This is a genomic window from Paramixta manurensis (genome assembly GCF_013285385.1).
Taxonomy (GTDB): domain Bacteria; phylum Pseudomonadota; class Gammaproteobacteria; order Enterobacterales; family Enterobacteriaceae; genus Paramixta; species Paramixta manurensis.
The window spans coordinates 3097135-3154805 of the sequence record NZ_CP054212.1; the positions used below are offsets into that span (position 1 = coordinate 3097135).

At 54.1% G+C, this 57671-nt stretch carries 36 protein-coding genes (2 of these 36 only partly in view); 11 read left to right on the forward strand and 25 right to left on the reverse strand.

Translation table 11 applies throughout. The features are described 5' to 3' along the window. A protein-coding gene (locus PMPD1_RS14960; protein WP_173634798.1) for a TetR/AcrR family transcriptional regulator crosses the window boundary here: on the forward strand, positions 1-288 show its 3' portion. Its footprint begins 297 nt before the window's first position; only the last 288 of its 585 coding nucleotides appear in the window; its start codon lies beyond the left edge, outside the window; its stop codon occupies positions 286-288. Between the two features lie 28 nt (positions 289-316). Here PMPD1_RS14960 and ompC read toward each other — a convergent pair whose 3' ends face one another. The 5 genes from ompC to PMPD1_RS14985 all read right to left on the reverse strand — a co-directional run bounded on the left by ompC (position 317) and on the right by PMPD1_RS14985 (position 17445). After that, the gene (gene ompC / locus PMPD1_RS14965; RefSeq protein WP_173634799.1) at positions 317-1459 is read right to left on the reverse strand and encodes a porin OmpC; all 1143 of its coding nucleotides are present in this window, start codon (positions 1457-1459) and stop codon (positions 317-319) included. Between the two features lie 595 nt (positions 1460-2054). Beyond that, on the reverse strand, positions 2055-3224 hold the full coding sequence (locus PMPD1_RS14970) for a beta-barrel domain-containing protein (protein ID WP_173634800.1): 1170 nt from the start codon (positions 3222-3224) through the stop codon (positions 2055-2057). Further along, positions 3221-5383 carry a type I secretion system permease/ATPase gene (locus PMPD1_RS14975; RefSeq protein ID WP_173634801.1) on the reverse strand — a complete coding sequence of 721 codons (2163 nt, stop codon included), beginning with the start codon at positions 5381-5383 and terminating at the stop codon, positions 3221-3223. The genes PMPD1_RS14970 and PMPD1_RS14975 overlap by 4 nt, the downstream gene beginning before the upstream one ends. Positions 5384-5419: 36 nt before the next feature. Beyond that, on the reverse strand, positions 5420-6775 hold the full coding sequence (locus tag PMPD1_RS14980; protein WP_173634802.1) for a TolC family outer membrane protein: 1356 nt from the start codon (positions 6773-6775) through the stop codon (positions 5420-5422). Between the two features lie 134 nt (positions 6776-6909). Further along, positions 6910-17445 carry an Ig-like domain-containing protein gene (locus PMPD1_RS14985; RefSeq protein WP_173634803.1) on the reverse strand — a complete coding sequence of 3512 codons (10536 nt, stop codon included), beginning with the start codon at positions 17443-17445 and terminating at the stop codon, positions 6910-6912. 799 nt (positions 17446-18244) lie between these two features. On the opposite strand from PMPD1_RS14985, the gene PMPD1_RS14990 reads away from it, so the two are divergent. Genes PMPD1_RS14990 through rcsB form a run of 3 tightly spaced genes read left to right on the forward strand, consistent with a single transcriptional unit; the run spans position 18245 to position 22732 of the window. Next, the gene (locus PMPD1_RS14990; RefSeq protein ID WP_173634804.1) at positions 18245-19399 is read left to right on the forward strand and encodes an MFS transporter; all 1155 of its coding nucleotides are present in this window, start codon (positions 18245-18247) and stop codon (positions 19397-19399) included. A gap of 23 nt (positions 19400-19422) precedes the next feature. Further along, on the forward strand, positions 19423-22089 hold the full coding sequence (gene rcsD / locus PMPD1_RS14995) for a phosphotransferase RcsD (protein ID WP_173636241.1): 2667 nt from the start codon (positions 19423-19425) through the stop codon (positions 22087-22089). Further along, complete coding sequence (gene rcsB, locus PMPD1_RS15000; protein WP_173634805.1) at positions 22082-22732, forward strand: response regulator transcription factor RcsB; 651 nt, start codon at positions 22082-22084, stop codon at positions 22730-22732. Before rcsD ends, rcsB begins: the two co-directional genes overlap by 8 nt. A gap of 59 nt (positions 22733-22791) precedes the next feature. On the opposite strand, the gene rcsC is transcribed toward rcsB, so the two are convergent. Beyond that, a complete protein-coding gene (gene rcsC, locus PMPD1_RS15005) occupies positions 22792-25638 on the reverse strand; it encodes a two-component system sensor histidine kinase RcsC (RefSeq protein WP_173634806.1) in 2847 nt (948 codons plus the stop codon). Between the two features lie 567 nt (positions 25639-26205). Next, positions 26206-28842, reverse strand: a complete 2637-nt coding sequence (gene gyrA / locus PMPD1_RS15010) for a DNA topoisomerase (ATP-hydrolyzing) subunit A (protein WP_173634807.1) — start codon at positions 28840-28842, stop codon at positions 26206-26208. A gap of 175 nt (positions 28843-29017) precedes the next feature. Here gyrA and ubiG point away from each other — a divergent pair, with 175 nt between their 5' ends. Continuing rightward, entirely contained in the window at positions 29018-29746 is a 729-nt protein-coding gene (gene ubiG / locus PMPD1_RS15015) for a bifunctional 2-polyprenyl-6-hydroxyphenol methylase/3-demethylubiquinol 3-O-methyltransferase UbiG (protein ID WP_173634808.1), read from the forward strand. Positions 29747-29794: 48 nt separating this feature from the next. Here ubiG and lsrG read toward each other — a convergent pair whose 3' ends face one another. Next, positions 29795-30085 carry a (4S)-4-hydroxy-5-phosphonooxypentane-2,3-dione isomerase gene (gene lsrG, locus PMPD1_RS15020; protein WP_173634809.1) on the reverse strand — a complete coding sequence of 97 codons (291 nt, stop codon included), beginning with the start codon at positions 30083-30085 and terminating at the stop codon, positions 29795-29797. A gap of 160 nt (positions 30086-30245) precedes the next feature. On the opposite strand from lsrG, the gene lsrK reads away from it, so the two are divergent. The 4 genes from lsrK to yfaE all read left to right on the forward strand — a co-directional run bounded on the left by lsrK (position 30246) and on the right by yfaE (position 36070). Then, a complete protein-coding gene (gene lsrK, locus PMPD1_RS15025) occupies positions 30246-31832 on the forward strand; it encodes an autoinducer-2 kinase (RefSeq protein ID WP_173634810.1) in 1587 nt (528 codons plus the stop codon). Positions 31833-32305: 473 nt separating this feature from the next. After that, a complete protein-coding gene (nrdA, locus tag PMPD1_RS15030) occupies positions 32306-34591 on the forward strand; it encodes a class 1a ribonucleoside-diphosphate reductase subunit alpha (RefSeq protein ID WP_173634811.1) in 2286 nt (761 codons plus the stop codon). 81 nt (positions 34592-34672) lie between these two features. After that, entirely contained in the window at positions 34673-35803 is a 1131-nt protein-coding gene (gene nrdB / locus PMPD1_RS15035; protein WP_173634812.1) for a class Ia ribonucleoside-diphosphate reductase subunit beta, read from the forward strand. A 6-nt stretch (positions 35804-35809) separates the two neighbouring features. After that, the gene (gene yfaE, locus PMPD1_RS15040) at positions 35810-36070 is read left to right on the forward strand and encodes a class I ribonucleotide reductase maintenance protein YfaE (RefSeq protein ID WP_173636242.1); all 261 of its coding nucleotides are present in this window, start codon (positions 35810-35812) and stop codon (positions 36068-36070) included. Between the two features lie 27 nt (positions 36071-36097). Here yfaE and PMPD1_RS15045 read toward each other — a convergent pair whose 3' ends face one another. Beyond that, complete coding sequence (locus tag PMPD1_RS15045) at positions 36098-37294, reverse strand: nicotinamide mononucleotide deamidase-related protein YfaY (RefSeq protein WP_173634813.1); 1197 nt, start codon at positions 37292-37294, stop codon at positions 36098-36100. 223 nt (positions 37295-37517) lie between these two features. Between PMPD1_RS15045 and PMPD1_RS15050 the strand changes: the two genes are divergently transcribed. Next, entirely contained in the window at positions 37518-38954 is a 1437-nt protein-coding gene (locus tag PMPD1_RS15050; RefSeq protein WP_173634814.1) for a catalase, read from the forward strand. 24 nt (positions 38955-38978) lie between these two features. Here PMPD1_RS15050 and menE read toward each other — a convergent pair whose 3' ends face one another. From menE to elaB, 7 genes are all read right to left on the reverse strand, one after another. Beyond that, complete coding sequence (menE, locus tag PMPD1_RS15055) at positions 38979-40352, reverse strand: o-succinylbenzoate--CoA ligase (RefSeq protein ID WP_173636243.1); 1374 nt, start codon at positions 40350-40352, stop codon at positions 38979-38981. Continuing rightward, complete coding sequence (gene menC / locus PMPD1_RS15060) at positions 40340-41308, reverse strand: o-succinylbenzoate synthase (protein WP_173634815.1); 969 nt, start codon at positions 41306-41308, stop codon at positions 40340-40342. The genes menE and menC overlap by 13 nt, the downstream gene beginning before the upstream one ends. Further along, the gene (menB, locus tag PMPD1_RS15065; RefSeq protein ID WP_173634816.1) at positions 41308-42165 is read right to left on the reverse strand and encodes a 1,4-dihydroxy-2-naphthoyl-CoA synthase; all 858 of its coding nucleotides are present in this window, start codon (positions 42163-42165) and stop codon (positions 41308-41310) included. Before menB ends, menC begins: the two co-directional genes overlap by 1 nt. A gap of 24 nt (positions 42166-42189) precedes the next feature. Then, the gene (gene menH / locus PMPD1_RS15070; protein ID WP_173634817.1) at positions 42190-42960 is read right to left on the reverse strand and encodes a 2-succinyl-6-hydroxy-2,4-cyclohexadiene-1-carboxylate synthase; all 771 of its coding nucleotides are present in this window, start codon (positions 42958-42960) and stop codon (positions 42190-42192) included. Next, positions 42957-44624 (reverse strand): 2-succinyl-5-enolpyruvyl-6-hydroxy-3-cyclohexene-1-carboxylic-acid synthase, encoded by a 1668-nt coding sequence (gene menD / locus PMPD1_RS15075; protein WP_173634818.1) that lies wholly within the window; start codon positions 44622-44624, stop codon positions 42957-42959. Before menD ends, menH begins: the two co-directional genes overlap by 4 nt. A gap of 72 nt (positions 44625-44696) precedes the next feature. Then, the gene (menF, locus tag PMPD1_RS15080) at positions 44697-45986 is read right to left on the reverse strand and encodes an isochorismate synthase MenF (RefSeq protein WP_173634819.1); all 1290 of its coding nucleotides are present in this window, start codon (positions 45984-45986) and stop codon (positions 44697-44699) included. Between the two features lie 158 nt (positions 45987-46144). Beyond that, positions 46145-46456, reverse strand: coding sequence for a stress response protein ElaB (gene elaB / locus PMPD1_RS15085; protein ID WP_173634820.1), 312 nt, complete (start codon positions 46454-46456; stop codon positions 46145-46147). 321 nt (positions 46457-46777) lie between these two features. On the opposite strand from elaB, the gene PMPD1_RS15090 reads away from it, so the two are divergent. Beyond that, positions 46778-48436: a glucan biosynthesis protein D gene (locus PMPD1_RS15090; protein WP_173634821.1), complete on the forward strand. Its 1659-nt coding sequence runs from the start codon at positions 46778-46780 to the stop codon at positions 48434-48436. A 240-nt stretch (positions 48437-48676) separates the two neighbouring features. On the opposite strand, the gene PMPD1_RS15095 is transcribed toward PMPD1_RS15090, so the two are convergent. The 9 genes from PMPD1_RS15095 to nuoG form a co-directional block, all read right to left on the reverse strand. Beyond that, positions 48677-49129 (reverse strand): GNAT family N-acetyltransferase, encoded by a 453-nt coding sequence (locus tag PMPD1_RS15095; protein ID WP_173634822.1) that lies wholly within the window; start codon positions 49127-49129, stop codon positions 48677-48679. 178 nt (positions 49130-49307) lie between these two features. Beyond that, positions 49308-50765: an NADH-quinone oxidoreductase subunit NuoN gene (nuoN, locus tag PMPD1_RS15100; protein ID WP_173634823.1), complete on the reverse strand. Its 1458-nt coding sequence runs from the start codon at positions 50763-50765 to the stop codon at positions 49308-49310. A 6-nt stretch (positions 50766-50771) separates the two neighbouring features. After that, positions 50772-52292 carry an NADH-quinone oxidoreductase subunit M gene (gene nuoM, locus PMPD1_RS15105; RefSeq protein WP_173634824.1) on the reverse strand — a complete coding sequence of 507 codons (1521 nt, stop codon included), beginning with the start codon at positions 52290-52292 and terminating at the stop codon, positions 50772-50774. 107 nt (positions 52293-52399) lie between these two features. Beyond that, positions 52400-54238, reverse strand: a complete 1839-nt coding sequence (gene nuoL / locus PMPD1_RS15110; RefSeq protein ID WP_173634825.1) for an NADH-quinone oxidoreductase subunit L — start codon at positions 54236-54238, stop codon at positions 52400-52402. After that, positions 54235-54537, reverse strand: coding sequence for an NADH-quinone oxidoreductase subunit NuoK (gene nuoK / locus PMPD1_RS15115; RefSeq protein WP_130830854.1), 303 nt, complete (start codon positions 54535-54537; stop codon positions 54235-54237). Before nuoK ends, nuoL begins: the two co-directional genes overlap by 4 nt. Continuing rightward, positions 54534-55088 (reverse strand): NADH-quinone oxidoreductase subunit J, encoded by a 555-nt coding sequence (gene nuoJ, locus PMPD1_RS15120; RefSeq protein WP_173634826.1) that lies wholly within the window; start codon positions 55086-55088, stop codon positions 54534-54536. The genes nuoK and nuoJ overlap by 4 nt, the downstream gene beginning before the upstream one ends. Before the next feature lie 10 nt (positions 55089-55098). Next, positions 55099-55641, reverse strand: a complete 543-nt coding sequence (gene nuoI / locus PMPD1_RS15125) for an NADH-quinone oxidoreductase subunit NuoI (protein WP_173634827.1) — start codon at positions 55639-55641, stop codon at positions 55099-55101. A 14-nt stretch (positions 55642-55655) separates the two neighbouring features. Beyond that, positions 55656-56633, reverse strand: coding sequence for an NADH-quinone oxidoreductase subunit NuoH (gene nuoH, locus PMPD1_RS15130; RefSeq protein ID WP_173634828.1), 978 nt, complete (start codon positions 56631-56633; stop codon positions 55656-55658). Further along, on the reverse strand, positions 56630-57671 hold the 3' end of the coding sequence (gene nuoG / locus PMPD1_RS15135; protein WP_173634829.1) for an NADH-quinone oxidoreductase subunit NuoG. 1682 nt of this gene lie beyond the right edge of the window; only the last 1042 of its 2724 coding nucleotides appear in the window; its start codon lies off the right edge, out of view; it ends in the stop codon at positions 56630-56632. The genes nuoH and nuoG overlap by 4 nt, the downstream gene beginning before the upstream one ends.

Genomic DNA, 57671 nt, shown 5'->3' on the forward strand with positions numbered 1-57671 from the left:
TTCAGCCAGCCGGACTTTCGCGGCTGTGCGTTTATCAATGCCGCCACTGAACTGGCAGATACACAGCCAGAAGCGTTGTCGCTGGTGGTAGAGCACAAATGCGCGATGCGCGATGAGATTGCACGGCATCTTCCGCCCCACGCAGGCAATCGGGCGGATGTCATCGCCATGCTGGTCGATGGTGCAATTGTTCAGGTGCAGATGGGCAAAAGTGTCGAACAGACGGTGAGGCAGTTGCGGGATGGGCTGGCGGCGCTGCTGGCGCCGGAAACAAACAGGGCGACATAATGCCGCCCTGTGGGATACGCGTAAAGACTTAGAACTGGTAAACCAGGCCCAGCGCGACCACGTCATCGGTGCTGATGTCAGCGGCGCGGGTAAAGTCGCTACTGTCGATCAGGTTGATTTTGTAGTCAACATAGGTGGACATGTTTTTGTTGAAGTAGTAGGTGGCACCTACGTCAACGAATTTAACCAGATCCTGGCTGCCAAAGGTTTGGCCGCTTGCGGAGGTACCGAGATCTTTCGCACGGGTTTGGTTATAGCCCACGAACGGACGCAGACCGAAGTCAAACTGGTAAGCCGCATAGGCTTCGAACAGTTGAGACTTGTTAGCATAACCGAAGGCATTATCGCCAGCGTCATTCAGGGTGCCGCTACCGAAGCGAGAAGCGTTATACGCCTGGGTAAACATTGCAGACAGGTAGATGTTGTTCGCATCATATTTCAGGCCGCCTGAGTAGGCTTCCGCACGGTCACCGCTACCCATAATACCTGCGCCTTTACCTGCGCCGTTTTGCGCATTGGTACGGTCAGAACTGGAGAACGCACCGGCCAGGCTCACGCCGCCGCCGATATCGTAGTTCACAGACATACCGTAGCCGTCACCGTTCTGGGTCAGCACGCCACGGCTACCGTCTTCGCCGCCGCCATCATTTTTACCCTGATACTGCAGGGCAAAGTTCAGGCCATCAACCAGGCCGAAGAAGTTGGTATTACGGTAGGTCGCCACGCCATTAGCACGTGAGAACAGGAACTGGTCCGCGCCATAGGTGGAACCATCAAACTCGGGCTGCATGTCAGTATAAGCGGCAACATCATAAATCACGCCAGTGTTACGACCGTAGTCGAATGAACCAGCATCGCCAAATTTCAAACCAGCGAAACCATAACGGGTAAAGGCATTATCACCGTCGCTTTCCGGGGTGTTAACGTTTACCTGATATTCCCACTGGCCGTAACCGGTCAGTTGGTCGTTGATTTGGGTTTCGCCTTTAAAACCAAGACGGATATAGCTTTGGTCACCATTAACAGAATGGTCGTCAGAGAAATAGTGCAGGCCATCAACCAAACCGTACAGATCCAGTTTGTTGCCGTCTTTGTTGTAGACTTCTGCTGCGCCCGCGGAGCCAGCGATCAGCATTGCGGGTACCATCAGGGAAAGAACTCGAAGTTTCATTTTATTACCCTCTATTATGTGCCTTTATTTGCCACTGCGTGCTGAATGTTTAAAATTCAGCCGGCAACCCATTGTCAATTCGAGGGCGGTAATAATCTATAAAGAAAATGCTACTAAATTTCCGAAACTGTTTCATTCCTTTTCATATATATTTCTAAATGTGTTATTCGCGGAACTTTTATACAGCACGATAAGATAAAAAATATAGCACTAATAATCAAAAATTATATAAATCTTTAAAAAACAAAAAGATAGCAAAAGTGTGATTTGAGCACTGAATGATAAAACAAAACCAAAGTCGGCATATAGAATAGATACCGCTATCATCATTTTATTTTATTATTACCTTCATTCACCCCGAATGAGATGTTTTACCCTTATTTTTATTCCCGCCGGACCTTGTGTCCGGCTTTTTTTTAAGTTTTTTTCAGGAAACGTCATTGACGGTAAACTTCCTAATTACGCTGAAAATAAGCGTAAAAACCCTCCGCTGAGATGCATTCATTTCCGCATTTTTTGCACAAAAATCATCAAATATATCTTAGCTTAATTAATTTTTGAAATTAACAAATCACCTCATTAACGCGCTGAAACATTACCGCTCGCGTAACGATTCCTTGATTTTATTCAACGGCTTAATTAAATAATCCATTACCGATTTTTGCCCGGTTTTAATCTCGACGCTGGCAACCATGCCAGGAACAATAGGAAATTTTCGACCAGCGCGATTAGTTAATTCCGCTTTTTGGGTACGGACATACACGCGATAGTAATATTGGTCGCGTTTTACTTCATCTTGCAGCGTATCCGGTGAGACCGTTTCGACTTCGCCTGGCAGTGAGCCATAAATAGAGGAGTCGTAAGCGGTGATTTTTACTTCAGCGGCCAGGCCGGGGCGGATCCAGGCGATATCGCGTGGGTTAATCCGGGTTTCAATCAGTAACTGATCCTCAAGCGGAACGATCTCCATAAGTTTGCCGCCCGGCTGTAATACGCCGCCTACCGTTGTTACCTGAATATCCTTAACAATACCGCGCACTGGCGAGTAGAGTGTCGCGCGGGTTAACTGGTCTTCTTTACCGGCCAACACCTGCAATTGCGCATCCAGATCGGCGTTATTTTTTACCTGCTCTTCACGGGCGCGTACCGCATAGTCGTTTTTGGCTTCGTCAATTTTTCCGCGTAGGTCGCTAACCTGACGGCGCAAGCGAATCACTTCGACCTGCCCCGCCGCGCCTTTAGCCACCAGAGGTTCAGTCATGCGTAGCTCATCCTGAACCAACTTCATTGATTGTTCGAGGTTACTGACGGTTTCCGTTAAATTGCGGCGGCGGGATTGATACAACTGCATTTCCCGCGCCACCAGCTCCGGTTCCTGCCGGGTAGCGGCGCTAAATTGCAACGGCGCGCCGGTCAGTTCGGCACGCAACCGCTCCGCTGAGGCGCGTAAGGTACGTGCTTTTGCCTGCGCTTCGCCAAAGTTAGACTGGAAACGCGTGGGGTCGAGCCGGGCTAAAATCTCTCCCTTTTCAACAATATCCCCTTCATGCACATTAAGCTGATTAACAATGCCGCCATCCAGGCTCTCGATCACCTGGGCACGACTGGAGGGCGTCACTTTGCCGGTTCCCACCGTGACCTCATCCAGAATGGCGAAGTGCGCCCACACCAAAAATAACACCAGCGTCGCGCTACATAGCCAAATAATCGTCGATGTGCGTCGCTCATTACGACTGAGATCTTTTTCCACCGTGACCAGACTCATGCGGCATCTCCTTGCGGCGTTTGCGCGGCTGAAGCCTTGGCGTTGGCGGCGGAAGCGCTACGCAAAATCTCGTCGCGCGGGCCGTCGGCAATAATTCTGCCGTTATCCATGACGATAATGCGCTCAACCAGTTTTAACAGCGCCGGGCGATGGGTTACCAGGATTAAGGTTCGCCCGTTAAGCCAGCCATGCATTTGACGGATAACATGATCTTCCAGTTGCTCATCCATTGAGGCGGTAGGTTCATCCAGCAACACCACCTGCGGTTGACGCAAGATCATGCGGCTTAGCATCACCATTTGCCGTTGACCGCCGGAAAGCCCGCGCCCACCCTCGTTAATGATGCGATCAAGGCTGGCGGCATCCTGCTGTACCAGACTCAGCGCGCCACTCACCCGTAACGCCTGTAACATCTCCTGCTCGCTGGCATGCGGATTACCCAACATCAAATTTTGACGCAAGGTGCCGAAAAAAAGTCGGGAATCCTGCGATAACCAGCCCAACTGACGGCGTAAATCAACCGGATCGATCCGGTTAATATCCACGCCATCAACGATCACTTTGCCTTGCGAGGCTTTCGCCTGTCCGGCTAATAATTTAAGTAGCGTCGACTTACCGGCCCCCACCTTTCCTAAAATAGCGATACGCTCACCCGGCTTAATACGTAATGCCGCCACATTGAGTATGTTTTTAACATTCTCCTCATCGTAGCTGTAATGCACATTATGGAGCTCATAATGTCCGCTCAGAATCGGGCAGTGCGCAACCTCCCCCTCCGGTGGTTTATCGAGCGGTTTTTTCAATAACTCGTCCAGCCCGGTCATGGCGCTTTTGGCATGCTGCCAGCGGGAAAACACCATGGTTAATTGCATCAAGGGCGCAATCGTGCGTGACGAGAGCATACTGCTGGCAACCAATGTACCGGTGGTAATATCACCCGCTAACACCAGATAAGTACCGAATACCAACATGCCGCCATAGGTAAGTTGTTGCACGGTAGAGGCCCAACCGCCAAGCCTGGCGCCCCATAGCCGCTGCTTCATCCCGATTGCCGCGCTCACGTCGTGCGTCTGCTCCCATTGACGCTGGAAGTACGGCTCCGCCTGTAGCGCCTTCACGTCCTCAATGCCTTCAATGGTCTCAACCAGTATCGCATTACGTAACGCGCCCTCACGCAGCCCCTCTTTTGCCAACTTCGCCATCGGAATTTGAATCAACAGACCGGGGATGACGATCAACGGAATCGCCAGTAACGGAATGATCACTAACGAGCCGCCAATGAACGCCATAATAAACAGGAATAAAATCACGAAGGGCATATCCGCCGCCGCGCCGACGGTGGTTGATGTCAGCAGTTCGCGGACCTGATCAATTTCACGCAGTTGTGAAATGAACGAGCCGGTCGATTTGGGGCGCGACTCATTGCGGATATTCATCGCCCGGGCGAATAACATTGAGGAGATATTGAGGTCGATACGCTTTCCCATCAGATCGGAAACCTGAGTACGCATCAGGCGAATCAGGTACTCCATAGCGGCGGCGATCACCACCCCGACAAACAGTACCCATAGCGTGGGTTCCGACTGCGCCGGTATCACCCGATCGTAGACCTGCATTGAAAACAGAATGCCGGCCAACGCCAGTACATTCCCCACCACCGAAGCCAGCGATATTTCGGCGATGCGCCGCCCCATACCGCGAAAGTTTTTCCAGAACCAGTGTGCTTGCCAGGGTTGGATAAATTCATCAATACGCGCATCGCGACCGCGTGCCGCCACGCCGACCATTGCCACCAGTTGCTGGCTTTGCGCCAACAATAGCGCCAGTTCGGTTTCACGAATGACATCGCCGCCCTCGCTCAGCCAGTAGCGGGCTGTGCCGTTCGCATCAATCTCCTCAATAACCGCCACACTGCCTGGTTCGAGTAATAACATCACCGGCATGATTTCCTGACGCCAATGCACGCTTTCGCGCGGCACCATGGCAAGGTGCAACCCAACCAGATTCGCCAGACGTTCCAGTTGCTGCCCGGCGGGGAGATGTTCAAACCAGCGCATATTTTGACGCAGCGTTGTCGCCTCCGCCGGTTTACCGAAGCGCGCCGCAACCCGAAGCATGGCGGCGATCCAGGTCTCTGTTAATGCGGTTTGTCGTGTCATAGTCACCCCTTTTTATCGTGGTACATCGCTACCGGATTACTGCAGGGTCGGCAGTGTCTGCCCACTGCTTTTTTCGCGGTCTATCCCCATGATATCGAGCAAATTATCGACGGCGGCAGCGTAACGCACCGTCGCGTCCCAGCCGTCGTATAACGCCATAATCCGCATGCTATCCGCCTGAAATACGTCCTGCTCAACGCTTAACAAATCATTCAGACTACGTTTACTGAGTTTGTATTCATCGGCGTAGACCGCGCGGGTATGGTCGGCGCTGAGCAGTTGCTGCTCGCCTGCTTGCTGGCGCTCATGCGCGCCAATCATGTCGGCATAAGCCGTAGAAGCATGTTGATTAATATCGAGTTTCGCCTGTTGAATCGCCGCCTGAGCCGCCTCTCGCTCGCCCTCGGCGGAGCGCGTTTTCGCATTCACCAGCCCGCCCTGATAAATCGGCGCCTCCACCTGGAGTTGCAACTCATCGTCCCAATACGATCGGCTATCGTTTTCATAACGGGTACGCCCAGCTTCAACCTTGATGGTGGGCCAGTGGTTCGACGCCGCCTGCCGCACACGCTGGTTGGCGGCCTGCTGCTTGGCCTGCGCACTGCGCACTGCCGCGCTGTTTTCATAGGCGATTCGGTCGAGGGTGACCTGCTGTTGCAACAGCGTTTCGGGGAGTTCGGGCAGATTATCGGACACCACGCCGGTTAGTACCGTTAGCTGCGCCTGCGCCGAGCGTTGCTGGGCGCGATATTGCTCTAGCGTGGCACGCATCCCGGCCAATCGCGTACCGGCTTGTAACACATCGGATTGCGAACTGAGCCCGGCATTGGCACGCAGAGTCGCGATCTCTTTTACCCGATCCAGTGAGGCGATATTGTCGCGCGCGGCCACCACCAGCGCCTGGTAGCGTTTCACTTCAAGATAAGCACGTAGCGTATCCTGCGCGACGGAGGTCATGGTGTCATACAGTGAATAACGGTAAGCATCCGCCAGCGCATGTTGTTCATCAATCGCGCCACCGGTGCGGCCAAAGTCATACAGTAACTGGCTGAGGGTCAGCCCGCCGGAGGCGTTATTATTCAAACTACCGGACGAGTCAGTTTGATGAGATCGCCCTCCTGAGGCTTGCAGAGAAATCTGTGGATACCAGGCGCTTTTCGCCGCATCCAGATCGGCTTCGCCAATGTGAATTTGCGCCGCCGCCTGAGAAATTTTGGGGTTACGGAGAAAGGCGCGCAAAATCGCTTCGCGTAGCGTTAACGTGGCAATACGCTCCTCGCTCGGTGCGGCTTGCCAGTTGAATTCAGCCGGCGGTTCTTCTACCGCCAGCGCCTGATGCACGAACGCTCCACAAAACGCGCCCAGCCACAAAGAAACAAGCGTCTTGTTCATTATTTACACCAACGTATTGCTGATTATTGTTGTTAAAACGTTCTTGCTGCCGCTTTCCGGGCAGAACATCAAAGCAGCGCTCAACGGCGCTAAAAAAAATGGGCGGCCAGGATTTTCCACTGACCGCCCGCTGCTTACACCACGTGCACCTGTAAATTATGCTGAATCAACACATCGCCTAAGGTGTTGTCCGCAGTAAGTGCCGAGTTGTGGTACACGTCATAGGTGTGCCCCTCAACGGTACGCTGGCCGGTACTGCTCCATACGCCGCCCTCGGTATTCGCTAGCGTCACCTCGCCGCCATCGGCCCCCTTAATCAACAGATCGTCTTGCGGCGTATCGGTCAGGGTCAGTGCGTCATGCAGATCGAGCTTAATGCCGTTAGTACCAGACTTACCGAGGTCGAGCACCTCAACATTCTCGATTTTTAGCCCCAGCGAGGTGAGATCCAACGTCATATGCTCGCCATTTAACACCAGCGTATCGACGCCGCTACCGCCATCAATATGACCAAAGTTCAACGTATTAAGCGTCACGGTATCCTCACCCTGGCTCCCGGTGATAAAAGCACCCTCTTGCATTGAACCGTCAGCCAGTACGATGGTGACGCCGCCGATGGAGTAAGCCTCATCCGCCGTGCTCTCAGTTGGCGATGCGCCATGCGCCACCGGCGCGTTGAGCGCGTGCGTATCACTTACCGACAGTGCGGCGCTATCTGTCTCGGTAACCAGCGTCGACGCAACCGGAACCGCCTCGGTATGCGCGCTCTCTGCCGTCGATTTTTGCTCACTTGCCGTCGGCGCGGCCACGCTGTGACTTTGATCGCCAGCCGAGGCGGTTCCGCTATCATCAACAGCGACCAGCGCAGCGCTGTGTACCTCTGCGCTGGCGGCAACCGGTAATAATGATCCCAGCAACAGTGTGGTGCTGGTGGCTGCCGGGTTACCCGCAGCATCCACCGCCGTTACCGTTACAATCGAGCTGAGGCTGAGCGCGGTCAGTAATCCCCCGGCGAATTTAATGCTGTAACGCCCGAGGGCATCAGTGGTGGTTTGCTGAGTGTGTCCATTCAGCGTCACGTTAAGCATGGTGCCCTGCTTCAGGTTCAACGTCCCGCCCGAGATGGTTAAACCGGTCAACAATACGCTGACCAGGCTTAATACCGGATCGACACCGATAATCGGCAGGTTATGCGTTACCGCGTTAAAACTACTGTTCGCGGTTGAGATATTGCCAACCGCATCGGTCAGCGTGACCGAGAGCGAATGGCTGCCGTCGGAGAGAGCTTGCAAGGTTTCGGCCGGAATAGTGATGCTCCAGCTACCCTCCGCGCCCACCGTGGTGGTGAAGGTGGTTCCGGCGATGGTCACCGCTACGCTACTGCCTTGCGCATTGGTTGCGTTGCCGCTAATCGTTTCGCCGTTGGCGGCTTCCGCCAGATTGAGGAAGCCATCACCGCCAAACAAGGTTCCCAGCGTCACCGAAGGCAGCGTATGGGTACCCACCAACAGGTTACCGGCATCGCTACCGGTTCCACCGGCAAGATTGGTGACGCTGGCGGTCACGGTTTGCGTGCCATCGGCAATCGTCGCCAGGCTGGCGGCCGGTACCGATACGCTCCACGATCCATCGGCCCCAACCGTCCCGGTAAACGTCTGGCCGCCAATCGCCACCTGGATGGTTGAGCCTTCCGCATTGGTCGACGTACCGACAATAGTTTGCGCGCTCAACACATCGGTCGCATTGAGCTGCCCGTCGCCAAAAATCGTGGCAATCGTTACGGTCGGCGGCGTATGTGCAATAACATTCAGCGCGCCGCTGCCGGTTGCCTCGTTGCCAAAGGCATCGGTAGCGCGCACCTCGACCGCTAACGTACCATCGCTTAACAGCGCCAAATCGGCTTTCGGTACACTCAGCGTCCAGTTCCCGTTGCTGCCAACCTGAGCGGTATAGGTTTTTCCGCCCAGCGTTACCGTCACCAGCGTGCCATTACTTAAATGGCTGCTGCTGCCGCTGATGGTTTGCGCGCTGTTCAGATCAACCGCGCTTAATACGCCGTCGCCAAACAGGGTATTCACGGTTAAGGTTGGCGGCGTATTGATGCCAATCTGTACCCCGGCGCTGACGCTGGCGGTGTTCCCTACCGCATCCGTCACCGAGACACCCACGGTGAGGTTGCCATTCAGCAGCGTACCGAGAATGTCCGGCGAGACCTGTGCGCTGAAGTGACCGGTGTCATCTACCGCTGCGGTGACAGTTGAATTACCGATATTGACGGTGACCACTGAACCGGCCGCCGCATTGGCGACCTGACCAGTGATAGTTTGTGTCGCTATCGATTCCAGCAGGTTCAGCACACCGTCGCCGAACAGCGGATCAAGGGTAATAACCGGCAAGTTGTGGATACCGACCTTAACGCCTGCGCTGGTTTCGGCGCTATTGCCCGCACTGTCAGTGACTTTAATGCCAACCGTCAGGTTACCGTCCAACAGCCCCTGCAGAATGGCGGGCGAGAGCGCTACGCTAAAGTCACCATTGGCGTTCGCGGTGGTAATCAGGTGTTGTCCGGCGAGCGTCACCTCGACCTTCGAGCCTGGCGTAGCATTGGTAATGTGCCCGCTAATCACCTGCGTCAGTAACGCATCCGCCGCGTTTAATAAGCCGTCGCCAAAGATCGGGTTCAGTTCGATACCGGGGATGGTGACATTCACCACCAAACCGGCACTGGTCGAGGTGGTATTGCCGGCAGCATCAGTCACGCTGACGCCGACCGTCAGGTTACCGTTCAGCAAGGTGCCCAAAATATCCGGACTCACGGTCGCGCTGAACGCGCCGTTTTGGCCGACCACCGCCGTTACGGTGCTGTTGCCAATGCTGATGGTCACCTGAGCGCCCGCCGCAACATGATTCACCACGCCGCTAATGGTTTGACCTGTCACCAGATCCAGTGCGTTAAGAATACCGTCGCCGAAGATCGGGCTCAGTGAGATCGAAGGCGCGGTGCCGAAAATACCCACATCCACCGCTGACGAGGCGACGTTGCCCGCCGGGTCAATCACTTTCACGCCCAGCGATAAGGTCCCATCCAGCAAATGTCCTAAATCCAGCGCCGGAATGGTTAATCCCCACTGACCACCGGCGGTCACCTGTGTTTGGTACGATTTGCTTCCTAACGTCACAATCACCGTCGAGCCGGTCGCCGCATTTAACAGGCCGCCAATCGTTTGGTTCTGGGCAAGGTCGCCAATATTGAGCAAGTTGTCCACACCGAACAGGTGCGATAGGTCGCCAATCACCGGCAAGTTATGGATGATTGCCGTCACGGTTTCACCCACGGTACGCGTGTTACCGGCGGCATCGGACAGGGTTAAGTTGAGGTTAATATCTCCGTCTGCCAGTAGGCCGAGGATGTTTGGCGGCACGATAATCGCCCATTTGCCATCCTGCCCCACTTTCGCCGATAGGGTGGTGTCGCCAATATCCAGCGTGACCGTGGCACCAATCCCCGCCAGTTTGGCGACCCCGGAGATAGTTTGCGCCACCGTACTATCCAGCGCGCTCAGCGTACCGTCGCCGAAGACAGAATCTACAATCAGCGTTAGCCCCTGATTGATGATTTTATTGACCGTCAGCGTGGCGTCAGTTTGGTTGCCAGCGGCATCGCTCACCCGCACGCCAAACACCAGCGCTCCCTCGGTCAGGCTATCTAACACCTCCGGCGTTAGTTGCAACGCAAAGGTACCGTCCGCATTCACCACCGCCGTAGCGATTGGATTGGCATCGCCAAGATACAGCCCAATGGTTTGCCCTTCCGCGCCGGAGGCAGTGCCGGTTAGGGTTTGGGTGAGGAGAATATCCGCCGCGTTGAGAACGTTATTGCCCAGCAGCGCATCAACCTGTAGCAGCGGCGCCCCGGTATCCACGGTGAAGTTATGATCCACCTCGCTGAGATTACCGGCGCGATCGCTTAAGCTGGCATGAAGGGTTTGCGGGCCATCTTGCAACGCCTGTAAATCCGCCGCCGCGATGTTGGTGCTCCAGTTCCCATTCGCCTGCACAACCGCCGTATAGGTTTTGCCGTTCAACGTCAGCGTTACGGTACGACCGGCTTCGCTGATCGAGGCGGTGCCGCTGAGCGTTTGGGTTACGCCGCTTTCACTCTCATTCAGCACATTATCGGCGGTAAAGGCGTTAATCGTCAGCTCTGGCGCGGTGCGATCCACCACTACCGTTGCGCCGGTAGAAACCGTATCCAGCCCAACTACCGCGCTGGCGGAGACCGTGTAGTTACCGTCGCTGCCAAATATCGCAGCAGGAAGGTTAACGCTCCAGTTCCCTTCACTACCGACCACTACATCGGTCCCCACCAGCACCCCATTCACCGTGATGTTTACCGTGCTACCGACAAGGAAGTGACTAAACGACCCGGTTACAGTGACTGAGCCGGTCTCCGACGCATTAAGAATGTTGTCACCGCCGATGGGATCCAACGTCAGTAACGGATCGTCCGGCGGTGTAAGATCAACGGTTAGCGTGGTGCTGGCACTGTTACTGTTACCCGCCGGATCGGTAATCGTTACAGTGATGGTGTCGCTACCATTCGCCAGTTGCGCCATCACGCCAGGCATCACGGCAACTTGCCAGTTCCCCTCGTCATCAACAATGCCGGTCAATGTTGATGCGCCAAGCGTCACTGTTACCGTGGAACCGGCATTTTCAACCCCGGCGCTACCGCTGAGGGTTTGCGCCAGAATACTTTCCGCATAGGTGAGGCTGTTGTCGCCGGTGAACGGATCGATATTGACCGTGGGCGCGACGGTATCGACGGTGAAATTGCCGCCAATCGTCGTTGCATTGCCGTTACTATCAACCACCCGCACCGACAAGGTATTGTCGCCTTGATCCAGTAAGTTAAGTTGTTCAGAAGACAGGGCCAGTGACCAACTGCCATCACCGTTGAGGGTAGCGGTATAGTCTGTGCCGCCCACGTTGACCGTTACACTCTGTGCATCGCCGGTGGTGCCGGTGGTTCCGGTTAAGGTGGCGCCGTCTTCCACATCCTGCAGATTGATTAGGCTATCGCCAAACGGCACATTCAGCGTCGGCGTTGGCGCGGTCAGGGCGGCAGTAAATACCAGCGAGTCATTGGTTACGTTACCGGCCGCATCGACTATCGTCAGGTCAATGGTATGCGTGCCGTTGTTCAGGTTACCTAGCGCCCCGGCCGGTATCCCAACCGACCAGTTACCTTCCGCATCCACCGTACCGGTATAGGTGATCCCGCCCAAGTCGATGGTGATTTGCACGCCTTGGTTCTCGCCGCTCAGCCCAGTAGTGCCGGTTAAGATTACCGCACCCGCCGCTTCGTCAATGTTAAGAATGCCATCGCCAAACGGTGGGTTAATGACCGGATCGGCTGGCGTCAGCGCCGCAATCACCTCCAACGATTGAGTCGCACTGTTACCCGCCGCATCCGTGGCGGTAACCTCAATGGTGTGCGTACCATCGCTTAACGACGCTAACTGTTGCGGCGACAGGTTCAGCGACCAGTTGCCGTTAGCGTCTACACTGGCCTCAAATGGGTCGCCATTATTCAGCCCGGAGATGACCACACTCACCGTTTGACCGGCGCTGGTAATACCGGTGCGCCCGGTAATCTGTTGATCGAGGGTCGCTTCAATAATATTTAGCGAGCCGTCGCCAAACGGCAGATTAATGGTGACAACCGGCAATGTATGGATAGCGACCTGTAATGCCCCATCAATCGTCGCGCTGTTGCCGACGCTGTCAGTGACGGAGACTTCAATCGGCCAGTTACCATCCGGCAGCGTTTGCAACTCGCTGGCCGGTAAATCAAGCGACCACTGCCCGGTTTCCTCATCAACCGTGGCCTCAAAACCTGTGCCATTCACCGTGACAATCACGGTCTGTTCGCCGGTAATACCGGTCACGCCACTCAGTGCGCCACCGGCCTGCGCCTCGGTCAGGTTGAGAATGCCATCGGTAAAGGGCGTGTTCAGCGTTGGGTCGGGTAAGCCGTTAATAATTGAGTTGAAGTCAAGCGAGGCGCTATCACTGTTTCCCGCCCGATCGGTCACCGTAGCCGTAATGGTATGGCTACCGTTTGCCAGATCCGCCAGTTGCGACGGTGACAGATTCAACGACCAATGGCCGCCGGCATCAACGGTAGCGGTTAAGGGTTGGTCATTATTCAGCCCGGTAATCACCACGCTAACCTGCTGCCCTTCGCCGCTAATCCCGGTGGTGCCGCGAATAACCTGATCGCTATCCGCTTCTGCGGCATTCAGCGCGCCATCAACAAACGGAACCTGTATTGCCGCCTCCGGTAACGTCGACAATACAATCTCAACGTTACCGGCAATGCCAGCCGGGTTGCCTGCCGCATCGACCGCACTGACCTCAACCTGTACATTGCCATCCGGTAAGGCGCTCAGTGCCCCGGCCGGGATTGACACCTCCCATCTGCCACCCGTAGCAACCGTACCGCTAAAGGTCAGATTGCCAATCGTGACAGTAACTTCAGTGCCCGGCTCTAAATGGGTTGCCGTACCGGTGAGGGTTAGGGCGCCGTCGGCTTCCGCCACGTTGAGTAAGCCATCGCCAAATAATGGCGTGTCGAGGGTCAGGGCCGGTAGAGTATTTATCGCGACATTGAGGTCCACCAATTGAGAGGCGGTGTTGCCGCTGGCGTCGGTCACCGAAAGCCCCACCTGCGCCGTTCCGTCGGCGAGCGCCAACAAATCCCCGCTGGATAGCGCAACGCTCCAATGACCTTGCGTATCGGCGGTGGCGGTATAGGTTTTATCATTTAACGTCAGCGTGACAGTGAGTCCTGCATCCGTGGTGCCGCCGATGGTGATCCCGGCGACCGCTTCCGCCAGATTCAGTATGCCATCGCTCCCAACGCCCAAATCAATGTCCAGCAACGCTGGCGGCTGGGTATCTACGCTGAAATCGTGGCTGTCATCCGCCGGGTTACCGGCAATATCGGTCGCCGTCGCAGTAACGTGATTATCACCTTGAGTGAGTGCCTGTACATCCTGCGCTGGTACGGTGGCGCTCCAGTTTCCTTCCGCATCCACCGTTGCCGAATAGGTTTTACCATTCAGACTGACAGTGATAGACGCGCCGTCGTCGAGATGTTGGCTGGTCCCGCTAATGACCAGTGGCTGCTGCGCTTCCTGGGCATTAACCACATCATCGCCCGCCACTGTATTGATCTCAATGACCGGCTGGCTGGCTGCCCCGGCGACTACCGTAACGTCATGCGTGGCGCTCGCCGGATTACCCGCCACATCGCTGGCGGTAACGGTAATGGTTTGCCTACCATCGCTCAGTTGCCCCAAGGCCTGCGCCGGAACATCAACGCGCCAGTCGCCCTGTGCAGTGACCGTGGTGGTGTAATTTTGACCGTTGAGCGTAACCGTGACCGTTTGGCCGGTCTCCAGCCCGGTAGCAGAGCCGCTGATGCTAATGCCCTGCGCCGCCTCAGATCGGTTGATATAATCATCGCCGGTTACCGCATCAATACTGAGTGTCGGCTGGCTGGCGGGGCTGGCGGCCAGCGTGAGGAGATGATCAATGCTGGCAGGGTTACCCGCCGCATCGGTTAAGGTTACGCCGAGATGATATTCGCCATCCGCCAGCCCTTGTAACGCACTGGCTGGCAATGTGACGCTCCAGCTACCATCGTTTTGCACCACTGCCTGCAGAGTTTCGCCATTGAACGTAATCTGTACGGTTTGTCCGGCATCTGCTGGCGATGCCGTGCCGCTGATGGTTTGGGCTTGTAAGGCTTCCGCCCGATTAATAATATTGTCGCCGGCTACATTACCGACATTCAAGGTTGGGGCGCTGTAGTCAACGCTGACGGTACTGTTGACGCTGCCCATATTACCGGCGGCGTCGGTCACGGTAACCGTTATTGGTAAAGCGCCATCCTGGTAACCTTGCAATGTCTCTGCGTCTAACGCGACTGACCAGTTACCTTGCGCATCGACGACCGCCGGATACTCGGTTCCGCCTACATTAACGGTGACGGTCTGCCCCTCGCTGGTTGAACCGGTGGAACCCGATAGCGTTTGTCCGTCTTGTGCTTCGCGAATATTGAGGTAACCATCGCCAAATGGCGTATCGATGGTGGGCGCTAGCGAGGCGGTCGCCACCTGAATATCGCTGGTGGTACTGATTGGATTACCGGCTGCATCGCTGACGGTGACAGTCAGTGGATAGCTACCCGGTTCAGCGTCTAGCAACGTGCCCGCGGGTAATTCCACCGACCAATGACCTTGCGCATCGACCTCGGTGGTATACGTCTCTCCATTCAGCGTTACAGTAACAGTTTGCCCTTGCGGTGCGTCACTGCTGCCGCCGATGGTGATGGGTTGCGCGGCTTCGACTGCGTTGACAATCCCATCGCCAGCGACCGGATCGACCGCAAGCGTCGGCGCGGTACGATCAATCACCACTGGCGCGGTGGTACTGCTCTGATTGCCCGCCGCATCGCTGACGGTGACCACGATACTGGTACCCCCTTCCGCCAACGCCTGCAATGCATCAGCAGGCAGCGTGACCGACCAGTGTCCATCACCATCAACGCTACCGGTCCAGTTAGAACCACCCAAGCTAACCGTCACGCTTTGACCATCGCCGCTAACCCCGGTCTCTCCTTGTAACGTCTGTTCGGTCGCCGACTCCGCCGCGTTCAACGCGCCATCGCCAAACGGCGTTTGTAACGTCACTTCCGGTAAGGTATGAACGATAACGTTCAGCGTCGCACTGGTATCCACCGGATTACCGCCCGTGTCGATAGCGGTAACCGTCAGCGGAGCGGCGCCATCCGGTAACCCGGCTAAATCCGCCGCCGGGATGGTTATGCTCCAGTTGCCGTTGTCAGCCACTTCAGCGGTATAGGTCTGGCCATTGAAGGTTACCGTCACCTCATTACCAACGGGAATATTGGATGAGGTACCGCTCACTACCAGGTTTTCATTCGCTTCGCTGGCATTGAGGTAACCATCATCGCTTAAGGGGTTGACCGATAAACCGGAGGCAGCATTGTTAACGGTGAACTCAAGGGCGTTATCCGCGCTATTTCCGGCAATATCATTCACGACTACATGGATAGTCGCGGTGCCATTTTCTAATGCCAGCAGCGCCGAAGACGGAATCTGTACGCTCCAGTCTCCGCTGGGTTGCACCACCGCCGTGTAGTTTTGCCCATCCAGCGTCACGGTAACCGTTTGTCCAGCCTCAACATGTTGTGTGGTACCAGAGAGCGTTTGCGTGGTGTGTTGTTCGGCGCCGTCCAAAATATTGTTTCCGGCAAAAGTGTTCACCGTGATCGAGGGTAGGTTCGCTTCATCGGCTTTAACGGTTAACGGTGCGGTTTGATTGGTGCTATTACCGGCAGCATCGCTGATTGAAACAGCAACCGGATGTGAGCCATCGCTAAGTTCGGCTAAATCAGTAGCCGGCACAGCGACTGACCACTGCCCATTGTCGCCTACCGTGGTGGTGTAAGTATGACCATTTAGCGTAACGGTGACCGTGTCATTCGCTTCGCCGCTTCCGCTAATCTCCAGCGGTTGGCTCTGCTCTTGCGCATTCAGCATTCCGTCTGCGGCAATCGGGTTAACCGTCAAAGTTGGCGCGATAGTGTCGACCACTATCGGCGTGGTGGAGGTACTGCTATTACCGGCAGGGTCGGTGACCACCACCACAATTTGATTATTGCCTTGTGGTAGATCCTGTAAGTCGCCTGATGGCAACGTTATCGTCCAGCTACCGTCGTTCGCCGGGGTGCCGGTATATTGGTGATCGCCAAGGGTGACCGTTACCGTTTGGTTTGGCCCGCTAACACCGGTATTACCGCTTAACGTTTGATCGCTGCCTGCCTCACCGCTATTTAGCGTGCCATCGCCAAATGGCAGATTTAGTGTGGGGGTACCGTTGGCGCCATTGCCCTCGTTGCCATTGCCGCCCTCTCCATCCCCTCCATTACCATTCCCGCCATTGCCGTTATTACCATTCCCGCCATTGCCGTTATTACCATTCCCGCCGTTGCCGTTATTACCATTCCCGCCGTTGCCGTTATTACCATCCCCGCCGTTACCGTTATTGCCATTACCACCGTTATTATTGTTGTCGTTATTGTGGTGATGACCGCCGCCACCGCCGGACGCTGCAATACCAATCCCCGCCAGGCCAAGCACGCCTAACCCTGCCGCAGTTATGACGCCAGTATTGCTGTCATTATCGGCCAGCAGTAACGGGTCGATAGAATTAAGCGATTCATAGGTTGGCGTCACCGCCACCAACGCAGTCGCATCCGCCGCGCCATCAGCAGCCGGGAATAACGCATGTACCGGTAGATGGGTACCATCATCAAATACCAGTTCGCTATGCAATCCATCGGTATCATTGAAGAAAAAACGCTGGTAGCGAACCACGCTGCCATCACGCATATGCAGGATCAGATCATTTCCCTGGCGCTCATAGGTGGTTACCAGCGACTGAGTGCCATTAATACGCACCACGCTGGCTTCGTTTAAGGCCACGGTATGGGAAAAACCACCGTTAGTTTGAGAAATAAACGTGCCGTTTTCGCGCGAAATAATATCCACGCGACCTTGGTTGAGCTGTGCCATCTAACACCCCTTAGCTGCCAGTTGAGGTAAAGTGTCGCGCGCAAAAACCAACAGAAAATCTGCACAGTCAAACGCTCGACAAAAAATGTTTTTCCACAGACGTGGAGATGTACTAACCCGGTAGGAAAAGTGACGAAGAAGGCAACATGGCGGCTTTATTCCGCCTAATAACGCAAATGGACTGATTTTTATATTTTGCTTGTTTCAGATATAATGAAAAAAAGCATGGCTAGGATTGAAATTAATTTATCTTTCCGATTAAAAAAATTTAAATAAAGTTAAATTTAACTAATGTAAATCTGGTTTTAGATACGCGGCAACAGCCTAACTCCTCGCTAACAGATTGATTTTACTGACTTACATCAATTTACAATCTGCACCAACAGATCACTTTTAGTTACAAAAGTTACGTATTGAAAGGGCCAAATTTAACCAGAGAATTTGATACGCGGCTCACAGTGAGACCGTTATTTACCTGCAGGCATTATTACCGGTTTGATATTTGCACGGTGGTTTATTCACTTCACGTAACTTACTTAAAGAAAAAGGAATTATCAGGAAATTGAAAATTTAACTTAAGTCAAAATATATCACTACTGCGCCAGGATATATCCTGAAATTGGGCCTGGAACGCTATAATGACTTAACATCCGCGTTTTTATCGGTTATTACCCTCAGCCAGCGCCATTTATCAGATATAGCTCCGCCAACTCAAAGCGAGTAACAGGGGTTATTGGTGCTAAAACGACCCAATTTATGGTAAAAAGAGGGGATAAATTGTCAGGAAACAAGCGATAACATGACGACAGTGGATATGGAACAAGTCGATAAATCAGCCGTAGCGACACAAGTGGTTACCCGCGTAGTGTTTTTTATTGCCGGCTTAGGGATGTCTGCCTGGGCACCATTAGTGCCCTATGCCAAAGCGCGCATTCAACTTAGCGACGCCTCGCTCGGTGGGTTATTGCTTTTCCTTGGCGCCGGGTCACTATTAGCAATGCCGCTGACCGGCTTATTGGTTGGCAAGCAGGGCTGTAAACGCGTTATCCTCGCCTCTGGCCTCGTCTTCGTCCTGATGTTACCGTTACTCGCGACCCTCTCAACGCCGCTTTCGCTGGCGCTGGCATTGATGTTGTTTGGCGCGGCAATTGGAACCTTTGATGTCGCGATGAATATTCAGGCTGTCGAAGTCGAAAAAGCGGCACAAAAAACCATGATGTCTGGGTTTCACGGTTTTTTCAGTATCGGCGGCATTGCCGGAGCCGGGCTGGTCAGCCTGCTGTTATGGCTCGGCTGTTCTCCTCTACAAGCAGTGTTAGCGCTGTTGGTGCTAATTGTGGCGCTGTTTATCGCCAGCCACCGCCATCTGCTGACTGAACGTCTACATCAGGCCGATACGCCGTTATTTGTTTTGCCGCACGGCAAAGTTCTGTTTTTAGGGTTGCTCTGTTTTATTCTGTTTCTTACCGAAGGCGCGGTTTTAGACTGGAGCGCGCTGTTTTTGACGCAAGTCCGTCATTTTCCTGCTGCGCAGGCCGGTTTGGCGTATGCGGTATTTTCAGTCGCCATGAGCATTGGTCGGCTGACTGGCGATCGGGTAGTAAACCGTTTCAGCCGTCGTCTGGTGATGGCTGGCGGTTGTATTTGCGCAGCGTCAGGGCTGCTGATTGCGGTAACCGTTAATCTGCCGTGGCTGTCGCTGCTGGCATTTCTGTTAGTTGGGTTTGGCGCGGCAAATACTGTCCCGATCTTATTCAGCGCCACCGGTCAGCAGAGTACCATGCCGGTTAATCTGGCGATTTCCGCCATGACAACCATTGGTTATGCAGGTATTCTGGCAGGTCCGGCTCTGATTGGTTTTGTTTCCCATTGGTCCAGCCTGGCAGCGGCATTTACGGCGATAGCCTTGCTGCTGCTGGCGGTTGCTGCCAGCGCTCGGCTGGTTATACGATAAGGTTGGGTGTCCTGTTACGTATGGTGCCATATAAGTTTCCCCTTACTTCAGGCAATGTCACACGTTTTTTCGTGATATTCATTCTGGTGCTGTTAGTCGCGCAGGGCGTCATGATCCATAACGCAGTAAACGCCTGGCTGACGGAAAAACGCTACGCGATGGAAGACGTTACTTATGCGATGCAAAAACGTATCGATGCTTATCGTTTCGCCACCTGGCAAATTTATGAAAACCTGGCCGCCAGCGCCGCCGGTACGCCGCCCAATAGCCTGCAAGAGACGCGTTTGCGGCCTGATGTTTACTACCTGGAAAAAAACCGCCGTAAAACCGAGGCGCTGATTTTCGGTTCCCACGACAGCAGTACGCTGGATATGACGCTACGGATGTCGCGTTATCTTGACACCCTGTGGGGCGCGGAAAATAACACCTGGTCGATGTATTTTCTGAATGGTCAGGACAACAGCCTGATCTTAATCTCCACCCTGCCGTTGAAAGATATGGCGACACGTTACAAAGAGAATGCCATCAGCAATATCGTTGACGCACGGCGCGCCGAAATGCTGCAACAGGCCAACGCCTTAGATGAGCGCGAGAGTTTTTCTCCATTGCGGCGTTTTAGTTGGCAAAACGATCACTACTTTACTGTTCGTACCACCTTTAATCAGCCGGGCCACCTGGCGACGGTGGTAGCATTTGATCTGCCGGTGAATGATCTTATTCCGCGCAATATGCCGCTGGAAAACTTCCAGTTGCGGCAAGATGCGACCGTGAGTAACGAAGGGAAAAATAGCGACGAAGAGGCGCAAGCGACCCATATCAACTTCAGTACGCGCGAGGCGGAAATTGTCTCCGCCCTACCTGGCGCGCCACTGCAATTGGCTTACCGCATCCCTCTTACTAGTCTGGCTCTCGATACGCTGCGTAATTTACTCTGGCCGATGCTGGCAGATTTCGCCCTACTGCTGATGTCGCTAGCCGGTCTGTTCCTGTTACGACAGCAATCGCTGCGTCCGAGTGAAAACCAGAGCGCCGAACTGGATTCACTACGCGTGCTGAATGAAGAGATCGTCGCCAGTTTACCCGTCGGTCTCCTGGTGTATGACTTCGCCAGTAACCGCACCATTATCAGTAATAAAATCGCAGAACATTTGTTGCCGCACCTGAATTTGCAAAAAATCATCAATATGTCCGATCAACATCAGGGTGTATTGCAGGCGACGGTCAATAACGAGGTTTACGAAATACGCCACGCGCGCAGCGTTTATTCTCCGCACACCCAGTTGTTTATGATGCGCGATCAGGATCGTGAACTCTTGGTGAATAAAAAGCTGCAAAAAGCTCAGCAAGTACTCGACAGAAATCATCAAATGCGCCAGCAATTGCTGCAAAATCTCGGCCATGCGCTGAACCAACCGCTAAATCAGGTGGTGACGCAATTGCGTGCGCTCAGCGAGGAAAGTGAGGATGAGCAACTGCTGAACGTGTTACAGGATAGCCAGTCGCTCTCACGTTTACTGGACGATATTGTCTTGTTAAACCGCCTGGAAACACACGATTGGCTACCGGATGCCGCGTCATTCAATCTCCAGGCTTTGTTGGATGAGTTAACGCTGGAACTGCTGCCGCAGGCACGCCGCAAAGGGTTAAAACTACTGGTACGCAACCATCTGAATAGTGATGAAATACGTTTTGGCGACTCGCGGGCCATCCGTAAAGTGCTCACCACCTTGTTGCACTATTCGCTGACCACCACCCAATGGGGTAAGGTTTCGCTGGAGGTTGACTCTCCGGCCGACCAGCCTAATCGTCTGCGGTTACAAATCGTTGATACCGGTGCCGGGCTCACGCGTGATGAATTGGGTAATACTGACTTTCCTTATCTGGGCGAAACCTCGCAAGACCGTTTCGGGCAGGCTTCCGGGCTGGCATTCTTCCTCTGTAAACAGTTGTGTAAACAGCTTGGCGGGCATTTAGAGATTCTGGCAAAACCGGATATTGGCACCCGTTACAGTATTTGGCTCAACGTGCCGCTGGAAACCCAACAGCCGCAAGAAGAGAAGTTACTGGAAGGCGTCACCGCGCTGATTGAGATCGACGTTGATGATGTGCGCAATATCGTTTGTCATCAATTGGAAAACTGGGGCGCGCGCTGTATTACGCCGGATGAGCGCTTCTCTGGTCAACAACATGATATTTTGGTCACCGATGATCCGGCGCGCATGACACCGTGGGCGCTGTTGCTCACCGATGATGAGTCTGGTTTCCGCGCGCTGAATGAAAATCAGTACCGGGTAAATTTCAATATCAGTAGCGCCTTGCAAGATGCACTGCTACAACTGATTGAAAAGCAGCTTTCCGAGGAACTTTCCCTTGGTGAAGAGAGCGAAGAAGAGGACGTTGTACCGCTGCTCAGCGGCGGTTACTACCAGTTGTTTGTCGAGACAGTACCGGATGATGTGAAGAGATTGTATACTGAGGCAGCAGACAACGATTACCGTTCGCTTGCTCAGACAGCGCACCGCCTAAAAGGCGTGTTTGCCATGCTCAATCTGGTACCTGGCAAGCAGCTTTGTGAAACGTTAGAACAGCACATTAAAGAGTGTGACGATTCAAACATTAAAAATACCACCAGTGAAATTGACGCCTACGTCAACGAACTGCTGCAGCAAGGTAACCAAAAAGATGAATAACTTGAATGTAATTATTGCCGATGACCATCCCATTGTGTTGTTTGGTATTCGGAAGTCGCTTGAACAAATTGAATGGGTAAATGTAGTCGGTGAGTTTGAAGACTCTACCGCGTTGATTAATAGCCTCTCAAAACTTGATGCTAATGTGCTGATTACCGATCTCTCAATGCCAGGTGAGAAATACGGCGATGGTATTACACTGATTAAATACATCAAACGCCACTACCCCGATCTGTCAATTATTGTTCTTACTATGAACAATAATCCGGCGATTCTGAGCGCGGTGCTGGATTTGGACATTGAAGGTATTGTACTGAAGCAAGGTGCGCCGACCGATTTACCAAAAGCGTTAGCGGCCCTGCAGAAAGGGAAAAAGTACACGCCGGATAGCGTGGCGAAATTGCTGGAAAAAATTAGCGCCGGCGGCTATGGCGATAAGCGCCTTTCGCCGAAAGAGAGCGAAGTGTTGCGTCTGTTTGCCGAAGGTTTTTTAGTGACCGAAATTGCCAAGAAACTTAATCGCAGTATTAAAACCATTAGTAGCCAGAAGAAATCAGCCATGATGAAACTCGGTGTAGATAACGATATTGCGCTGCTGAATTATCTCTCTTCCGTCAGCATGACACCGGTTGATAAAGAGTAATTAACCTGCATAAAAAACGACGCCGCGGCGTCGTTTTTTATGGGTTCATCAACCCGCGATTAACTTTTGCGTCCCTTCCTCACCCGGTCGGCATAAAAGGCCAACGTCTCGCGCAGCGTCTCCAGCGTGACCGGCTTCGACAGACAATTATCCATTCCGGCTTCCATACAGCGCTGTTTCTCTTCAGCCAGCGCATTGGCCGTTACGCCAATAACCGGAAAAGTTTGCCCCAATTGACGCAAGCGTTGCGTTAAACGATAGCCATCCATATTCGGCATATTCACATCGGTCAGCACAATATCAATTTCGGTGCGGCTCAGGACATTCAGCGCATCCACGCCATCCTGCGCGGTTTTGGTATGGAAACCAAGCGAACCGAGCTGGTCAGAAAGCAACATGCGGTTAATTGGATGGTCATCCACCACCAGAATCAAAATGTCATCGTTATTGACGCTCTCCTCAACCGACTCGACCACCGGCGGCAAACCGTCCGGGACATCCACCGCTACCCGGTAAATCCGCCCCAGCAAGGCGGGAAGCTCATGCGGCGTCGCCGTACTATAAATCCAACGCCCGCTGCTGACCTCCTGCGGCATATCAATGTGCTTACCATCAAACTCAATCACCGCCCTCACCTGTTGCGCTGGCTGGAAATCGTAATCGGTAATGATCACATCATCGCTGCCATAGCGTTGCTCCTCCAGGCGGGTAATTTGAATGCCGTGCCCCTGCAACAGCGTTTCAAGGAAACAGGCCAGATAATCATTGCGCAACGCCAGCCAGACCTGCTTGTCTTGCAACCCGTCGTGTAGCACTGGCGTCATGATTTGGCTGTTATAGAGCGGAATACGAATAATAAACTGGCTGCCCATGCCCGGCTCGGAGTCCACCTCAATGTCGCCGTCCATCATGTTAATCAGCTTTTCACAGATCGCCAGGCCTAAACCGGTCCCCTGGAAATTACGCTGCACGCCGCTACCGACCTGGAAGAAAGGATCAAACAGGCGGGTGATCTCTTTGGCCGGAATCCCAACGCCGGTATCGCGTACCCGGAACGCCAAGTATCCCTCCTTCACGTAGGCATGCAGAATAATGCAGCCGCTGTGGGTAAACTTAATCGCGTTGTTAAGCAGATTGGAGATCACCTGCTGGAGACGCAGCGGGTCGCCATTCAGTGAAAGCGGTACATCATTATCAATAAAGCAGTAAAGCGTCAGCCGCTTTTTCACTACCAGCGACAAGTAGTTGGATGCAATATGCGTGATCACCTCGCGTGGAGAAAACAGGCGCGGCTCAATTTTTAGCTGCTCCGACTCGATTTTAGAAAAGTCGAGAATGTCGCTAATGATCTTGAGTAACAAGCTGGATGAGTTATTCATTGCGGTAACCAGCGAGTCGACGCCTTTTGGCAACTGGCGCGTTTGCAACAGATCAAGGTTCCCGATAATGCCATACAACGGCGTGCGCAGTTCGTGGCTGACGGTGGCCAAAAACATAGATTTTGATTGACTGGCCTGTTCCGCCGCCTGCGCCATTTCCTGCAACGACTCTTCCATTTTGACGCGGGCGCTCACATCTACCAGTACGCAGATCGCGACGTTTTCATTGCGATAACGCGAATGAACAAAGCTGATTTGCAGGTTGGTGTTACTGCCGGTTAGCACATCAACAAAGTTAACCTGCTGCCCACAGATAATTTCGGTGAGGCGCTGACGGTCTTCTTGCGTCAACAACGTCAGGTAATTATGCGCCAATTCATTACTGAGGATATTGGTACCGTCGCTGGTGCGTAAGATACAGATACCGACCGGTGCGGAAGCCACGATTTTACGGTTGAATTGCTCATGCTCTTCCAGCCGGTGAGCGTTCTCCTCCGCCGGTAAAAACATGCGCCGTTCGAATAGCCACGCCAGCGAAAACAGCACGATGCCGCTCAGAATATTCAGCAATAGCGCATTGATCATCATGATTTTTAGCTGTTCGATCAGCACCCGAGTCGGCACCGAATACACCACGCTTAGCGTGGAAGGCTGCAACTCTTTTTTCATGATCAGTTGCTTGTAGCCATCAACATAGCCAAACCAATCTTTATCGTCCGGGATGCTATCCAATGCAAACCCCAACCCGCCCCGAGCGGTGCTCAGTAACGGACGCGAGTCTTGATCCATCAGGGTTGCCTGGATTGGCATAGCGCCTGGCGAAATAAAATCCGCCAACCGAATATTTTGTTCAATCCCTAATAATGCTTCGAGTTTATTGGCGATGTATACCGGCGTAATCATATAGAAATAGCCTATGCCGGGCTGGGGCGTAGAGGTGATCCAATAGAGGCTATTTTTGCGGTCCTCATCATTGCCGTGGCGATAACGTTGAATATGTTCATTCATCGATTTCAGCGTGCGTTCGCGATCAACCGAGGCATTTCCCGCGCCGAAATCCGCCATACATAACGTATCATCACCGATAAAAAAGACCCGGTTAATCTCATCGGCCGATGCGAAGCTGCTTTTCCAGTAATGAAGGAAATAGTTGAGTGAATCGAGCGAGTTACTCCAGGTATTACTCAGTGATGAGCAGTCTGAGTCTGCCGCCAGTGGATAAAACTGTGGTAATGGGGCGCTGTTCTCATCGTTTATCGCCCCGGCGGCGCCCTTCGGCACGCGGTCCCGGTTTTCAGCAATAAACTTTAATTCGCGGGTAATATCGCTGGAATGGCGGATATACCACTGGGCTTGCTCATAGTTTTGACTAAACTCCTGCCGGACTTGCGCTTCTTTTTCATGCAATACGCTGATGATAAAAAAAGCCGTTAGCAGCGCGCCAAGCATCCAGAGCATGAGCGCCAGCGCCCGGAACAGATAGCGGGAGATTCTTAAGGTGGTGCGGAACGAGACAAGATATTTCAACGGGAACCTATGGCGGCAAATGACCAATACTAAAAAGCTATCAGGCTACATTAGCTTTAGTCCCTCAAAAAAGCCAGCAACGGCGCTTCCTCTCGGCGACGTCGTGTCGCCTCGTCCTGGAAACCGGCTCAGTCTCAGCGTCGCTAATGCCTCGGGAAGGTCAACACCCACGCTTTAGCACCAGAGTTAAGGTGAACACCCTGTGTCCGCCATCCGCAGCGCCGAAGGTTGAGTGAAGGCCAGGATGGGGCGGCAGGGAAGCCGCCACAAGGCCGGGCGGGACAGGACGTCACGTCCCGGGCGGTCCGGCAGGCCGGAGTGAAACCTGAGGGAACCGCGCAACGCGCGGCGTGAGGACCAGCGGCACGCGGGATTGTTAAGGGGAAAGGTGCGTTTCCCCTTAACCCGTCCGACGCGAAGCGGTGGCCGGAACGCCGTTGACCTTAAGGGAAACTGGATTTACAGCCATTGCTGAAACCTAAAAACCCAACGGCGCTTCGCCAACATACCGTAAAAACAAGAAGGGCCGGAAAACCGGCCCTTCAACACTGCGCTTAAGCGTATAAATTACTCTTCGTCCGACTCCGGCGCATCATCATCGCTTTCGACTTCCGGGGCAATATCCTCATCCCCTTCGGCGATGCTGCCATCGATCGCATCCAACTCATCTTCCGCAACCGGCTCGGCAACACGCTGCAGCCCCACTACGTGCTCATCATCCGCAGTACGGATTAAGATAACGCCTTGGGTATTACGACCGACAATACTGACTTCTGACACCCGGGTACGTACCAGCGTACCTGCATCGGTAATCATCATGATCTGATCGCTATCAACCACCTGCACCGCGCCAACTACCGCGCCGTTACGCTCGGTCACCTTAATCGAGATAACACCCTGCGTAGCACGAGACTTGGTCGGATACTCGCTGGTGGCGGTACGCTTACCATAACCATTCTGCGTCACGGTAAGGATTGCGCCTTCGTCACGAGGAATAATTAACGAAACCACCCGATCGCCTTCCGCCAGTTTGATCCCTCGCACACCGGAAGCGGTTCGACCCATGGCACGTACCGCTTGCTCGGAGAAGCGCACCACTTTGCCTGCCGCAGAGAACAACATTGCTTCATTGCTCCCATCCGTCAACGCCACGCCAATCAACTCATCATCTTCACGTAAATTGACTGCAATAATACCGGCGCTACGTGGGCGGCTAAACTCGGTCAGGGCGGTTTTCTTCACCGTACCGCTGGCGGTCGCCATAAAGATATTCAACCCTTCCTCGTATTCGCGTACAGGCAAAATCGCGGTGATACGCTCATTCGCCTCCAGCGGCAACAAGTTAACAATCGGGCGACCACGGGCGCCACGGCTGGCTTCCGGCAGTTGATAAACCTTCATCCAGTAGAGACGACCACGGCTTGAGAAGCAGAGGATGGTATCGTGGGTGTTGGCGACCAACAGACGATCAATAAAGTCTTCTTCTTTGATGCGCGCCGCCGATTTCCCTTTACCGCCGCGACGCTGCGCTTCGTAATCTGACAAAGGCTGATACTTAACGTAGCCCTGATGCGACAGGGTGACGACCACATCTTCCTGATTGATCAGATCTTCGATATTAATATCGGCGCTGTTGGCAGTGATTTCGGTACGACGCTTATCGCCAAACTGATCGCGAATCGCTTCCAGCTCTTCACGGATAACTTCCATCAGGCGTTCTGCGCTTTCCAGAATGCGAATCAACTCAGCAATCTGCTCCAGCAGCTCTTTATACTCATCCAGCAGTTTTTCATGCTCAAGACCGGTCAACTTCTGCAAACGCAGGTCAAGAATCGCCTGAGCTTGCTGCTCGGTCAAATGATAACGGCCATCACGAATACCAAACTGCTCTTCCAGCCACTCCGGACGCGCGGCATCATCACCGGCACGCTCCAGCATCGCCGATACGTTACCCAGTTCCCATGACTGTGCGATCAAACCGGCCTTCGCTTCCGCCGGGGTCGGCGCGCGACGAATCAGCTCGATAATCGGATCGATATTCGCCAACGCAATCGCTAAACCTTCGAGGATATGGGCGCGATCGCGCGCTTTACGCAACTCAAAAATGGTACGGCGCGTAACCACTTCACGACGGTGGCGGACAAAGGCTTCAAGGATCTCCTTCAGCGGCATAATCTTCGGCTGCCCCTGATGCAAGGCCACCATGTTAATGCCGAAAGAAACTTGCAGTTGCGTCAACGAATAGAGGTTGTTTAACACCACTTCGCCTACCGCATCACGCTTAATTTCAATCACGATACGCATGCCGTCTTTATCCGACTCATCACGTAGCGCGCTGATGCCCTCCAGACGCTTCTCTTTCACCAGTTCAGCAATTTTCTCGATCAGACGCGCTTTATTCACCTGATACGGAATTTCGTGAATGATGATCGTTTCACGACCGGTTTTTGCATCGGTTTCCACTTCACCACGGGCGCGAATATAGATCTTACCGCGACCGGTGCGGTACGCCTCTTCAATGCCGCGACGCCCGTTAATAATCGCCGACGTCGGGAAATCCGGCCCCGGAATGTGCTCCATCAGCCCTTCTACGCTGATGTTTTCATCTTCGATATACGCCAGGCAGCCATTAATCACTTCCGTCAGGTTATGCGGCGGAATATTGGTCGCCATCCCGACGGCAATCCCCGATGAACCGTTGATCAACAGGTTCGGGATCTTGGTCGGCATCACTTCCGGGATCTGTTCGGTGCCATCGTAGTTTGGCACAAAATCAACTGTCTCTTTTTCCAGATCGGCTAACAGTTCATGGGCGATCTTCGACATGCGCACTTCGGTATAACGCATCGCCGCGGCGGAGTCGCCGTCGATAGAACCGAAGTTTCCTTGCCCATCCACCAGCATGTAGCGCAGCGAAAAAGGCTGCGCCATACGCACAATGGTGTCATAAACGGCAGAGTCGCCGTGTGGGTGATATTTACCGATTACGTCGCCAACAACACGGGCGGACTTTTTATAAGGTTTGTTCCAGTCGTTACCCAGAACGCTCATGGCATATAGCACACGACGATGGACCGGTTTCAGGCCATCGCGAACATCAGGTAATGCACGGCCAACGATGACCGACATGGCGTAATCAAGGTAGGAGTTCTTTAACTCTTCCTCAATATTGACCGGTGTGATTTCTCTGGCAAGGTCGCTCATGGAGCCGCTATCCCTCTACATTATTCCCGGATTCAAAGGTGCGAAAGTATATCACATTGCTCACAACCGGTGAATGGAAAGCGTCGTATAACGCGCTTTATTGCAATAATGTGCGTCATGTCCATCCTGCCGGAAAGATGTATACTCGGGAAAATTTTCCAGGAGTCTCCATTCGATGAACGCAGAACATCAGCCAACCTCGCCCAACGTCGATCATGATGAAATCGCCAAGTTTGAAGCGGTCGCTTCTCGCTGGTGGGATAAAGAGGGAGAATTTAAGCCATTGCACCGCATTAATCCGCTGCGTTTAGGCTATATCGCGCAGCATGCGGAGGGCTTATTTGGTAAGAAAGTGCTGGATGTCGGCTGCGGCGGCGGCATTTTGTCAGAAAGCATGGCGCGCGAAGGCGCAATAGTCACCGGGTTAGATATGGGTGCCGAACCGCTGGAAGTGGCGCGCCTGCACGCGCTGGAAAGCGGCGTTGAGGTTAACTACATCCAACAAACCGTCGAAGAACATGCGCAACAAAACCCCGGCGCCTATGACGTGGTAACCTGCATGGAAATGCTGGAACACGTTCCCGACCCGCGTTCCGTTATTCACGCTTGCGCCCGCCTGGTAAAACCTGGCGGCGAGGTCTTTTTCTCAACACTAAATCGCAACGGCAAAGCGTGGCTGATGGCGATTGTCGGTGCGGAATATCTGCTGCGCATGGTTCCGCGCGGCACGCACGACGTGAAAAAATTTATTCGCCCTGCCGAACTACTGAACTGGGTCGACGAAACGCCGCTACGCGAGCGCCATATTATTGGCCTGCATTACAACCCGTTGAGCGACCGTTTCCGCTTAGGGCGAGGCGTCGACGTCAACTATATGGTGCATACTCGCCATAGCGGCGAATAAGCCCGGCAAGATTCGCCATGCGCCGTGCTACACGGCCATGGCGGCCTATTACGGATATATGCCTTTAAACACTCGCTTTTTACGCGGTTCGGTCATTAACGCTTCTAACGCTTCGACACAGGCAAGGTAGTGTGGCGTTTTCTTATGCGCGGCAACTGCCTCCTGGTTCGCATAAGCTTCATAGATAAAGAAACGTGTCGGCACCTGCTCATCCTGCAACACATCAAACCGTAAGTTACCCGGCTCCTGAAGTGCGCCTAAGTGATTGGCGTGAAAAACGGTTAAAAACTCTTCAATCTTATCTTCTTTGACATTAATTTCGACCAACGTAACGTCCATTACTCCTCCATTTTCATCTGCACTATCCGCGCGACAAAGCTTGGTTGGCATTGAAAAATAAAACTTTCGTATCGGTCACAGATTGTTGATCCCACCGCTTCGCCGCGACAAATTGCGTCAATACTTGCATCCAGACGCGCATCACAGGAGCACCCACCGTATGGCCTTATCATCTTCTGCTTCTTCCGGTTATTTACTCACGCTTGATGCTGGTACCGGTAGCATCCGCGCGGTTATTTTTAATCACCATGGCGAGCAGATCGCCGCCGGCCAGGCCGAATGGCAACACCTCGAAGTGGAAGGCGTACCGGGTTCGATGGAGTTTGACCTGGAGAACAACTGGCAGTTGACCTGTCAGTGCATTCGCCAGGCGTTACAACAGGCCCAACTTCCGCCGCGCGAGATTCTCAGCGTCGCCGCCTGCTCAATGCGTGAAGGGATTGTGTTGTATGACAAGAATGGCACAGCGATTTGGGCCTGCGCCAATGTCGATGCCCGCGCAAAACGTGAAGTGAGCGAATTAAAAGAGATTCATCACGGCGATTTTGAACGGGAAGTTTATGCCTGTTCCGGCCAAACGCTGGCGCTGAGCGCGATGCCGCGTCTGTTATGGCTGGCGCATTATCGTCAGGATATTTATCGTCAGGCCGCCACCATTACCATGATTAGCGACTGGCTGGCCTGGAAGCTGTGCGGCGAACTGGCGGTCGATCCTTCTAACGCCGGTACCACCGGGATGCTGGACTTGCAAACCCGCAACTGGCGCCCCGACCTGTTGGATATGGCTGGCTTACGCGCCGATTTGCTGTCTCCGGTGGCGGAAACCGGCACGTTGCTCGGCAAGGTGACCGCCGAGGCGGCAGCGGCCTGCGGCCTGGCGGCGGGCACGCCGGTAGGCGTTGGCGGCGGCGATGTCCAACTCGGCTCGCTCGGATTGGGGATTGTACGCAGCGGACAAACGGCGGTACTGGGCGGCAGCTTTTGGCAACAGGTGGTTAATTTACCGCAGCCGCAAACCGACCCGGAGATGAACATCCGCGTGAACCCTCACGTAATCCCCGGCATGGCGCAGGCAGAGTCGATCAGTTTCTTTACCGGCCTCACCATGCGCTGGTTCCGCGATGCCTTTTGCGCCGAAGAGAAATTACTGTCGCAACGTCTCGGCGTCGATGTGTATAGCCTGCTGGAAGAGATGGCGGCGCGTGTGCCGCCCGGCGCCTGGGGTGTGACGCCGATTTTTTCCGATGCGATGCATTTCAAAAACTGGTATCACGCAGCGCCCGCTTTTATCAACTTATCGCTCGACCCTGAACGGTGTAATAAACAAACGCTGTTCCGCGCGCTTGAAGAGAATGCCGCTATCGTCTCAGCTTGCAATCTCGACCTGATCGCTAACTTTTCCGGTGTACGTGCCGATTCGCTGGTGTTTGCCGGCGGCGGCGCCAAAGGAAAATTATGGAGCCAAATTCTCAGCGATGTCACCGGCTTGCCGGTACGGGTACCAATGGTTAAAGAAGCCACCGCGCTCGGCTGTGCGATTGCCGCGGGTGTCGCGGCGGGCGTTTACCACTCCATGGCAGAGACCGGCGAAGCGTTAGTACGTTGGGAGCGCGACTACCAGCCGAATGCAACCCATCATCAGCATTACCTGCAACAGAAACAGGCCTGGCAGGCGATTTATGCCGAACAATTGACGTTAGTAGACAGTGGATTAACCACCTCGATGTGGAAAGCACCGGGGTTATAAGTGGCGTTACCATTAGGTTTACTTATCTTCAAAACCAAGAGCAGATCTTTTTCCTTCTGGACAGCAGTCAGCGGAAAATTGTAGGGTTCGCCAAGCCACCAGGGTTAAATATTATCCGCAGACGAAGCGCTGAAAAGCGCTCCGCTTAGTACGCTTTTGCGCTAAAACAAACCAGATGGAATAAGGGCTGAATAGAAAACCGGCGTTCGATCAAATTTTTGATTTTTTTCTTAAGAGCATTGACACGCCGAAGAGCCTTGTTACCCGTGGACTGAAGAAATGCTAACGGGTTTTACCCGGCAATCCAGGCAAAATTTACCTCTTGTACTGTGCGAATAACTTACTAGAATACTCACCATCTTGTTGTTCATTCATTCCTCAACCCCTATATATAGTGTTTATCCACAGAGTTACTCACAAAGAGCAAGCTGTGCATAAACGGGGGATATTTTTCACGGACAGGTAAACGCGAAATGAATCAGAGTCTGCTCGTCACGAAACGCGATGGTCGCCAGGAGCGAATCAATCTCGACAAAATCCACCGAGTACTGGACTGGGCCGCCGAAGGGCTGCAGAACGTTTCGGTTTCTCAGGTTGAACTGCGTTCGCATATCCAGTTTTACGACGGCATCAAAACAGCGGACATTCATGAAACTATCATTAAGGCCGCTGCCGACCTGATCTCTCGCGATGCGCCGGATTACCAGTATATGGCCGCCCGTTTGGCTATCTTCCACCTGCGTAAAAAAGCTTACGGTCAGTTTGAGCCGCCGAAGCTGTATGACCAAGTGGTACGTATGGTCGAGATGGGCAAGTATGACCGCCATCTGCTGGAAGACTATAGCCAGGAAGAGTTTGCACAGATGGACGGCTTTATCGACCACTGGCGCGATATGAATTTCTCTTACGCGGCGGTAAAACAACTGGAAGGGAAATATTTGGCGCAAAACCGCGTTAGCGGGGAAATTTACGAAAGCGCACAGTTCTTATATATCCTGGTTGCTGCTTGCCTGTTCTCCGGCTATCCGCGTGAAACCCGTCTGGATTACGTGAAACGTTTCTATGATGCGATTTCGACCTTTAAGATCTCTTTGCCCACGCCAATTATGTCCGGCGTGCGCACGCCAACCCGCCAGTTCAGCTCATGCGTGCTGATCGAGTGTGGCGATAGCCTGGATTCGATTAACGCCACCTCTAGCGCGATTGTGAAATACGTTTCTCAACGGGCCGGTATCGGTATTAACGCCGGTCGCATCCGTGCGCTCGGTAGCCCGATTCGCGGCGGTGAAGCGTTTCATACCGGCTGTATCCCGTTCTATAAACATTTCCAGACGGCGGTAAAATCCTGTTCTCAGGGCGGCGTGCGCGGTGGCGCGGCCACATTGTTCTACCCTATGTGGCATCTGGAAGTTGAAAGCCTGTTAGTGTTGAAAAACAACCGGGGCGTTGAAGGCAACCGCGTGCGTCATATGGACTATGGCGTACAGATTAACAAGCTGATGTATCAACGCCTGCTGAAAGGTGAAGACATTACCTTATTCAGCCCGTCTGACGTACCGGGCCTGTATGACGCATTCTTTGCCGATCAGGATGAGTTTGAGCGTCTTTATACCAAATATGAGCAGGATAGCAGCATTCGCAAACAGCGTGTGAAGGCCGTCGACCTGTTCTCGTTGATGATGCAGGAACGCGCCTCTACCGGTCGTATTTATATTCAAAACGTTGACCACTGTAATACCCACAGCCCGTTTGATCCGGCGATTGCACCTGTGCGTCAGTCGAACCTGTGCCTGGAAATTGCGCTACCGACCAAACCGCTGTTGGATGTCAACGATGAGAATGGTGAAATTGCGCTTTGTACGCTTTCCGCCTTTAACCTCGGCGCGATTAATAGCCTCGCGGATCTGGAAGAGTTAGCGGTGCTGGCGGTACGCGCATTGGATGCGTTACTCGACTATCAGGATTACCCCATTCCGGCAGCGAAACGCGGCGCGATGGGCCGTCGTACCTTGGGCATCGGTGTTATTAACTTTGCCTACTATCTGGCGAAAAACGGCGTGCGTTATTCCGATGGCAGCGCCAATAATCTGACGCATAAAACCTTCGAAGCTATTCAATATTACCTGTTGAAAGCCTCGAATGAGCTGGCGAAAGAGCAAGGCGCTTGCCCGTGGTTCAATGAAACCACCTATGCGCAAGGTATTCTGCCGATTGATACCTACAAGAAAGATCTCGACGTTATTTGTAACGAGCCGCTGCATCTGGATTGGGAAGCGCTGCGTGAATCGATTAAAACGCACGGCTTGCGTAACTCGACGCTCTCAGCATTGATGCCGTCTGAAACCTCGTCGCAGATTTCTAATGCGACCAACGGCATTGAACCGCCACGCGGTCATATCAGCATCAAAGCGTCGAAAGACGGCATACTGCGCCAGGTGGTGCCGGAGTATGAGCGTCTGAAAGAGAACTATGAGCTGTTGTGGGAAATGCCGAATAACGACGGTTATCTCCAACTGGTTGGCGTGATGCAGAAATTTATCGATCAGGCTATTTCGTCCAACACCAACTATGATCCGACGCGTTTCCCGAACGGCAAAGTGCCGATGAAACAGTTGCTGAAAGATTTGTTGACCGCCTACAAGTTTGGCGTAAAAACGCTTTATTACCAAAACACCCGCGACGGCGCGGAAGATGCGCAGGACGATCTCGCCCCTTCAATTCAGGATGATGGCTGCGAAAGCGGCGCCTGCAAAATTTAATCATCGGACTGGCCGGGGAATGCCCGGCCATTTCTCCGGTATTGGCCAGACAACTCTGGCCCGATTTAGGTGGAATAAATCATGGCTTACACCACTTTCTCGCAAAACAAAAACAATCAGTTGAACGAGCCGATGTTTTTTGGTCAGCCGGTTAACGTGGCGCGTTACGACCAACAAAAATACGATATTTTCGAGAAGCTGATTGAGAAGCAACTCTCCTTTTTCTGGCGCCCGGAAGAGGTTGACGTTTCTCGCGACCGTATTGATTATCAAGGGTTGCCGGAACACGAAAAACATATCTTTATCAGCAACCTGAAATATCAAACGCTACTCGACTCGATCCAGGGCCGCAGCCCGAACGTGGCGTTACTGCCGCTGATTTCGATTCCGGAATTGGAAACTTGGGTAGAAACCTGGGCATTTTCAGAAACCATCCACTCGCGTTCTTATACCCATATCATCCGTAATATTGTTAACGACCCGGCGTTGGTGTTTGACGATATTGTGACCAATGAACAGATCTTAATGCGGGCGAAAGATATCTCCAGCTATTACGACTCCCTGATCGAGATGACCAACTACTGGCATCAACTGGGTGAAGGGACGCATCAGGTTAACGGTAAAACCGTGATCGTTAACCTGCATGAGCTGAAAAAGCAGTTATATCTGTGCCTGATGAGCGTGAATGCGCTGGAAGCGATCCGTTTCTATGTCAGTTTCGCCTGCTCCTTTGCCTTTGCCGAGCGCGAACTGATGGAAGGGAACGCCAAAATTATCCGTTTGATCGCCCGTGATGAAGCGCTGCATCTGACCGGCACGCAACATATGCTGAACCTGATGCGCAGCGGCGAAGACGATCCGGAAATGAAAGAAGTGGCGCAGGAGTGCCGTCAGCAATGCTACGACCTGTTTGTGCTTGCCGCTCAGCAAGAGAAAGAGTGGGCGGAATATCTCTTCCGCGACGGCTCAATGATTGGTCTGAATAAGGATATTCTGTGCCAATACATCGAGTACATCACCAATATTCGCATGCAGGCGGTGGGGCTGGACCTGCCGTTTCAGACACGTTCTAACCCCATTCCGTGGATCAACGCGTGGTTAGTGTCTGATAACGTCCAGGTGGCGCCGCAAGAAGTTGAAGTCAGTTCCTACCTGGTCGGCCAGATCGACTCGGAAGTAGGCGAAGACGATTTTAACGACTTCCAACTGTAATTAATGATGGCAGGGAATCTTATTATCCTGCGCGCAACCGGCGCGCGTCTGCAGTGTGATGATACCCATCCCACCTTGCTGGCGGCGCTGGAGTCGCATAATTTATGCGTTGAATATCAGTGTCGCGAAGGGTATTGCGGCTCCTGCCGCACTCGCCTGCTGAAAGGAGAGGTGTGCTATGCAGAGCAGCCGCTCGCTTTTCTTCAGGAAGGTGAAATTTTGCCCTGCTGCTGCAAGGCAAAAGGCGATATTGAAATCGAAATGTAAGGGATGACGCGTCATCCCTTATGACGCTTACATTTCTAGCGTATCCACCACATCAATCCAACCGTGCCCGGTGCTAACCGGCATGCCAGCCAGCCAGCGGCGTAGCATATTCATCGCCATCATTACCACCACCTCCTGCCGCGTTTTCAGCCCGTGGCGCTGGGTAGTAAACTTTACCTGTTGGGCGAAGGTTCCTTGCGGCGTGGTGAGCGCAAATCCCAATAACTGATCCTGAGATTCCCCGACACTTAACGCCAGTGAGGTTCCGTTGAGATGCGCCAGTGTACGGGTGCGCTGCGCCTGTTCGCTCAGCGTTTCACTGAAGCCTGGCAACACATTCCCCTGCCCTAACGGCGCCTCAGCCGAGGCAAGCTGCCAGTGTAATAACCCGGCAGAGAACTGTTCGCTAATACTCAGCGACAACCCTCTATCACGTAACTGCCGTGCCAGTTCTAGCGGCAGCCCATCAGTCCCTTCAAAAATCGTGCAGTCCAGCAGCAAGGTTTTCACCTGCTGCCAACAGTGTTCCATTGCGCTGCGCTGTTCGGCGGGGCCAGTCAGTTTTATTTCAATAATGGGCATTGATGAGCGATAGCCCATTACCACGCCCGGCGGTAAGGGAATTGGCTCCAACTCAGCGGCCAGATCGCTTTCGCCGCGGCCAAAAGTAGTCAGACGCAGGCAGAGCGGCGGCTGTGGCAAGGCAAAGTCCTGATGCAGACGCGGTAAAATTTGTTGGTCGACCATCACCTTAAACTCGGAAGGCACGCCCGGCGTAAAGAAAATGCGACAACGGTTAAGGCGGATAGCAAACCCGCAGGCGGTTCCCACCGGGTTATCAATTAGCTCAGCCCCGGCCGGGATTTCCGCCTGTTTACGGTTCGAGGGCGCCATCACACGACCTCGGCTGGCGAACCAAGCCTCCATATTTTCCAGCCACGCCTGCTGCAACTCTAGCTCAACGCCACAGGCGGTGGCCGCCGCCAGGGCGCTGAGATCATCACTGGTCGGCCCCAGGCCGCCATTAACAATCAACACATCGGCCAGTTGGCTGCGTTCGGTTAACGCGGCAACCAGCGACTCCAGGCTATCGCCCACGGTGGAACGGCTCGTCATCGGTAACCCGCTTTGAAACAGCCGGTCTGCCAGCCATGCCGCGTTGGTATCGACAATTTGCCCGTGTAACACCTCATCGCCCGTTGAGAGCATTTCCACTCGTATCACGTTATCTCCTCCTGCGGTTAATCGTCCTACTGTAGGAAGCCCGCGCGTGAAACACAATGTGAAAACGTGGCGGCAGTGATTTTAAAAATGGCAGTGATAGTTTCTGCCTGATTGTCAGCGATCAAGATTACATCGCACAATGCGTCACATAATAGGTATCCCCAATTAAATAGAAGAAATCATCTAAGAATATTTTCCACAATCATTAAGAGAGAGAAGCCGTATGAGCAAAAAAGGACTCACCACCGCCGCTGGCGCACCGGTTGCACACAATAACAACTCGATGACCGCCGGACGCCGTGGCCCGATGCTATTACAAGATGTTTGGTTTCTGGAAAAACTGGCGCATTTCGACAGAGAAGTCATCCCTGAGCGCCGTATGCATGCGAAGGGTTCCGGCGCTTACGGCACCTTTACCGTTACGCACGATATTACCCGCTTTACCCGTGCGAAAATCTTTTCGGAAATCGGTAAACAAACCGACCTGTTTATTCGCTTTTCAACCGTGGCGGGCGAGCGCGGCGGCGCCGATGCCGAGCGCGATATTCGCGGTTTCGCGCTGAAGTTTTATACTGAAGAAGGTAACTGGGATCTGGTGGGCAATAACACGCCGGTCTTTTATCTGCGTGACCCGTTGAAATTTCCAGATTTAAACCATGTGGTAAAACGCGATCCGCGTACTAACCTGCGTAATCCAACCTACAAGTGGGACTTTTTCTCACAGTTACCGGAATCGCTGCATCAGCTAACTATCGATTTCAGCGATCGCGGCTTGCCGAAATCCTATCGCCATATCCACGGCTTTGGCAGCCACACTTATAGCTTTATCAATGATCGGCAAGAGCGGTTTTGGGTGAAATTCCATATGCGCTGCCAGCAAGGCATTGCCAACCTGATGGATGATGAAGCCGAGCAGTTAATCGGTAAAGATCGTGAGAGTTCGCAGCGCGATCTGTATGACGCGATTGAACGCGGCGACTTTCCGCGCTGGAAAGTGTTTGTTCAGGTTATGCCAGAGCAGGAAGCCTCACAAACGCCATATAACCCATTCGACCTGACCAAAGTCTGGCCGCACGGCGACTACCCGTTGATTGAGGTTGGTGAATATGAATTAAACCGTAACCCGGAAAACTACTTCGCTGAAGTGGAACAAGTGGCGATGAGCCCGGCTAACGTGGTGCCTGGCATCGGCTTCTCGCCGGATCGCATGCTGCAAGGCCGCCTCTTCTCTTACGGTGACGCGCATCGCTACCGTTTAGGCGTTAACCATCACCAGATTCCGGTTAATGCGCCGAAGTGCCCGTTCCACAACTATCATCGCGATGGCGCAATGCGTATCGACGGTAATAGCGGTAATGGCGCCACCTATGAGCCAAACAGTTTTAACCTGTTCCAGGAACAACCGGATTTCAGCGAGCCGCCGTTGTCACTGGAAGGCGCTGCCGACCACTGGAATCATCGGGAAGATGACGATTATTTCACGCAGCCGCGCGCGCTGTTTAATTTACTGAGTGACGCGGAACACCAACGCATGTTTGCGCGTATCGCCGGGGAGTTAAGTCAGGTGCCGGAGTTTATTCGCCAGCGACAGATTGCCCTGTTTTATCAGGTAGATGAAGCATATGGCGCAGGCGTAGAGAATGCACTGAAAGCGCTATAAGTAATCGGGGCGGACGAGCCGCCCCTAAACGTGCACCGGTTGCAACGCCACCCACTGCTGCAAGCGCTGGCGGGAAATTTTTATGCCACCGTTACTTAACGTCGCCGGTAGCGTAAACCATTCAACCGGGCGCTGGAAACCGGCCAGTTGTGTTTTCGCCCATGCGGCAATCTCCTCAAAATGCTCTTCCGTCGCTAACTCCAGCAACGCTACCGGACGATGGCCAAATTCGCTGTCTGCCCGTGGTACCACAAAAACTTGTAATACGGCGGGATGACGCAGCAATACCCGTTCCACCTGTTCCGGCTGGACCGCTTCACCAGCGCTAAAAAAGAGGTTATCCAGCCGCCCCAGCACCTGTAACTCACCGTCAATCCAGGCACCGCGATCGCGGGTGTGCAGCCATCCGTCAGCATCGGTCAAGGGCACCAATTCACCCGCTCGCCAGTAACCGCAGGCCAGTGAATCGGCACGCACGCGGATCTCCCCATCGACCAGCCTCACTTCGCGCCCGCCGAGCGGTACCCCGACGCCGCTTCGCCCATCAGCGCGTTTGCCGCACACGGTCGATGCCGTCTCTGTCATCCCGTAACCGCACCAACAACTAATCCCGCGCGCTTCCGCTTGTGCCACCAGTTCCGGCGGAATCGCCGCTCCCCCAAGCAGTACCGCTTTTAAACTCGCCGGTAGTTGCGGCTGTCGTAATAATCGCCACAGTTGCGTTGGCACTAACGAGGCCCAACTGGCTTGCGCTAATGCCTGCGCTAAAGGCCGGTGCTCATCCACCACCAGTGTCGCTCCCGCCGCCAGCCAGCGCCAGACAATACCTTGCCCGGAGACATGAAACAGCGGTAGAGAAAGTAGCCAGCGTTCTCCGGCGGTAAACGCCATTAACTGATTGACCGCGCGCGCGCTGGCTAACAAGGCGGCAAAGGTATGCGCGGCGGCTTTGGGTAAGCCAGATGAACCAGAAGTCAGCGTCAGCGTCGCAATGGCCTGTGGCTCTTGACGGTGCCGGTCGTGCCCAGAGAGCGCCTGTATTCGCAGCGCGGGCAGTGAACATGCACAGGGTCCGTCAAGATTAAGGATAAAATCCATATTCAAACCGGGCAGTAATTCAGCCAGCAAGGTATCGGGCAATTGGGGATTAAGCGGCAATAAACGCACGCCAGCTTGCAATAACGCCAACCAGGCCAGCAGCGTAGTCGCACTATTTTTCGCACGTAACACCACGCCGCAGCCGCTATGTACGCCCTGTTGGCGAAACCCGTTTACTCGCACATCAACACGGTGTGCCAACTGCCGCCAACTGAGAGGTTCCCCGTTCAAAATTAGCGCACAGTCATCGGGCTTATGTCGGGCATGCTCACGCCACGGAAAATCATTCATGACTGCCACTCTCGCGTTAACCACTCCTTGTCCTTAAGCGGTAGCGGGCTACCCGGCCAGGCGCGTAGTAGCTGGTACTGCATTAGGTTTAAGGTATCCAGCCCCGGAACCTCATCGGCGGTCAGCCAATGCGCCAGCCGCGCCAGTTGCGTCAACCCTAAACTCGACTCAAGCGCGGAGCTGATAATGGTCCGAACCCCATACTGTCGTGCCGCCTCAATCTGTTGTTTGATACGCGTCAGGCTGCCGGTTAAGGTGGGTTTAATCACTATTGCCGCCACGCCTGGCTGCGCCTGCAAGCAGAACGGCTCTTCGCGCAGGCTCTCATCCCAGGCAATGGTGATACCGGTTTCATCAGCAAACTGCCGGGAATCGTCCGGGCACTGGCAAGGTTCTTCAATAAAGTCGATACGCGAACGCAGCGTGGGGGCAATATAGCGGGCAAATTGCAAGGCTTTTTCCGGTGTCCAACGCCGATTGGCATCCAGCCGCAGCCGTAGATCCGGTAGCGCCTCTAACAACAGCCCGGCTAACATGCCGTCGCGCGCCGCCTCATACTGCCCGACTTTCATTTTCGCCACCGGCTGCGGCAACGCCTGCAACCGTTCGAACAGTTCGTCAGGATCGCCTGTACACAGCGCCGCACTATGCCAGCTTCCCGCCTGCGGGAGGGTTTGTTCCAACTCGGCGAGTGCGCAACTGAGGCCAAATGCCACCGACGGCAGTCCGCTGTCATTTGGTGTGCCGCCTTTACACCAGAGTGAGAGCCAATCCCGCGCGTCTTGCCGGGCGCTACAGAGATCTTCACGGCTGAACCCAGGCAGCGGCGCGATCTCACCCCACCCGTGCCGATCGCCCACCCGCAGTTCAACCAACAGCCCTTCCCGCTGATGTAAACGCGCTTCCCGTAGCACAACGCCCGTTTCCATCGGGATGGCATAGCGCCAGAGCGTGGCCTGCCGCATTATGGGTTCCGTGTAAACTTACTGAAATCGGGCTGACGTTTTTGATTAAACGCGTTGCGCCCTTCTTGCCCTTCCTCGGTCATATAGAACAGCATGGTGGCATTGCCCGCCAACTCCTGTAGACCGGCCTGACCATCACAATCGGCATTGAGTGCCGCTTTCAGACAGCGCAATGCCATCGGGCTGTTTTGTAGCATTTCACGGCACCAGCGTACGGTCTCTTTTTCCAACGCCGCCAGCGGCACCACCGTATTAACCAGCCCCATATCTAGCGCCTGCTGCGCATCGTACTGGCGGCACAGGAACCAAATTTCACGCGCTTTTTTCTGACCAACAATACGCGCCATATAGGATGCGCCCCAGCCGCCGTCAAAGGAGCCGACTTTCGGACCGGTTTGACCAAACCGCGCATTATCGGCCGCCAGGGTTAAATCACACATCATATGTAATACGTGACCGCCGCCAATCGCGTAACCGGCTACCATGGCGACCACCGGTTTTGGACAGGTGCGGATTTGGCGTTGAAAATCCAGCACATTGAGATGGTGCACGCCGGAATCATCCTGATACCCGCCGTAATCGCCACGTACTTTTTGATCGCCACCGGCGCAAAAAGCCTGCTCGCCAGCGCCGGTCAGGATAATTACCCCAACGCCTTCATCATGACGCGCATCGTTCAGCGCCAGCATCATCTCTTTCACGGTTAAGGGCCGGAAAGCGTTACGCACTTGGGGACGGTTGAGGGTGATTTTGGCGATGCCATCGTGAGATTTATGGTAGAGAATATCGACAAAATCACCGCTGCAATCTTGCCATTCAACCGGCGCATAAAGCTGCTGTTCATCGGGATAGATCATAAGTTCCTCATTGTGAAAATGGCGTTAAACCGGCTGGCGCAACATTGGCGCTAGCCGTCGGGCGAAAGCAGCCGGATTAGCCCGGTGTGCGTTATGCCCTGCGGCTTCAATCAGGGTTAGCGGCAATGTGCAGCGCTGCGCTAACTGTTTAAATTTGTTGTCTTGCTCACCACACAGGTAGTGCAATGGCACCGACAGTTGGCGTAGCTCCGATAGCAGGTCCGGCTGGCGGCTCAATGAGGTAGCTTCCAGCATTGCCGCCAGCTCCGGCCCATAGCCTTCGGCGCGCTCGGCGATCAGCCGCTGGCGCTGTTTCTCAGTCAATTCAGCGAATAGCGGCTGTTGATACCACGCCTCAAGCGTCTGCGTTAGCGGCGCACAGCGAAAACGCTGCGCCCACTCGCTATCGGCCTCATACCGCTGTTGCCGCTCACATGCATTACTCAGGCCCGGATGACCGGCCTCCACCACTACGCCGCATAGCCCCGCCAGTGCCGCACGGCAGGCGTAATACATTGCAATGCGCCCGCCAAGCGAGTAACCGATTAACCAATAACGCCTGACCTGGTGAGCTTGCAGCGTGGCGGATAGGCGTTGACAGAGCGCCGGAAAACCATCGATCTGCTGTGCGCGCGAACCGCCATGTCCGGGAAGATCGACACTCAGACAGGGCCAGTCGACGAAATCACTTTGAACCGCCTGCCAGTCACGGGCGTTGCCCAAAAAACCGTGCAGCCAAACCAGTACCGGCTTACTGCTCTGGTGATGTCCACGCCATTGCGCATGCAGGATCATGCTTCCTCCATCTGTTTCACCAGGGCGACCAGCGTTTGCGCGCCGCTTTCTGCGTCAACAACCAGTTCGACTAAGTGGCTACCGCCACGCCGCCAACACTGCTGTAGGTAGGTTTGTAGCGCCGACCAGTTTTCCGGACAGGCATACTGCAAACCGAACATTGCGGCGGCAGGGGCGAAACTGACCGACTGCGGCATACAAAAAAAGCGCTGCCGCTCAGCTTCCGGAGTGGGTAATAAGGAGAAAATTTGGCCGCCGTTATTGTTAACCACCAGCACCACTAATGGCGCAGGCGCATCGCGTAGCAACGCCAGCGCATTAAGATCGTAAAGCGTGGAAATATCCCCGAGCAGCACTAGCATTGGCCGCGGCTGTGCGCGCTGGACGCCCGCTGCGCTTGAGAGTAACCCGTCAATACCGCTGGCTCCCCGGTTGCTGTAAACCGGATAGCCAACCGGCAACTGGGCGAATGCATCGACTAAACGGACAATCAGACTATTGCCAACAAACAACTGTCCATTCTCTGGCAGCAGTTCGGGCAAACGGTGTGCCAGCCGCGCCTCGCCAAATGTTTGTGTCGCGGCGTCCACCTGTTGCTGCGCCGTGATAGATAACAGCACGAGATGCCCGGCCCACGCCGCACGCGGCTGCGCCGGATGCTGCCGTAACCACTCGCCGGGCGCGGCAATGATACGTCGACCACCGTGCGCGGCCGGATCGCGGCGACCTGGCGCCGAATCAACCAACCACCAATTCTCCGGTCGACTGCTATTTTGCCACTGTAGTAACCGCTTACCGGTTAACCCGCCGCCAAACTGCACCACCAGTTCCGCCTGCGCCAAGGTTTGCCGGGCCTGAGGATGGTTCAGCCACAAATCGCTACAGGCCAGCGGCTGCCCGGTTTGCGATAACACATCGCCTAACAGCGGCCACCCGAGCGTACTGGCCCACTCGGCAACCTGAGCCCCCTCTTCCGCACTCATCCGCCCGGCGACCACAACGCCGCGTTTCTGCCGCCACGAAAACCAATCGGGTTGCCGCATCGTTATCGCCTGCTGGCTATAGCGTAACCACGGGGTCGTCTGCTGCCACCAGGCGCCTGGCGCATCGCGCCAACTCTGATAAGCGCCGTCGTCTTCACCGTACAGCGGTTCGGCAAACGGGCAGTTAATCTGAACTGCGCCAAAACGGGCGGAGGCGAGCAAATTATCTACGGCAGAGATAAGCCAACGGGCAGGAATAGCATCGGTTGGGCGCGGCAAGTTAAGCGCATCGGCGTGATCGGCGAAGATGCCAACCTGCGCAATGGCCTGGTTGGCTCCACAATCAATCAATTCGGGTGGACGGTCAGCAGTAAGAACCACCAACCTCTCCCCGGTTAAACGCGCTTCAATAATCGCCGGGTAAAGATTGGCAACGGCGGTGCCAGAAGTCACAATAATACCGACCGGTTGTCGGGCAGCCTTGGCTAACCCCAGCGCTAAATGCCCTAAGCCACGCTCATCAAAATGGGTGTGGCAGGTCAGCTTGCCATTGGCTGCCGCAGCCAGCGTTAACGGCGCCGAGCGCGACCCAGGCGCAATACACATATGGCGCAGGCCGTGTCGCGTCAGCGCTTCAATTAAAACTTCAGCCCAGCGGCGATTGAACGTACTTATCGACATACCCCACTCCTGGCAGAAAACCGCGGTTGATTATACAAGTTCGCTCTGCATGGATGTTGATTTGACGCGGTATTACAGTGCTTCTGGCGTCAGCAATGAAGCCAGAGCCGCCGCCTTGTTATCGATCTCTTGCCACTCCAGCTCGGGATCGGAACCCGCCACAATACCGGCGCCGGCATACAAACGGACTCGCGCACCGTCAACCCGCGCCGAACGCAGCGAAACGCAAAACTCACTTTGTCGGGCAGAGAGATACCCCATCGAACCGGCATACCACTCACGTTCGAAGGGTTCATGACGCAGAATAAAGTTACGCGCGGCCTGGCGCGGCAGCCCGGCTACCGCCGCCGTGGGCTGCAAGCGGGTTAAACACAACTCATCACTGTGGCTGCGTAGCGCCGCGTGAATGCGACGGCGTAAATGTTGCACCTTACGCAGACGCACCACTTCCGGCGGCATAACATCCAGACCCGACACCATGCCGTGCAAGCGCTGACAAATGTCATCCACTACCAGCCAGTTCTCACGCTGATTTTTATCGTCATTACATAGCCACTCCGCCTGACGAACGGCAGTACGCTCATCAGAATCGCGTGCGACGGTGCCAGCCAGCGCTTCGGTGAGTAACTCAGTATGCTGGCGCAGGTAGAGACGTTCCGGACTGGAGCCGAGAAACGCCGTGTCGGCATCAAAGGCCAACATAAAGTGGTAACAGTGCAGATTGACGTGGCGGCTTTGCGCCAACAGCGCGGCGGCGGAAACCTTTTGCTCAAAATGGAGATCGGTCGCGCGCGCCAGCACCACTTTTTCCATCGCGCCCGCCTGAATCCCCTCAATCGCTTGCGTCACCATTTGACACCATGCCGCCTTGTCCGGCGCATGTTGTTTATGTTGTAAGCGGGTGGGTAAAGTCGCCGGCAAGGCGGCGGAGGTGAGCGTGTCAAGAAAAGCCAGCGCTTGCTGCGCATCCTCATACAACGCGTTCTCACTGTAGAGATTAACAATCAACCACTGCGCATCGGCACAACGACGCCAAATCAGCCGTGGCAAAAACAAGTAGCTCTCTTCGGCACTAAAGTTGTTGCACCCCCAAATACGCCAATCCGGCGGTAAGCGCCGACTAAATTGTTGCGCCAGGCTAAATTGTGCAAAATGCGCCACGGCGCCGCAGGCAGCCACCTGTTCGGTGCCGTGGCGATGCTGCCACCAAAGCTGAGGCCAGCATGGCTGCGATGCCAGCCAAGTGAGCGTGTCTTCCGTTGACGAGAATTTAACCTGTAACCGATGGTGGCCTGACGCGCTGGTGTTAACGCGCGTCAGTTGCGCACGCAACTGTTGCAAGGCGGCAGAGAGGATGAGCACGACGACCTCATAAGCAGTAATGAGGTGGATAGTGTAAGCAGGTGCGCTAAGCGCTACTTTGATTTAAGGCAGGAAAAGCGGGGATCGTGCAATGAGTGAAAACAGGCTTTTTTGATACAACCCCCTCTTCCGCGTTGAAAGAGGGGATTAATACCCGGCTAACGACGCGCCAACAACAATCCCAAAATCAATCCGGCGGTAGCGCCGACGCCAATACCATGCCACGGTTTATCGTGGACATAATCATCGGCACGGTAGGCCACCTGTTTCGCACGATAGTAGTAAGTATCGGATGCTTCGCTCACGCGCGATTTAACTTCATGCAGTGCCTGCTCGGCTTTAGCCTTGAGCTCAACATACTTTTGATCGGCAGGATCGCCTGATGATTTCAGCACCTCTTCCAGTGTTTCGGTTAATAGCGTCAGGTCATCATCAAGGTGTGTTTCATGCGGTTCAGTAGATCTAGCCATCTCTTTCCTCCGTGTGAATAACATGCATGTCCATTAACTATAGACAGTTTTCCTCCCTTCGTGCGTCCAGGAATTAACCGAGAATGGCAGAATCCTCCCGATAAGCAGCTGATTCGCGACCAACGATCACGGTTATTTCCACCGTCGATGGTCGAAATCGCTTCGTTTCTTTGATTTATCTGATAAATTTTCTGATGACTGAATTTTTACTACCGCAGATTGTCCTACCTCCCTGTATCCTGTTAAAGCAGGCAATGCAAGTGGGTGCGAAAGCACGACAATCACTACAAACTCCGTTCAGCAAAGGAAAAGATTTCTGGCATGAATCGAAGAATGTTTATGAAAGCGTCAATGGCTTTCGCGACGGTAAGCGGAATGTCCGGCTTATCTACGCTGTTTGCGCAGTCCGCCTGGGCGGATGAAGGGATCGCCGATGGTACCGCGACGCGCTTTGACTTTGACGAACTGAAGAAAATGGCCGCCGGTCTGGCGAAAAAACCGTGGGGCGGCGCGCCGGGCGCGTTACCGCCAACGCTCGCTAATCTGACGCCACAGGCCTACAACGAAATTCAGTACGATGCGAATCACTCACTGTGGAATGATGTGGCAAACCGCGATCTCGATGTGCAATTTTTCCATGTCGGCATGGGTTTTAAACGTCGTATTCGTATGTTTTCCGTCGACGCCAAAAGTCGTGAAGCGCGTGAAATTCACTTCCGTCCCGAATTGTTTAACTACAACAATGCACAAGTTGATATGCATCAGCTTGAAGGGAAAACCGATCTTGGCTTTGCCGGATTCCGTGCGTTTAAAAAGCCGGAGTTGGCACGTCGCGATATTGTCTCTTTCCTCGGCGCCAGTTATTTCCGCGCGGTGGATGACACCTATCAATATGGTCTTTCGGCACGCGGCGTTGCGGTTAACACCTTTAGTAACGGCCACGAAGAGTTCCCGGACTTCACCGCGTTTTGGTTCGATACCGTGGCGCCGGAGTCGACCACTTTTACCGTTTATGCGCTGCTGGACGGCCCGAGCGTTACCGGTGCTTATAAGTTCACCATTGATTGCGAAGAAAAACGTGTGGTAATGGAGATTGAAAATCATCTCTTCGCACGTACTGATATTAAACAACTGGGCATCGCGCCAATGACCAGTATGTTCAGTTGCGGCACTAACGAACGCCGTATGTGTAATACCTATCATCCGCAGATACATGACTCCGATCGTCTGGCGATGTGGACCGGTAGCGGTGAGTGGATTGCCCGCCCGCTGAATAATCCGCAGAAGTTGCAGTTCAACGCCTATCAGGATAATAACCCGCGCGGTTTTGGCCTGCTGCAGCTTAACCATGACTTTAAGGATTATCAGGATGTGATTGGCTGGTACGATAAACGTCCTAGTCTGTGGGTTGAGCCGCTGGGTAAATGGGGTAAAGGCGCCATCAATGTGATGGAGATCCCTACCACCGGCGAAACGTTGGATAACGTAGTGTGTTTCTGGCAACCCGAGCAGCCAATTAAGGCCGGCAGTGAATATAACTTCCACTATAAGCTTTACTGGAGCAGCCTGCCGCCGGTGCGTAGCGGTTTGGCGCGGGTGGATGCGACACGTTCCGGTATGGGTGGGTTCCCGGAGGGTTGGGCGCCGGGCGAGCACTTCCCGGAAGTTTGGTCGCGCCGTTTTGCGGTCGATTTCGTTGGTGGCGATCTGAAAGCCGCCGCGCCGAAGGGGATCGAGCCGGTGATTACCGTCTCTTCAGGTACCATTAAACAGATTGAAATTCTGTATGTTGAGCCGTTAGATGGGTATCGCATTCTGTTTGACTGGTATCCAAATAGCGATGCGACCACGCCAGTGGATATGCGTTTGTTCTTGCGTACCAAGGATGAGACGTTGAGCGAAACGTGGTTGTATCAATATTTCCCGCCGCCGCCGGATCAGCGTAAGTATGTTGATGATCGGCAGATGAATCCGGGTTAATTCATCAAGTTTGGGCATGTCCGGTTATCCTGATCGGGCATGCCTGTGGTTTTTTCGTGAATACCCTGTTTCCGTCTTCCGCAGCGCAACAGCGTTTACCTTGCTCTGTGCGCCAGGTTGACGCAGCCAGGTCAACGGCGTTTCTCTCGCCTGAAAGGCGAGCGAGTTAAGGGCCATAAGCCTGGCCCTTAACAATCCGCGCTACCGGCAGGCACTTCGCCCGCCGCAAACCATTCCCTGCTACTCGTGACGCATCCCAATATGCGGAATATTATCTTCCAAATACACGTCCGTAACCGGATGAAAACCAAGCTGTCGGTAAAATTTTTCCAAATGCGCCTGCGCGGATAAATACATCGCCCGGCCTGGCCAAAACTGTTCGCAACTGGCAATGCACTGCTCCATCAGCCGATAGCCCAAATTTAGGCCCCGCGCCTCCGACGCAATAATCACCCGCCCGATGATCACCGGACTGTCCTGATCTTGCGGCGTAAGAATACGCGCATAGGCCAGAATCTTATTTTCCAGCTGACCAATAATATGACGATTATCATGCGCCAAATCCTGCCCATCCAGATCCTGATAGGGACAATTTTGCTCAACAATGAACACCGCGTTACGTAGCGACAAAATAGCGTAAAGTTGCGCTATCTGTAGATCGCGCTGGTGTAAGTCTTGCCACAACAGATCCATATTTTTCCCCTGGCTCATTACCGAGCGAAAAGCGGTCACAAGAATAACGGTTACTATACCGTGATCTACGGCCAAAGACCGTACGACATTGCCTGTTTCGTGAATCGATACGGTGAAAGACAGGCAAAAAAAATCAGGCCACCAGGGCCTGATTTAGACGACAGCGTTACGCCGACGCTTACATAAGCGGCTGAGCCAGTTGCACCAGCTTAATCAGCGGCTGAGGATAGATACCCAGCGCCAGTACCAGAATCGCAGAGATCAGTACTACCACGCCGCCCGCGGTAAACGCCCAGTTGGCTGGTGTATCACGCGTATGCAGTTCCGGCGGGCTCAGGTACAAACTCACGGTCACACGCAGGTAGTAGTACAGGCCGATGGCGCTACCAACCACCACCGCCGCAGTTAACCACCACAGGTGTGCATTCACACCTACTGCGATGACGTAGAACTTACCGATAAAGCCCAGCGTCATCGGGATACCGGCCAGCGACAACATCATCACAGTCATAACTGCCGACAAAATCGGACGGTGCCAGAACAGACCACGGTATGAGTAGAGCGAATCCGCATCCGGACCGCGATACGGGCTGGACATCAAACTGACCACGCCAAACGCGCCGAGGCTGCTAAACAGGTAACCCGCCAGATAGACACCAACCGCTTCCAGCGAAAGCTGATGGGTTTGTACCGCAATCAACGCCACCAACAGATAACCGAGGTGTGCAATTGAAGAGTAACCTAGCAGACGCTTGATATTACTCTGCGAGATAGCCATCAAGTTACCGAACAGAATCGACACAAAGGCGATAATGCCCAGTACGGTACGTACCGCTTCGTTATCGGTCACCGGCGCGTACATAAACAGACGCATCACCACGCCGAAAATGGCGATTTTACTGGCGGTCGCCAGGAAGGTAGAGACCGGTGCTGGCGCACCTTGATACACATCCGGCGTCCACAGATGGAATGGCACCAGCGACAGTTTAAAGCCTAAGCCGACAATCATCATACCCAGACCCACCAGCAACAGCGGCTGATGAATAACATTGTCAGTCAGGCTCTTACCTAACGCGACAAAGCCGAGGTTGCCTGAATCCGCGTAAATTAACGCCATACCAAACAGCAGGAACGAAGACGCCGCCGCTGACAGGATGGTGTATTTCAGCGCGGCTTCCAGCGAGCGTTTCTGCCGGAACGCGTAACCAATCAGACCGAACAGCGGCAACGAGATCAACTCAATACCGATGAACAGTGAAGCCAGATGGTTGGCGCTGGCGAGCACCACACCGCCCAGTGCGGCAATCAGCACCAGCAGATAGAACTCGTCGCGATTATCCGGGAAACCTGCCAACCACGGATAGGCAAAGGTACAGGTCGCAAGACTTGCCAGCATCACCAGGCCGGTATAGAACATTGAGTAGCCATCGACGCGCAACAGCGGCGTGACATCCATCGGGCCAACCTGGCCAACAAAGTAGAGAGACAGTAGCGCCAGGTTGAGGCCAATTACTGACAGCGTCGCATTGACAAAGTGGTTGCGTCGCCACGCAATGGACAGCATCACAACCACCACCGTCAATCCGACGATCAACAGCGGTAGTAGCGCGATCAATTGTTGAGGAGTTATTGTCATGGCGAATTACGGCCTTGTAGTTGAAATTGAAGCGGTAAACCACTGCTGGATGTTACTCATCGCAGCATGTGAGGTGTCCAGAATCGGCTGCGGATAAACCCCCAGCAGCACCAGCAGAACCACCAACACCATAATCATCAGGAACTCGCGCGAAGTCATACCTTTCAGCGGCGTTTCCGATTTTGGCGCACCGTAATAGGCGCGTTGCATCATGATCAGTGAATAAACTGACGCAAACACCAAGCCAAAGGTCGCAATCACAATAATCGTCGGTACCACCTGGAAGCTACCGGTCAAAATCATAAATTCCCCGGCGAAGTTACCGGTGCCCGGCATACCAAGGTTAGCGACCGCAAAGAACAACGACAGGCCCGGAATCCATTTGATACGCGCCCACAGGCCGCCCATCTCACGCATATCGCGGGTATGTAGACGTTCGTAAACCTGACCACACAGGATGAACAGCGCCGCCGCCGACAACCCGTGAGCAATCATCTGCACCACCGCACCTTGCAGCGCCAGTTGGCTGCCGGTGTAGATAGCAATCAGCACAAAGCCCATATGGGAGATGGAGGTGTAAGCGATCAGACGTTTGATATCGGTCTGCGAGAACGCCATCCAGGCACCGTAGAAGATACCGATGATACCAAGCCACATAGCGATCGGCGCAAACTCTGCCGAGGCGTGCGGGAACAACGGCAGGCTGAAACGCAACAGACCATACGCAGCGGTTTTCAACAAAATCCCCGCCAGGTCAACGGAACCTGCGGTCGGCGCCTGACTGTGCGCATCCGGCAGCCAGCCATGCAACGGTACTACCGGCATTTTGACCGCAAAGGCAATAAAGAAGCCCAGCATCAGCAGGTATTCTACCGTGTGCGACATCGGCGTCTTCAGCAGCGTTTCATAATTGAACGTCCAAACACCGGTCGCGTTGTAATGCACGAAAACCAACGCCAGAATCGCAATTAACATCACCAGACCCGATGCCTGGGTATAAATGAAGAACTTAGTCGCGGCGCTAATACGGGTTTTACCGTCAGATGCCTTATGACCCCAGAGCGCGATGAGGAAGTACATCGGCACCAGCATCATTTCCCAGAAGAAGAAGAACAGGAACATATCGACGGAGAGGAACACGCCGATAACCCCGCCGAGGATCCACATCAGGTTAAGGTGAAAGAACCCCTGATATTTTTCAATTTCGTTCCAGGAACAGAGTACCGCCATTAGACCTAACAGACCGGTCAACACCACCATCAGCAGCGACAAACCGTCGATAGCCAAATGGAAATCAATACCGAAACGCGGGATCCACGGTACCGAGAACTCTGCTTGCCACTGCGGAAGCCCCGCAGCCTGCGTCAGCGTATAGCCACCCTGCAACCAGAGTTGCAGCGAAAGCGCCAGCGTTAGCCCCATTGTGATCAAGGCGATCCAGCGCGGCGTCTTCACGCCAAAGCGCTCGGACTGCCAACACAGCAGACCGCCCAGGAATGGGATAATGATAAGCCAGGGAAGTAACATTACTCTTCTTATCCTTGTTTTCCCTTCCGGGCTTTTCGCGAAAACCCGGGGGATAATGGTAAACCTGTTCCGGGTGGGTCAATGGCCCCCACCCCGCCAACTTAAGCTTAAATCACCAGCATCAGCGCCAGCACCACGACTGCGCCAACGCTCATCGAAGCAACATACCAGCGCAGATAGCCGCTTTCGCTGACCACCAATCCACGGTTCGCGAAACGCGATACGTAAGCCGGTATCGTCATCAACGCATCCAGCGGATCGCGCGACAGCAGCCAGGCAATACCGAGGTAAGGCTTGACGAACACTTTGTCATACAGCCAGTCGAAGCCCCAGGCAGCAAACCACCAGGTACTGAAGAAACGTCCCGGCGCGCTTTTTGCAATGCTGGTAACCAGAGTACGTTTGCCGAGCCACAGTGCCGCCGCCAGCAGGATACCGACAATTGCCACCACGCCAGAGGTGATTTGCAGCGTCAGCACGCTACCATGAGCCAGCTCAGCGGTATCCGGTAATACGCCTTTTAATGGCGGCACAATCAACGCACCAATAAAGGTAGAGAGGATCAGTAGCACGATCAGCGGCAGGTGATGAGTAATCCCTTTGCCAGCGTGGGCGTGAATCTTCTCTTCGCCATGGAAGGTGATGAAGATCATGCGGAAGGTATACAGCGAAGTCATAAACGCGCCCACCAAACCGGCGATCGCCAGATTGATATGCCCGTTAACCACCGCGCCCGCGAGAATTTCGTCCTTACTGAAGAAGCCGGCAGTAATCAGCGGCAACGCCGACAGCGCCGCGCCGCCAACCAGGAAGCAGACATACACCAGCGGGATGCTCTTACGTAAGCCACCCATTTTGAAGATGTTCTGTTCGTGGTGGCAGGCCAGAATGACGGAGCCCGAAGAGAGGAACAGCAGCGCTTTAAAGAACGCATGCGTCATCAGGTGGAAAATCGCCGCATCCCATGCCTGTACGCCCAGCGCCAGGAACATGTAGCCAATCTGGCTCATGGTCGAGTAAGCCAGCACGCGTTTGATATCGGTTTGTACCAGAGCGGCAAAACCCGCCAGCACCAATGTCACCGCGCCAACAATGCCGACCAAATGCAGCACTTCCGGCGTCATCAGGAACAGCCCATGTGAACGCGCGATCAGATAGACGCCCGCGGTCACCATGGTCGCGGCGTGGATCAGCGCTGACACCGGCGTCGGGCCAGCCATCGCATCCGCCAACCATGTTTGCAACGGCAACTGCGCAGATTTACCTACCGCGCCGCCCAGTAACATCAGGGTCGCCCACTGCAACATATGGTTATCCGCCGCGAAATGCGCTGGCGCCAGTTCAACCATTTCCCGGAAGTTCAGCGTACCCAGTTCGTTGTAAAGAATGAACAGAGCGAAAGCCAGGAACACATCACCGACACGGGTGATGATAAAGGCTTTCATCGCCGCCGCACCGTTCTTCGGATCGGTGTAATAGAAACCAATCAGCAGATAGGAGCAGAGACCCACGCCTTCCCAACCGAGATACATCAGCATCAGGTTGTCAGCCAGCACCAACACCACCATGCTGGCGATAAACAGGTTGGTATAGGCGAAGAAGCGTGAATATCCTTCTTCACCGCGCATGTACCAGGAAGCGAACATGTGGATGAAGAAACCCACGCCGGTCACCACCGAAAGCATGGTCAGCGACAGGCCATCCAGCGTCAGGTTAACGCCAATGTTGAAATGCCCAACCTGCATCCAGGTCCACAGCGCCTGGTGAAACACCTGTTGCCCGTGGTTGAAAAAATCCATACCAACGTAAATGGTGACCAGCGCGGCCAGACCAACCGACCCCATACCCACGGTGGCGGAAAGGTTTTCCGACCAGCGGCCACGGGAGAATGCCAGCAGCAAGAAGCCAATCAGCGGCAACAAAATTGTTAAATAGAGAAGGTTCATCCGCGCATCTCGCTCACTGTATCAATGTTCAGAGTCTGACGACGACGATGAAGCTGGAGCAGCAGAGCCAGACCAATACTGGCTTCGGCAGCCGCCAGGCTGATTGCCAGGATATACATCACCTGACCGTCGGCTTGTCCCCAATAGCTCCCCGCCACCACTAACGCCAGCGCTGCGGCGTTGATCATGATTTCGAGACCAATCAGCATAAACAACAGATTACGGCGCAACACCAGTGATGTCAGTCCGAGGACAAACAGCACGGCGGCCAGTATCAATCCGTGTTGTAGAGGGATCATGCGTGTTCCTCCTTATTACTTTTCGCGGTATCCGCCGGGCGATTACTCAGCACTTCACCCTGGCGTTCTTCACGTCCGATGTGGAACGCGACCACCAAGCCGGCAAGCAGCAACATTGACGCCAACTCAACCGCCAGTACGTAAGGGCCGAACAGGCTAATGCCCACTGCTTTCGCGTCGATGACAGTACCATCGATCCCCTGATCGTTCGCCGTAAGGATGGCGTAAATCATCACCATCAACAGCAACAGAGAAACGATACCAGGCCCAATCCATAACGAAGGCTGAAGCCACTTACGCTCCTGCTCTTCTACCGATTTGCCAAGGTTTAACATCATCACCACGAAGACGAACAGAACCATAATGGCGCCAGCATAAACGATGATTTCCAACGCACCGGCAAAGTAGGCGCCGAGCGAAAAGAACACACCGGCAATCGCCAGCAGCGAGATGATTAAGTACAACAACGCGTGTACCGGATTGGTATGGGTAATGACGCGTAATGTCGTCAATACCGCCACCAGTCCGCAAATATAAAACGCAAATTCCATGCCTGGCTCCTTAAGGTAACAAGCCTTTGACGTCGATAGGTTTGGCTTCGTTTGCCGCTTCGCCTTTGTCTTTCCCTTCGATCGCCATGCCCGCCATACGATAGAAGTTATATTCCGGGTATTTACCCGGCCCTGAAATCAGCAGGTCTTCTTTCTCGTACACCAGATCCTGTCGCTTAAATTCACCCAGTTCGAAATCCGGGGTAAGCTGGATAGCGGTGGTCGGACAGGCTTCTTCGCACAGGCCACAGAAGATGCAGCGCGAGAAGTTGATGCGGAAGAATTCCGGATACCAGCGGCCATCCTGCATTTCCGCTTTTTGCAGCGAAATACAGCCAACCGGACAGGCAACCGCACACAGGTTACAGGCCACGCAGCGCTCTGAACCATCCGGATCGCGCGTAAGCACGATACGGCCACGGTAGCGCGGCGGCAGGTAAACCGGCTCTTCCGGATACATGCGCGTTTCGCGTTTGGCAAAAGCGTGCATGCCAATCATCCAAATACTGCGTACCTGGGTCGCGAAACCAACCACAATTTCTTTCAATGTCATGGTTATTTAACCCCTTACTGCGCGTTGTACAGAATCACTGCGGCAGTTGCCAGCAGGTTCAACAGCGTCAACGGCAGACAAACTTTCCAGCCGAAAGACATCACCTGGTCATAGCGTGGACGCGGCAGAGCGGCACGAATCAGAATAAACATCATCATGAAGAACGCGGTCTTAAGCGCAAACCAGATAAATGGCGGTAGCCACGGGCCGTTCCAGCCGCCGAAGAACAACGTAACGATCAGCGCCGAAACGGTAACAATCGCCACATATTCACCCACGAAGAACAGACCGAACTTCATACCGGAATATTCAATGTGGTAACCATCAGCCAGTTCCTGCTCGGCTTCCGGCTGGTCAAACGGATGACGGTGACATACCGCTACGCCTGCGATGCAGAACGTAATGAAGCCGAAGAACTGCGGAATGATGTTCCACAAATGCTGCTGGCTGTGAACGATATCGTTCATATTGAACGAACCGGCCTGCGCCACTACGCCCATCAGCGATAAGCCGAGGAACACTTCGTAGCTCAGCGTCTGCGCGGAGGCGCGCATGGCACCTAACAACGAGTATTTATTGTTACTCGCCCAACCGGCAAACAGCACCGCATATACCGCCAGACCAGCCATCATCAGGAAAAACAACAGACCGATATTCAGATCCGTCACCATCCAAGTCGGCGTAATGGGCACAATCGCAATTGCCAACAGCAGCGAAGTAAAGGCAATAACCGGCGCGAGGGTAAAAATCACCCGATCGGTAAACGGCGGGATCCAGTCCTCTTTAAAGAACATTTTGATCATATCCGCCGCCAGTTGCAGCGAACCGCCCCAACCTACCCGGTTCGGCCCGTAACGGTTTTGGAACAACCCGAGTAAACGGCGCTCGCCAAAACTCATAAACGCGCCGCAAATGACCACCACCAGCAGAATGACGACGGCTTTTACCACGCCGATGATGATGTCGATAACATCCGGTGTCAGCCAACTCATTGTGCCGCCTCCCGCAGATTTTCAATATTAGCGCCCGACAAGAACGGCGGGACGCCAGGCATACCCAGCGGTAATCCAACCTGCCCTGCCTGTAGCGACGCGGAGAGACGAACCGGTAAGCGCAATGTTTCACCGGCACAGGTGAACTCCACTGCGGTACCCGGATTAACACCCAGCTTCGCGGCATCGGCGGGGTTCACCACCACACACGCTTCCGGCATACGTTGCTGGATAACCGGCGCACGCTGCGTCATCTCCTCACTACCGAACAAATTGTAGTAAGGGGCAACACGCCAGCTATCCTGGCCGACGAAGGCCGCCGGAACGCGGTCAAACCAGTTGAGCTGACCACTGCCTGCTTCAAACAGACGTACACCCGGATCGCCATTGCGCAATTTGCCGCCCACTTCATCCTGGAACTTGTTCCACGCTTGCGGTGAGTTCCAGCCTGGCGCCCAGGCAAAAGGGATCTGCGAACGCGCCGCGCCCGGTTGGTTGTTCCCTTCCATTGAGAAGGCAAACATGGTGTCTTTATCTTGCGGTTGACGCGGTTCATGCACGCTGATATTGGCGCGCGATGCGGTACGTCCGCTGGAGCGATGCGGGGAACGCGCCAGTTTCTGCCCACGAATACGGAAGCTTGCATCCGGCGCGGCATCTTTAATGCCTTTCAACTGCGGCAATGCCACAATCGCGGCATCAATCACATGGTCAAGCTGCGTCCAGTCCACTTCGCGGCTTTCCACTGTGCTATGCAGTGAGTGCAGCCAGCGCCAGCTTTCCAGCATCTCAACGCTATGGTCATAGAAGGCCGGATCGTACACCTGGAAGAAACGCTGTGCGCGACCCTCTTGGTTAACTACTGTGCCGTCGCTTTCCGCGAAGCTGGCGGTTGAGAGGATCAGACCCGCTTTCTCCATTGTCGCGGTACGCTGGTGATCGACCACGATCACATTAGGCGTATTGCTCAGCGCGGTATCCACTTGTGCTTTTGGCGCCTGACGATAGAGATCATTTTCCATAATCACCACCGCATCG

Excerpts from the sequence above, each read along its gene's own strand:
- PMPD1_RS15090 (WP_173634821.1), top strand. The coding sequence starts at position 46,778 with ATGAATCGAAGAATGTTTATGAAAGCGTCAATGGCTTTCGCGACGGTA.
- nrdA (WP_173634811.1), top strand. The coding sequence starts at position 32,306 with ATGAATCAGAGTCTGCTCGTCACGAAACGCGATGGTCGCCAGGAGCGA.
- yfaE (WP_173636242.1), top strand. The coding sequence starts at position 35,810 with ATGGCAGGGAATCTTATTATCCTGCGCGCAACCGGCGCGCGTCTGCAG.
- gyrA (WP_173634807.1), bottom strand. The coding sequence starts at position 28,842 with ATGAGCGACCTTGCCAGAGAAATCACACCGGTCAATATTGAGGAAGAG.
- nuoL (WP_173634825.1), bottom strand. The coding sequence starts at position 54,238 with ATGAACCTTCTCTATTTAACAATTTTGTTGCCGCTGATTGGCTTCTTG.
- nrdB (WP_173634812.1), top strand. The coding sequence starts at position 34,673 with ATGGCTTACACCACTTTCTCGCAAAACAAAAACAATCAGTTGAACGAG.
- menH (WP_173634817.1), bottom strand. The coding sequence starts at position 42,960 with ATGATCCTGCATGCGCAATGGCGTGGACATCACCAGAGCAGTAAGCCG.
- lsrG (WP_173634809.1), bottom strand. The coding sequence starts at position 30,085 with ATGGACGTTACGTTGGTCGAAATTAATGTCAAAGAAGATAAGATTGAA.
- lsrK (WP_173634810.1), top strand. The coding sequence starts at position 30,246 with ATGGCCTTATCATCTTCTGCTTCTTCCGGTTATTTACTCACGCTTGAT.
- nuoH (WP_173634828.1), bottom strand. The coding sequence starts at position 56,633 with ATGAGTTGGCTGACACCGGATGTTATCGACATCATCATCGGCGTGGTA.
- ubiG (WP_173634808.1), top strand. The coding sequence starts at position 29,018 with ATGAACGCAGAACATCAGCCAACCTCGCCCAACGTCGATCATGATGAA.
- nuoK (WP_130830854.1), bottom strand. The coding sequence starts at position 54,537 with ATGATCCCTCTACAACACGGATTGATACTGGCCGCCGTGCTGTTTGTC.
- rcsB (WP_173634805.1), top strand. The coding sequence starts at position 22,082 with ATGAATAACTTGAATGTAATTATTGCCGATGACCATCCCATTGTGTTG.
- PMPD1_RS14985 (WP_173634803.1), bottom strand. The coding sequence starts at position 17,445 with ATGGCACAGCTCAACCAAGGTCGCGTGGATATTATTTCGCGCGAAAAC.
- PMPD1_RS15095 (WP_173634822.1), bottom strand. The coding sequence starts at position 49,129 with ATGGATCTGTTGTGGCAAGACTTACACCAGCGCGATCTACAGATAGCG.
- nuoJ (WP_173634826.1), bottom strand. The coding sequence starts at position 55,088 with ATGGAATTTGCGTTTTATATTTGCGGACTGGTGGCGGTATTGACGACA.
- ompC (WP_173634799.1), bottom strand. The coding sequence starts at position 1,459 with ATGAAACTTCGAGTTCTTTCCCTGATGGTACCCGCAATGCTGATCGCT.
- menD (WP_173634818.1), bottom strand. The coding sequence starts at position 44,624 with ATGTCGATAAGTACGTTCAATCGCCGCTGGGCTGAAGTTTTAATTGAA.
- elaB (WP_173634820.1), bottom strand. The coding sequence starts at position 46,456 with ATGGCTAGATCTACTGAACCGCATGAAACACACCTTGATGATGACCTG.
- PMPD1_RS14975 (WP_173634801.1), bottom strand. The coding sequence starts at position 5,383 with ATGACACGACAAACCGCATTAACAGAGACCTGGATCGCCGCCATGCTT.
- nuoM (WP_173634824.1), bottom strand. The coding sequence starts at position 52,292 with ATGTTACTTCCCTGGCTTATCATTATCCCATTCCTGGGCGGTCTGCTG.
- PMPD1_RS14970 (WP_173634800.1), bottom strand. The coding sequence starts at position 3,224 with ATGAGTCTGGTCACGGTGGAAAAAGATCTCAGTCGTAATGAGCGACGC.
- menC (WP_173634815.1), bottom strand. The coding sequence starts at position 41,308 with ATGCGGCAGGCCACGCTCTGGCGCTATGCCATCCCGATGGAAACGGGC.
- PMPD1_RS14980 (WP_173634802.1), bottom strand. The coding sequence starts at position 6,775 with ATGAACAAGACGCTTGTTTCTTTGTGGCTGGGCGCGTTTTGTGGAGCG.
- nuoI (WP_173634827.1), bottom strand. The coding sequence starts at position 55,641 with ATGACATTGAAAGAAATTGTGGTTGGTTTCGCGACCCAGGTACGCAGT.
- menB (WP_173634816.1), bottom strand. The coding sequence starts at position 42,165 with ATGATCTATCCCGATGAACAGCAGCTTTATGCGCCGGTTGAATGGCAA.
- PMPD1_RS14990 (WP_173634804.1), top strand. The coding sequence starts at position 18,245 with ATGACGACAGTGGATATGGAACAAGTCGATAAATCAGCCGTAGCGACA.
- nuoN (WP_173634823.1), bottom strand. The coding sequence starts at position 50,765 with ATGACAATAACTCCTCAACAATTGATCGCGCTACTACCGCTGTTGATC.
- PMPD1_RS15050 (WP_173634814.1), top strand. The coding sequence starts at position 37,518 with ATGAGCAAAAAAGGACTCACCACCGCCGCTGGCGCACCGGTTGCACAC.